The sequence below is a fragment of the Pseudomethylobacillus aquaticus genome, assembly GCF_003730115.1.
Classification (GTDB): Bacteria; Pseudomonadota; Gammaproteobacteria; order Burkholderiales; family Methylophilaceae; genus Pseudomethylobacillus; species Pseudomethylobacillus aquaticus.
Map to the genome: position 1 here is coordinate 111,854 of NZ_RJVP01000004.1, position 56,580 is coordinate 168,433.

A 56,580-nucleotide genomic window follows, 5' to 3' on the forward strand; every position below is an offset into this window, starting at 1 on the left:
CAATGCCAGCCAGCCAGCGACCACCCAGCCACATCACCGCGTAGGTCGGGATCATGCCCCAGTAGCCCGGCGTCAGGCAGAAAGCGTAGAAGCTGTTGAGCCCGGCAGCGCCAAAGTCGATCATGGCCGCCAGTGCCAGCAGGGCCACGAACCAGCGCACGCGTTGCAGATACAAGCCGCCCAGCAGGAACAGGGCCAGGCTGGCATCCGGCAGTGAAACGCTGGTCAGCACATGGCTGCCACGCGTGACCAGCATCAGGATCACGATGCCGGCGGCGATGCTCAGCGTGGAAAGGGTGGAACGGGCATTATTCATCTAAGTCTCCAACCGTTGCCTGGCCGGTTTTCACGGCAGGCAACACGATTCATATTAGGTTTGCATCATATCATTTCGCCCCACGCCAGCACAGCCAGCTTAGCGTTGCGCCGGCTGCCAGCGCAGGCTGACGAACACATTGGTACCCGCCGTGTTGTAGATGAAACCGCCAGTAGCCGGATTGCCGTCGAAAGACAGCGCATAGTCCTTGTCCAGCACGTTGTTGAGGCGTGCCAGCACGGTCCAGTCCTGGTTCAGCTTGTAGTCGGCCAGCAGGTTCAGCGTGGCATAACCTGCCAGGCGCTGCGTATTGGCGGCGTCGTTGTAACGCTCGGAGCTGGCCAGTACTTCGGTGCCCCAGCGCCAGTTACCGACTTGTTGCAAAGCACTGAAGTTGGCATGACGGTTGGCACGGCGTACCAGTAGCTTGTCGGTGTCTTCATCGCGTGGCGACTGGATATCGATACTGGCGTTGAAGCGCCAGTTGTCCCAGCGCTGTGTGCCCGCCAGCGTCAGGCCCTGGATGCGGGCTTCGTTCACGTTGAAGATGAACGGGGCGCTGGTGAAGTCGAGTGCGATCAGGTCACGGATGCGGTTCTCGTACACGGTCAGCGAAGCATTGCGGGTGGCGGTGTCATAACGCAGCGTCGCTTCGATATTACGTGATTGCTCCGGCTTCAGGTTGGGGTTGCTGAAGCCTGGGAAGAACAGGTCATTGAAGCTGGGCGCCTTGAATGCGGTGCCATAGTTGGCCGTGGCGCGCCATTCCGGGGTGATGCTGTAGCCATAACCCAGGCCGCCGGTCTGATGCGTGTCGTACTGTGAGCTTTTGTCCACGCGATAGCTGGCTTGCAGGGAGTGACGGTCCAGGTTGAGCAGGTAGCTGGCCAGATAGCCGTCGTTGCTGCGTGTGTCACGGTCGAAGCTGGTGGTGGAATCCACACGCTCTTCCAGCCTGTCGTACAGCAGCGTGAGGGTGCCCACCGGCAGGCGGATGTCATTCTGCCAGCTGAACTGCTGCTGCTTGGTTTCGAACAGGCTGCGGCCGAATTCCTGGAAGCTTTCCGACTCATCCATGCCGCTACCCAGCTTGAGGGTGGACAACCAGCGGCTGGTGAATTGATTGCGGCTGGTGATGGCCACGGTCTGCTGGGTGAGTTTGGTGCGGTCGGAGAAGTTGGTCGCATTGAAGCGGCTGTCGAAGCGTGCGCCGCCTTCGCTGCGGAACAGCTGGATGCCGACTTCGTGGTTCTCGTTGATGCGGTGCGACAGGTTGCCGCTCAGCGCCAGGTTGTGATAACCGTCGTTGTCGCGGAAGCGCGGGTCGCGCGTCTTCAATGCCGAGTAGCCGCGCGTGTCATAGCTGGATACATTGAACGCATAGCTGGTGTCGCCTACGCTGCCACTCACGCCCGCGTCTGCGGTCTTGGTGTCATAGCTGCCATAGCCGGCGCTGGCACGGAACGAGGGGCTGCCACCACCTTTGCGTGTGAAGATCTGGATCACGCCACCGATGGCATCCGCGCCATACTGGCTGGAGGCCGGGCCGCGCACGATCTCGATACGGTCGATCTGCGCCAGTGGCAGGTTCTCGAACGCGGTGGTGCCCAGTGTGGCAGAGTTCACGCGTATGCCATCGATGAGCACGACCACGTGGTTGGAGTTGGTGCCGCGCATGAATACGCTGCTGATCTTGCCTGGCCCGCCGTTGGAGGAGATCTCGATCCCAGGCTGGGTTTGCAGCAGTTCGACCAGCGAGGCCGAGCCGGCCAGGTCGATATCGTCACGCGTGATCACGCTGATGTCGCGCAAACTGTCGCTGGCGCGTTCGTTGATGCGGTTGGCCGTGACCACCACTTCGTCGATCTGTAACTGGGTTTCTGTCGCGTAGGCGTTGATGGAGAACAGCAAGCCTGCGAGGCTTGCCGCGATATGAGTATGCATGGTCATCCCTTGAGCGCCTGCGACCCCGCAGGCGTAAAGCCAGTAATCTTGGAACACAGGGGATGATCAGCAGCAGGTCGTGGCCAGGTCTGGTGGCCCAGACTGCACAACGCGTCGCAAAACCGTCACCCCGCGGTATTTCCAAACATGAGTGACAGGCCGGTCTCCGGGCTCATGCGTCTTGATGGACCGCCTTCCCATGGCTTAACCACAGTGGCATGTTGATCCATCCGCACGCACTTACCGTTGCGGGGGCAGCACAGGCATTGCAAGGTGGATAACCCCGTTGCGCACCTGTTTCCCAGTTTCACCTCGTCGCTGGACAGCGATCTGGCACCTGACAACTTGCATCGATTATAGGTGATGCAGGCAGCCCCGGCAATGACGGTTTCTGGTTAGTGGTTGACCACCCAAACTTTTTGCCTCTATAGTGCTCGCATGGATAAAGAGCTGCAGGCACTGGAGCTGAAACTTGACGAGCTGATCGCAGTCAATGCATCGCTACGCCGTGATAATGCGCGTTTGCGTCAGTCGCTGGTGGAGGCGCAGGTGCAGAAGGATCAGCTGGCGACACAGATGCAGGCGGCAGGCAGCAAGTTGAAAAGCCTGCTGGAGCGTTTGCCGGAGGCGGTGTCATGAGCGAAGTCAAAGGTGTCGAAGTCAATATTCTGGGGCGTGCGTTCACCATCGCCTGCCCTGAGGATGAGCGAGCAGCCTTGTTGGCAGCGGTGGCTTATCTGGATAAGAAGATGAACGACATCCAGGACAGCGGGCGTGTGGTGGGTAGTGAGCGCGTGGCGGTGATGGCGGCGCTGAACCTCAGCCATGAAGTATTGACCGCGCGTAATGGCAATTTCGATGTGGGTGATTTCAAACGCTCGGTGTTGCGCATGAACGACAAGCTGGATGCGGCTCTGGCGCCTCAGGACAAGCTGCTGTAGTTCAGCTTGGATCCGCATACCGCGTTCTTAGGTATCGCGTTTGCTCCAGTATCGCGTTTTTTTGAGGTATCGCGTTTTTTGAGGTATCACTTGGGCCATATATTCCTTGAACGATTCTATGGCATCGGTTTCTGTCTTTTTAGATGTGGTGTGATCGCCCTAAGCCTTGAAACAGAGGTCAGGGGCGAACCTGAAGCATGCTGAGATGGTTACCACTTGAACCTTATGGTTCAGGATGCTGGCCTAGGTGATACCCCAGAGAATGCAGCCCGGCCGCCAGGCCTGGTGTCTGGATGGCCCGGCCGCTCAAGCGCCTAACAGGGCGTGATATTTAAGCTCGGCCAGGCTGGCCACTTCCAATGCGCGTTCATGTGTGGCTTCCAGTACGACGGGCGGCGCCACGCCAGCTTCCACAGCTTCCTGCCAGCGGGCGGCACACAAACACCAGCGATCCCCGGCACGCAGCCCGGCAAAACCGTATTCAGGTCGTGGTGTGCTGAGGTCATTGCCGCGCAAGCGCGAGAATTCCAGAAACTCTGCGGTGACCTGCGCACATACCGTGTGACTGCCGCGATCTTCCGGGCCGGTTTCGCAGCAGCCGTTGCGGGTAAAGCCGGTGAGCGGGTCCAGGCTGCATGTTTGCAGTGCAGTGCCGAGTACATTGAGTGCCATGCTGTTCCTTGTGATGAGTGTCGTCTTCCAGATAAGGTTTGATGATACGACAGCTTGGCCCAGGCTGTGCGCACGTCGCCTATCAACCACCACAGCGAACAAGGAAAGCAGATGCGTTACTGGTTAATGAAATCGGAACCCGGTGATGTTTCCATCGATGATCTGGCGGCCATGCCCGGTCAGACCGTGGACTGGTACGGCATACGCAATTACCAGGCACGCAATTTCATGCGCGACCAGATGCAGCTTGGCGATCTGGCGTTCTTCTACCATTCCAACTGTGACGAGCCTGGCATCGTCGGCATCGTCGAGGTCAGTCATCTTGCCTATCCAGACCGGTTGCAGTTCATCCCCGGGCATAAGTATTTCGACCCCAAATCCACGCCCGAGAACCCGCGCTGGCTGAACGTGGATGTGAAGCTGGTGCGCAAGACGCGCCTGCTGAGTCTGAAAGCGCTGCGCACCTATCCGGAGTTGGAAACCATGCGTATCCTGCAACGCGGCAACCGTCTGTCCATCACCCCGGTGGACCCGCGTGAATGGGCTTTCATCACGGCGCTGCTGGATCAGCCTGCGAGCTGATAGCTTCGCTAGCCGTGTTCAATGCCAGGGCTGGCTGGCCCAGCCTGCAATCGCGGCCCGCCTGCCGTTTAAATGAACAACGCCCCGGATGGGGCGTTGTTCATTCCATGCCCTTATCGAGGGCGGTGAGCCATGACGATCAGGACGGCATGTCCAGGCTGCCTACCGATTTCGGATAGGTGATGATGCCCCATGGCAGTTGCTTGTCGGCGATGCGCTTGGTCACGCTGTGGCTGGCCACGTCGATGACCAGCACTTCATGCGAGCGGCCGCAGGTCAGCAGTAGCTGCTGGTCGTCCGGCGTGAAGGTGAAGTGCCAGCAACGGTCACCCGTGGCCACGCTGTTGATCTTGTCATAGGTCTTGGCGTCATACACTTCCAGTGTCTTGGCCTTGCCTGCCGCCACGTAGATCTTGTCGCCAGCGCGGTTGTAGGCCACGCCGTAAGGGGCTTCGCCAGTGGCGACGGTGCGCACCACGTTGAAGTCCTTATCCAGCACCAGCAGGTTGTTGCCATGTTCCAGCGTGGCCACGTAGCCGCTGCCATCCGGTGCGGCCTTGATGCCACGTGGGCGTACGCCCAGATCTTTGGTCGCGATCGTCTTCAGCAGTTCGCCGGTATTGATGTCATGCACCGTGACCGTGTTGTCGGCTTCGTTGGTGATGATGAGCTTGCTCATGTCGGTAGAGAACTCGATGCCCTCGGTTTCCGGCCCACCGACGATCTCGCGCAGTTTCTTGCCCTGCTTGATATCGACGATGGCGATACGTGCTGGCTCGTCTGCCTCGTCGTCGTCATCTTCTTCTTCATGCACCACTTCGCCTGGCTTGGGTGGTGGGCCGCCCTTGGAGCTGGGCTCGAACGACACATACGCCATTTCGCCTACCACACGCACGAATTCCGGATTCTTGCCGATCTCGACATGCTGCACCAGCTCACCCGTGGCAGCGTCGATGATGGAGATGTTGCCATGGTCCTTGTTGGCGGTGATCAGCAGCTTGCCATCCGCTGTGATGCCGATGCCGCGCGGGCCACCAGCCTTGGTGTCGATGTTGCCTGTGGTTTCCAGCGTGGCCAGGTCGATCACACTGACGCCACCGTCCTGATTGGAAACATAAGCCTTGCCAGCATCGCTGGCAGGGGCGGCGACATCCGCAGCGGTGGTTTCTGGCGTTTGCTCTTTGTCGCCGCAGGCGCTCAGCGCGCTGGCCAATGCCAGCAGCAGCAGGCTACTGCGCAAGCGGGTGTTAGGGTGGGATGTGTTCATGTGTTCAGTTCCTCCATGTTCATTAGAATCGGTCAGGCAGGCTCGTTAAATGCGATGGCCTTCCTTTTTGGTCAAGCAGTCAGCGTATAGGTTCAACTATGCGGTCAAGCGTGGTTAGCCACAATGGCTGACACGATAGCATCCACATGCCGGATATAGATAGCAAAAAGCATACTAGTCGGTATATCCCCGCCAAATCAGCCTGCGCTGCCAGGCACGGGGGTATCGCAGGCTGATAGCAGCCGCCAATCGGCTGATTACAGCCACAACACCTGAGGTGCTGGGATTGGCCATGCGATCATGCATGTGCCTGACTGCTGAGCCAGACTTAGCCCGGAAACGAGATTTGTTCACAAGCAGGCTAAGCGAAAGCCAGGCTCAGCCCAGAAACAGCGTGTATGCCGGATTATCCGTCTCGTCCGACCACGGGTAGCCCAGCTTGTGCAGGAACGCATCGAAATCCGCCATTTCCTCCGGCGGCACCTGCATGCCGATCAGCACGCGGCCAAAGTCGGCCCCGTGGTTACGGTAGTGGAACAGGCTGATGTTCCAGTGATGTTCCATCTGATCCAGAAACTGCATCAGGGCGCCCGGACGTTCCGGGAACTCGAAGCGGTAGACACGCTCGTGCCGGGTCAGTGCAGAGTGCCCACCTACCAGGTGGCGCACATGCAGCTTGGCCATTTCGTTGTCCGTCAGGTCCACCGCGGGCAGGCCGTGCTGCTGGAACAGCTGCACCAGCTGTTCGGATTCGGTGCGGTTGCGGATGGCCAGGCCTACGAAGATGTGCGCCGCGCTGGCGTCGGCAAAGCGGTAATTGAATTCGGTGATGCTGCGGTTGCCCAGCAAGCGGCAAAAGGCTTTGAACGAGCCCGGGGTCTCCGGGATGGTGACGGCCAGTACCGCTTCGCGCAGTTCGCCGATCTCGGCGCGCTCGGCCACGAAGCGCAGCCGGTCGAAGTTCATATTGGCCCCCGAAGCGATGCCGATCAGGGTCTTGCCCTGCAGGCCATGGCGTTTGACGTATTCCTTGATGCCGGCCGTAGCCAGCGCACCGGCTGGCTCCAGGATGGAGCGCGTGTCCTCGAACACATCCTTGATGGCCGCGCAGATGGCGTCGTTATCCACCACGATCATGTCGTCCACATACTGCTGACACAGCGCGAAGGTGTGCTCGCCCACCTGTTTGACGGCAGCGCCGTCGGCGAACAGACCCACTTGCGACAGGGTGACACGGTGGCCCATCTGCAGCGATTGCGTCATGGCGTCGGCATCCTCGGCTTCCACGCCGATGACCTTGATCTCCGGACGCAGGCGTTTCACATACGCGGCGATGCCCGCGATGAGGCCGCCTCCACCCACGCAGCAGAAGATGGCATGGATGGGGTCCGGGTGGTCGCGCAGGATCTCCATGGCGATGGTGCCCTGACCGGCGATCACGTCCGGATCGTCATACGGGTGCACAAAAGTGAGTCGCTGGGACTGTTCCAGTGCCAGCGCATGCACGTAAGCATCGGAGTAGGAGTCACCGAACAGCACCACTTCGGCACCACGGCTCCTCACCGCATCCACCTTGATCAGTGGCGTGGTGGTGGGCATCACGATGACGGCACGGCAGGCCAGTTTCTGTGCTGCCAGCGCCACGCCCTGGGCATGGTTGCCAGCCGAGGCGGCGATCACCCCGCGGGCGCGGGCCCCGGGCGAAAGCTGGACCATCTTGTTGTAAGCGCCGCGCAGCTTGAAGGAGAACACGGGCTGCATGTCCTCGCGCTTGAGCAGCACGCGGTTGCCCAGGCGCGCCGACAGGTTGGGCTGCAGATCCAGCGGGGTTTCGCTGGCCACGTCGTATACCCGCGCGGTCAGGATTTTTTCCAGGTAGTCGTTTTTCATCGGCGGGTTGGGCGTGTATGATTGAATATTGGTTGTAATTATAAATAAAACACGTCATTAAAAGATTTAATGCGCTTTTTGCGGAGTATTTGATTATGGCAACACAAGACGAACTCAAACAACAGGTGGCTGAAGCCGCCATCGCGTATGTGAAAGAAGGCATCATCGGCGTGGGCACCGGCTCCACCGCCAACTACTTCATCGACGCACTGGCCAAGGTCAAAGGCAAGATCGATGGCGCGGTCGCCAGCTCCGAAGCCACCGCGCAGCGTCTGCGCAGCCATGGTATCCCGGTATTCGATCTGAACAGTGTAGACAGCCTGGAGATCTATGTGGACGGTGCAGACGAGATCACCGAACACATGCACATGCTGAAAGGCGGCGGCGGTGCGCTGACGCGTGAAAAGATCGTCGCTGCGGTGGCCAAAAAATTCATCTGTATCTGTGATCAGACCAAGCTGGTGCCGGTGTTGGGCGCGTTCCCGCTGCCGGTCGAAGTGATCCCCATGGCGCAATCGCAAGTGGCGCGTGCGCTGGTCAAGCTGGGCGGTATCCCCAAGCTGCGCGACTTCACCACCGACAACGGCAACAAGATCCTGGATGTTACTGGCCTGAAGATCATGGACCCGGTGGCGCTGGAAGCGCAAATCAATCAACTGGTCGGCGTGGTCACCAATGGCCTGTTCGCGGCACGTCCAGCCGATGTGCTGCTGCTGGCGACCCAGGATGGCGTGAAGACCTATCAGCGCTGATCGCGCCTGAAGTTTGCCCTGATGGGTGTGCATGACGATTTGTCGTTAAATTGTCATAATGGAACGCTAGGCTGTCACGTCCAACACACTGGGCGTGACTGCCTCAATTCTCACAAGGAATCGCAACATGCAATTTGAACACACCTACAAACAATATGATGCCGAGCTCGAATCGGTGCGCGCCAAAGTGCTGGAGATGGGCGGTCTGGTAGAGCAGCAGATCGTCAACGCGCTGGAGGCCCTGGTCACTACCAACCCCACCATGGCCGATAGCGTCATCAAGAATGATGTGCGCGTGAACGCGCTGGAAGTGCAGATCGACGAAGATTGTAACCACATCATCGCACGCCGCCAGCCAGCCGCAGGTGACCTGCGCATGATCATGATGGTGGTCAAAACCATCACCGATCTGGAACGTATCGGCGACGAAGCCACCAAGATCGCCCGTGTGGCACAGAAGATCTACGAATCGGACCGTATGTTCGTGCCGCGTTTCACCGAGATCAAGAGCATGATCAGCCTGGTGTGTGAAATGCTGCGTACCTCGCTGGACGCGTTCGCGCGTCTGGACGTGACCAATACCACTGATGTCGCCCGCAAGGACGAGCTGGTGGATGATCAGTTCCGTGCTGCCATGCGTCAGCTCATCACCTTCATGCTGGAAGACCCGCGCACCATTTCCATGTCGCTGGAAGTACTGTTCGTGGCCAAAGCGGTCGAGCGTATCGGCGACCATGCCAAAAACATCGCCGAGTACGTGATCTATATGGTCAAGGGCAAAGATGTGCGCCATACTTCGCTTGAAGTGATGGAACGCGAAACCCAGAAATCCTGACCTCCCCATGATCCACTGCAGCAAGGACTGAATTGTCGAATCAGAATAACAGCATTTCGGAAATTGCAGCGGTAGATCTGGGTTCCAACAGTTTCAGGCTGCAGCTGGCGCATGTGGTGGACGGCCAGCTGTTCTTTCATGACTCACTGCGCGAGGCGGTGCGTCTTGGGGCTGGCCTGGACGCCAACAAATTTCTCAGTAGCGAAGCCCAGCAGCGTGCCATCGATTGCCTGCGCCGCTTTGGCGAGCGCCTGCGTGGCTTCCCTCCGCAGGCCGTGCGTGCTGTTGCCACCAATACCTTCCGTGTCGCCAAGAACGCCAGCCAGCTGCTGGCCGACGCCGAGGCGGCATTGGGTTTCCCGATCGAGATCATCGCTGGCCGTGAAGAGGCACGCATGATCTATGTGGGTGTCAGCCATGGCCTGCCCATCGCAGAACACAAGCGACTGGTCATCGACATCGGCGGCGGCTCCACCGAATTCATCATCGGGCAGGGCATCGCACCGCAGCGCATGGAAAGCCTGTATATGGGCTGCGTGAGTTTCAGCCTGCGCTTCTTCCCGGATGGCAAGATCACCGAACGTGCGCTGGAGCAGGCCGAGATCGCCGCCGCCAGCGAGATCCAGAACATCCGTCCCCATTTCACTGCCGCACATTGGCAGGAAGCCGTGGGCTCATCCGGCACGGCACGCGCACTGGGCGAGATCATCCGCCTCAACGGCTGGAGCGAGGGCGAGATCACCCTGGACGGCCTTAATCAATTGCGTGCGCAGCTGCTCAAAGCGCGTGACAGCAAAAAGCTGCAACTGGAAGGCTTGAGTACCGACCGTGCAGCAGTGTTGCCGGGCGGGCTGTGCATCATGAAAGCCGCCTTCGAGGCACTGGGCATCACCCGCATGACTGCCGCGACTGGTGCTTTGCGCGAGGGTGTGCTGTACGAGCTGCTGGGGCGCATGGAACATCACGACATCCGTGAGCACACGGTGCGCAGTTTCATGCGCCGTTACCATGCCGACCATGCCCAGGCCAAACGCGTGCAGAAGCTGGCTGAGCAGTTCCTGTCGCACATCAGCGACCAGTTGCGCATGTCACACGACACGGCGCGCCAGTGGCTGCACTGGGCCATCCGGCTGCACGAGATCGGCATCTCCATTGCGCACAGCGGCTATCACAAGCACTCGGCGTATATCGTGGAGAATGCAGACATGCCCGGCTTTTCACGCATGGAGCAGGAAACCCTGAGCCTGCTGGTGCGTGCGCAGCGCCGCTCACTGAGCAAGATCACGCTGCCACCTGCGGAACATGATTATCTGACCCTGATCATGGTGATGCGCTTGTCCATCCTGTTCCAGCGCAACCGGCTGGACGACGCGCCGCCGCAGTTGCATCTGTACCGCGAAGCGCCCGGTCATTACCGCTTGCAGATCCAGGCTGGCTGGCTGGCGCATAACCCATTGACGCAGGCCGAACTGAGCAACGAGATCGACTACTGGCAGCTGGTGAATGTCAGCCTCAAGCTGAGCTGACTCTGACGCAAGGCGAAGCCGGATCATGCTTTCGGTACAAATAAAAACGCCCTGCTAGCAGGGCGTTTTTATTTGTGGAGTCAGGCTAGCGCTTACTCGCGCGGCGTGGGGGCTATCTCCGGTAGCACGCTCACACCATGTTGCAACATCAGCTGTTCCTGCGCGCTGAAGCCCAGCCCACGCCGTGAGAAACGTGGCTTGAAGCTACCATCGGGCTGCATCTCCCAGGCGTTCAGATTGTCTTTGAGGTAAGGCAGCAGACCTTCCTGCATCACGCGCTTTTTCACCTTGCCATCCAGCAGCGGGAAGCATACTTCGATGCGGCGGAAGAAGTTGCGGTACATCCAGTCGGCGCTGGACAGGTAAACATCTTCTGCCCGGTCGTTATAAAAGTAGAAGATGCGCGTGTGTTCGAGGAAGCGGCCCACGATGGAGCGCACCGTGATGTTGTCAGAAACGCCAGGGATGCCAGGCTTGAGCGCGCACACGCCACGCACCAGCAGGTCGATCTGCACACCTGCGCTGGAGGCGTCATACAGCGCACGGATCACGTCGGCATCCAGCAGCGAGTTCATCTTGGCGATGATGTGGGCTTTTTTACCCGCCTTGGCGATCTCGGCCTCATTGTTGATGGCCTTGATCAGGCGCTGGTGCAGCGTGAACGGCGATTGCCACAGATGCTTGAGCTTGCTGGCCTTGCCCAGCCCGGTCAGCTGCGCGAACACATCGTTGACGTCGGTGCCGATCTCTTCATGGCAGGTCAGCAGGCCGAAATCGGTGTAGATGCGTGCCGTGCGCGGGTGGTAGTTGCCAGTGGAAAGGTGCACATAACGGCGCAACTTGTCGTCGTCACGGCGCACCACCATGGCCATCTTGGCGTGGGTCTTGTGGCCCACCACACCGTAGATCACGTGCGCACCGGCCTGTTCCAGCTTGGCGGCCCAGTTGATGTTGGCCTCTTCATCGAAGCGCGCGAACAGTTCCACCACCACGGTCACTTCCTTGCCACGCTGCGCCGCTTCGATCAGCGACTGCATCAGCGTGGAATCGGAGCTGGTACGGTAAAAGGTCTGCTTGATGGCCAGCACCTGCGGGTCGGCCGCGGCCTGGCGGATGAATTCCACCACCGGCGAGAACGACTGGAACGGGTGATGCAGCAGAATATCCTGCTTGCGGATGGCCTTGAAGATATCCGGCTGCTTGCTCAGTTCTTTAGGCTGGCTGGATTTGTAAGGTGGGTACTTGAGGTCAGGGCGCTCCACGGAATCCGGGATCTGCATCAAACGCACCAGATTCACCAGGCCGTTCACCTGATACAGATCCTCGGTACTCAAGCCGAACTGGCCGAGCAAAAAGCTGGACATCTCGGCCGGGCAACTGTCGGCCACTTCCAGGCGTACGCCGTCACCATACTGGCGATGCGACAGCTCGCCCTGCAGCGCGATGCGCAGGTCTTTGGTGTCTTCATCGTCCAGCGTCAGGTCGCTGTCGCGTGTGACACGGAACTGGTAGCAGCCCTTGACCTGCATGCCAGAGAACAGCTCGTCCACATGCGCATGCAAAATGGAAGACAGGAACACAAAGCCGTAGTCGCAACCCGCGATGCTTTGCGGCAGGCGGATCACACGCGGCAGTGCGCGCGGCGCCTGCACGATGGCCACGCCGGAATTGCGGCCGAAGGCGTCCTTGCCCTCCAGCTCCACAGCAAAATTCAGACTCTTGTTGAGCACGCGCGGGAACGGGTGTGCCGGGTCCAGACCGATAGGGGTGAGGATGGGCATCAGCTCGCGGAAGAAATATTCGCGGATCCACTCGCGCTGCGTGTCGTTCCAGGAGCCACGGCGCAGGAAGCGGATATCGTGTTCGGCCAGCTTGGGCAGCACCTGCTCGTTGAGGATGCTGTACTGCTTTTCTACCAGCGCATGCGCTTCCTGGCTGATGCGCGCAAAGGCCTGCTTGGGCAGCAGGCCGTCTGCGCCGGTGTGGCTGGACTGAAAGCGGATCTGTTCCTTGACGCCCGCCACGCGCACTTCAAAGAACTCGTCCATATTGCTGCTGAAGATGCACAGGAACTTGAGGCGTTCCAGCAGGGGCACGCGCTCGTCCTCGGCTTGCGCAAGGACGCGGCGGTTGAAGGCAAGCAGCCCTAATTCACGATTAACGAAATATTCAGGATTCACTTGAGAGCGCGCCACTTATAAAGCCCTCACTTTATGTCCGAATTGTGACGTTAATATGAAAACACCATGGATGGTGAGGCCGTTCAGGCTTTGGGCGGCACGTAGCCGGAGGCGGTGTCTGCGCCGTCACCGAAGAAGTAGGCTTCGGTCTGCTGCGACAGGTATTTGCGCGCTGCCGGGTCGGCCAGGCTCAGGCGGTTCTCGTTGACCAGCATGGTTTGCTGCTTGAGCCAGCCAGCCCACGCCTCTTTGGACACATGCTCATAGATGCGCTTGCCCAGCTCGCCGGGATAGGGAGGGAAATCCATGCCATCAGCCTCGCGGCCCAGTTTTACACAGTGTACGGTACGTGCCATTGCAGTTCTCTCAAAGGGGTTCGATCAAGCCTCACATGATAGCGCAAGCCCGGCAGGGCGGCGCAATGGATAGCGCAAACCCGATAAAGCAGCGCATAAGTAAAGCGTATGCCCGGATGGACATCACATGCCACAGTACAAGCTGAAGAGGCGGCATGCCCGCCGCCATCTTTGCGGGGCGGGTACGCCTTGCACAGACCGCCCGTTATCAGCCCACGACATCACTAGAAACCCTGGCCTGCCGCCGCAGGCCAGGCCGTTTAGAACTCGCCGCGCAGGCCGAACACCACCGCACGCCCACCCGACATCGAGATGTCCTTGAGGAAGGATGTGTGTTCGCGGATCTCGTCATCCAGCAGGTTGCGCGCCTTGGCGAAGGCTTCCAGCGTGAAGCTGGTGGGCAGGCGGTAGGTCAGCGTGGCATCCAGACGCGTATAACCATCGGTGGCCAGCTCGTTGTCTGCCGTGCGGCCCTGATTGAACGCGCGTAACAGGTCAACACGTGCGCCGAACCGGTTCAAGCTGTAGTCTAAACCGACCCCCACACGCAGCGGTGCGATACGCGGCAGCGCTTCGCCAGTGTCGCGGTTGGTGGCACGTACATAGTCACCCCGCAAGCGCATGTCCAGCGCACCTGCCTGTTCGTAGATGCGGAACTTGCCTTCCGCTTCCACGCCACGGAACACGGCAGGCACCGCCAGGAAGCTGGCTTCCGGCAGGATCTCCTCGCCAGAGCCGTCCGCCACGCCATCGTTGTCCGCATCCACCGGGTTCAGCTCGCCATCCAGGCCACGGTTATTGCCAGTGTTGGCCAGGCTGATGAAGTTACGGAAACGGGTGTAATAGGTGCCCACGCTGAACGAATTGTTACCGGATTTCCAGCGCAGTTGCGCATCGATGCCGTTGGCGACTTCCTTGTTCAACTCACCGTCACCCAGTTCGAACTGGCCGGTGGCCAGGTGCGGGCCATTGGCATACAGCTCGAAGTAGCTGGGCGCGCGTTCGTTGTGCGACAGGTTGCTGGAGATGGACCATTGCTGGTCGATGGCAAACAGCGCGCCAGCCGAGTAGCTGTTGGGGCGGAAGCGGTTCTCATCGGCCGGGCCGAAACGGCCACCACCGGCAGAATCCACATTCACCACCTCGGTGCGGGCACCAAAGCTCAGCTTGAGCGCGTCGCGGTTCAGCAGGTTGATGGGCAGCTCTTCATACAGATACAGCGCTTGGCTCTTGGTGGTGTTGCTAGGCACAAAAGCCTCGTCACCCAGCGCGCTGAAACGGCTGTTCTGTACCTGATAACCGATCACGCCCGTCATGCGGCCGATATTGCCATGCGTGGCTTCCAGCGAGCCTTCCACCCCCTTGTTGGCGAAAGTGGTGCCCACGGCGCCGTCTTCCAGCTCCTGATGCTGGTAGTCGGTGTGCGCCAGCTTGAGCTTGATGCCCTTGATCACCGTGCCCAGATCGGTGAACTCGGTGGCGGCATCCCAGCGGTCGCTCTTTTGCACGATGCGCACGCCGGGCTCGGCCACGGTGCCGTATTCATTGTTGAAGGTGGAGAACGACATGCCGGCATAGCCGTTCTCGAAGTTCAGCGAGCCGCCGATGGCGCCGCCGTCGGCCTGGGCATCACTGTTGACCAGCTTGCCGCGATTCTCGCGCACCGTGCCATCGGCACGGCTCTTGCGCGACGAAACCGCAAAACCCGGAATATCCAGATCATCGGTCTTGCGTGTGTAGGCATCGGCGTGGATGGTGAACAAGCCGTTACCGGCATCCAGCACCACGGCGGCATTGCGGCGACTGTCCGCGCCGCCGGCACTCACTTCACCACGCCCGGTCACGCCGTCGATGGCCTGCTTGGGGATGCGATGGTCGATGGCGTTGACCACGCCACCCACGGCGCTACCGCCGTAGAGCAATGCCGCCGGGCCACGTACCACATCGATCTGCTCGATGATGATGGGGTCCACCGCCACGGCATGGTCGAAGCTGAGGCTGGAAGCATCCAGCACGCCCAGCCCGTTCTGCAGGATGCGGATGCGGTCGCCGTCGAGGCCGCGTATCACCGGTCTGGAGGCGTTCGGGCCGAAGCTGCTGGCGCTCACGCCGGGAATGCCGTCCAGCGTTTCGCCCAGCGTGCTCTCACGCTTCAGCGACAGCTCGCGGCCGTTCAGCACGGCCACAGGCACCACCATCTCGTCCGAATCCACGCCCAGCGGGTTGGCGGTCACCGCCACGGGTGCCAGTTGAATGGCTGGCCCGGTAGCGGGCTTTTTGTCTTGCGCCGTTGGTTTGGTGGTGGTGGGTTTGATCTCTTCAGCAGCAAGGCTGCCAGCGTAGAACAGGCCGGGGCTGGCCAGCGCCAGGCTCACGGCCAGCGCAATCGACGTGCGTGCAGGTGACAGCGTCACCGGCGTATAGGGGTGTTTCATCATAACCTCGCAAAAAAATGGCATGGTCAGTCAGCGCGGTGCGCGTGACTGAGTCAGGGACAGATTCAGGCGAGGCTGGGCGGAGCGCGCGCGCGGTAAGCGTTCAGCGCGCCTTGACGGTATTGAAGTGCGGGGGAAGTGGCGACCTTGATCGCCGAGGTGGGCGTCACTGCGAAGGTGAATTCGCTGGCGCCGGTGCCGATCAGCTGGGCATGGCCCAGGCACTGCTCACACAGCGGCGAATGCGGCGCCTGATCCTGCGATTGCTGCTGCGTATCCGCATCCGCATAGTGCGAAAGCGCGTGCACGGCCGCACCCTGCTGGGCAAAAACCAGCAGGAAAACGAACAGCAGATGCAGGAAGTAACGGCGCATAGAGCGGGATTCTAACAAAAAGTCACCGAACGACAACCAGGTTTCAGCGCAGCGCGTGAATGTTTCATGAAACTGTCATGGATAAAAGGCGCTTAAAAATGGCCTGCTGGCGGCCATGTTTTGCTTCTATTCAGCCCCCACTTTCGTGGGGGTGGCTTGCCGTTTCAGGCGCTCAACGTGTTTAATGGAGTGACTGAATCGTGTTGGCTAAAACAACCCGAATCGGGGTGCTGGTGGTGTTGGTAAGATCAGGAGCAATGCTGGCTGTTGGCCTTGGCAGTTATTGCCAGAGAAGGTGGGCTAAAAATCAATAACATCATGAAAGTAAAGGATATTTAATGATAATTTCTTGTTTATACACCAGACCCACTAAATTATTAGGTATGTTAGTTGGTGTCTAGTTTACGTTAGCACTCAAAGGAAATGCTCATGGATCTGTTTTGCTTTGCATCAAGAAACGTCGAAAACATAAAACGAGGAATTGACCATCAACTATGGGCAGTTGGCACATTGCCAAATCAGCAATCTATGGCAGGCCGCATAACGAAAGCACAGAGGTATCTTCGGCCAGGAGCATTTGGAGTTATCTATTGCAATCCACTACATGCATTTACAACACCATTCATTATCCGCTCACATGCAGACCCTGCTGCCGTGGTCAATGATGTTTGGCCAGAATCATGGCGGCTACCCTTTAAAATCGAAACACTTGGCGATATGTCAAAATTATTACCTGCGGAAGAGGCAAAGGCAAGATGGCCGATTCTGCAAAAGCGTCTGGAAAGAAATTCTGGCCGAGGTGGTGTAAGTGCTGCAATGAATATCACTGGAACCACAGTTTTTGTTCCTGTACCAATTACTCATGAAGACTGGGAAATTATTTGCCAAGACCTAGCTACAAAATAACGCCGTAGGGCGTACCCACTTGCGGTTCGCCGCACGGAAATAATCGCTTAATCACACCATGGATTACCGTCGCGCATGGCTTGGTAAGGCATGTAAAAGAGTTGCCATATTCAACTTTTCACACATTGGTTGAACAACGTGTTTGCCCAGAAGACTGGGGTGGTGGGATTGAGGGTATGTTGGCTTATGAAGATTGATGAAGTGTTGAATTGTTCATACGGCGTACCGCAAGCGGGTACGCCCTACGGCGCTGTCACGGATTAAATGCACTTAAAAATGGCCTGCTAGTGGCCATGTTTTGCTTCAACTCTATTACCACTTTCGTGGGGGTGGCTTGCTGTTTCAGGCACTCAACGTGTTTAATGGAGTGGCTGAATCGTGTTGGCTAAATCAATCCGAATCGGGGTGCTGGTGGTGTTGGTAAGATCAGGAGCAATGTTGGTGTGTTGGCCTTGGCACTTATTGCCAGCGATGGTTGGCTAAAAATAAATAACATCATGAAAGTAGAGGATATTTAATGATAATTTCTTTTTTATACACCAGACCCACTAAATTATTAGGTATGTTAGTTGGTGTCTAATTTACGTTAGCCAGCAATAATCATGATGCCGACAAGAAAGGTAGTTCTGGTAATAGCAGCTGTAGCGGTGGTTCTGATAGCGGCTGCTTTTGTCGCAATGGTTATTTCTCTTCCAGCACCTGGGGTTTAGGGCAATGGCCAAGGCAAACATCTCTTTCCTTGCTCTGCAGGCTAACCCATCAGTCAAGCGGGGCTGGGTTACAGCGCGCTTCGCACGCCTCCAGCCAGCCCCTTACTTTCGACGTTATGTACATTGAACCTATGCCTCAATTGGATATTGAAGAAAACCCGTTAGAGCTTGCTTTGAGACTAGCTGCTGATGCGTCGGCATATCGCCCCGACTTCTACAGAGCGCTGCTTGACTCAACCGTCTTTATTTTGGGTCACTCTGACGGCTCATATACGGGGGAGAAAACCTTGGACACTGGGGAGGAAGTCTCTATCCAAAATTGGACTCGTGCAGACGGGTCGCCAGTGATTCCCTTTTTTAGCTCGCTTCATTCTCTGCAAAAGGCGATTGATGAAGAAGTCACTTATATGGCGCTTCCTGCCAAGTCGCTCTTCGAAATGACACGGGGGGCAACTTTGATGCTGAACCCGAAACTCGCTTATGGAAAAGAGTTTTTCCCAAATGAAATTGAGGCGCTGCTGTCTTATGGAATTAATCGACTTCCAGAGCAACGCGTAACTAAAAAGGCGACTCAAGTCTTGTTAGGGCAGCCTGCGAACTACCCCGAAAAGATGGTCGACTCTTTGACATTGCTTTTCTCGAAACGAGAGAATGTAAAGGCTGCATACCTGACCCTTATGCACGATCCGTCTAATGATGAAAAGCCACATCTTGTGGTTGGAGTTGAGGCAGACGGCGATATCGAATCTGTGATTCGGGAAGCTGGAGTGGTCGCCTGGGATACGTCGCCAAACGGCGAGCCTGTTGATTTATACCGTGTTGCACGAGACGAGAAGGGATTGAGCGAGTACTTCTTGCGTGAGGTAAAGCCTTTCTATGAACGTCGATGGGGAAGTAAGCTTAAATCTTTCTTCGGTATTGGCCGTGCATAACATCTCGGTCAAGCAAGCGTAGGGCGCAATAACCACCGGGCATTGCGCTGTAGTCCTCTCATTCATTTTGATATGCCGCTCTGGCGTAATACGCTTCGCTATTGCGCCCTACGAAATACTACGAAGTACGGTTGGCTTGAGTTCTGAATGCAAAAAGGGCATGTACCAATCGGTACATGCCCTTTCCATTTCTTGCTCAGGCGACCTTACCGCATCGCCTGTTGTGTCACTTAAGCCGCGAAGTTAGCCGCAACAAAATCCCAGTTCACAATGGTCCAGAACTCTTCTGCATATTTGGCGCGCGCATTGCGGTAATCCACGTAGTAAGCGTGTTCCCATACGTCTATGGTCAGCAGCGGGGTCTGGCCGCTGGTGAGCGGGGTGCCGGCGTTGCTGGTGCTTTCCAGGCTTAGCGAGCCGTCCTTGTTCTTGACCAGCCATGCCCAGCCGGAACCGAAGGTGGTGATGGCTTTTTGCGTGAATTGCTTCTTGAATTCGTCAAAGGAACCGAAGGCCTTGTCGATGGCGGCTGCCAGTTCGCCGCTTGGAGCGCCGCCGCCGTTAGGCTTCAGGCCGTTCCAGTAGAAGGTGTGGTTCCATACTTGCGCGGCGTTGTTGAAGATGCCGCCGGAGGATTTCAGCACGATCTCTTCCAGGGTGGCGTTCTCGAACTCGGTGCCCTTGATCAGGTTGTTCAGGTTGGTGACATAGGTCTGGTGATGCTTGCCGTAGTGGAAGTCGATGGTTTCGGCAGAAATGACCGGGGCCAGTGCGTCTTTTGCATACGGCAGGGGTGGCAGGGTGTGTTCCATTGAAGATCCTCACAAATGTTAAATAATCAGGTAAATCCCGGGCTAGCGTTGCGACTACCGCTTTGTTAAATATTTTGCCACAGAATACAGGCAGGCAAACCGCTAGTTTGCCTGGCCGCACACAAGATGCAGCGCGTGCCAGCCTTATAGCTGGTGGCGACAGGCCATTATTTCAACGCTTGAGGCCACAAGCCGTGGGCGGGTCATGCAACATGGCCCATGCCCAGATTGCCACAACAACGTGTCATTCAATGTGCGGCTGGTGACATACAAGCCAGTGACATGCAGGCCCGCGCTGGCAGGAGCTTATTTCTTGCGTGCGCGTGGGTGCGCCGCATCGTACACCTTGGCCAGGTGGTGGAAGTCCAGGTGCGTATACACCTGCGTGGTGCTGATGTTGGCGTGGCCCAGCATCTCCTGCACGGCGCGCAGGTCACCGCTGGATTGCAGCACATGGCTGGCAAAGCTGTGGCGCAGCATGTGCGGGTGCAGGTCGATGTTGATGCCTTGCTTGATGGCCCATTCCTTGAGGCGGTATTGCACCGAGCGGCCGGTCAGGCGTTTGCCGCGCTGATTGATGAACATGGCCTGCTCCGCTGGCGGGCACATCAGGCTGCGCGCCACAAGCCAGCGCTGGATTGCGCTGATGGCGTGGCTGCCCACCGGCACGATGCGGGTTTTGTTGCCTTTGCCGGTGACCACCAGCGTGGCGTTGCGGATATCGAGCGCGTTGAGGTTGAGCCCCACCAGCTCGGAAAGACGCAGGCCCGAGGAGTACAACAGTTCCAGCATGGCGCGGTCGCGCAGACTCAGCGCGTCGTCACCTTGTATCTCCACCAGCATCACCGCCTGATCCGCCGACAGTGCCTGTGGGAGTGGCTTGGCGGCTTTGGGTGCGCGCAGGCCGGTGCACGGGTTGTCTGTCATGCCGTGACGTTCTCCCAGGTAATGGAAGAAACCGCGCCAGGCAGACAGGGTGCGGGCGATGGATCGGCTGCCCATGCCGCGACCATGCAGCGTGGCGATGTGGCGGCGCATGTGGTTCACGGTGAGCTGCGTCAGGCCCTGTTTGACCGGTTGATCCTCCAGCAGGCTGAACAGCAGCTTGAGGTCGCGTGCGTAATGCGTGCAGGTAAGCTGACTCAGGCCGCGCTCATGCCGCAGATGGCTGAGGTAGGCCTCCAGATAAGCATGCTGCGCGTCGGTGGTCATGGTGTAAGCGCTTCAGTCTATCGGTCAGCAAATCAATCGGCGAGCTAGCCTGCTGGAACCGCTAAGGCAGGTGCGAGATCAGCGCAGCGCTGACCAGCTCACCGATGCGTTTGAGGTATAGCGTGCCCATGCCGCTGTAGAAGCGCTCGGCGTCCGGCGCGGCCAGCGCCAGCAGGCCGAATACACGCTCGCCACGCAGGCTGATCAGCGCGCAGGAGAGCGGTGTGGCATCAGCCGGGAACATGCCAGGCAGGGCCACAGGTGGCAAGGGGCCGCAGTAGGGGGCCTTCTGGCTGCTGGTCCATTCGCGCAATTCCGCCGGGCAGGGGCGTAGCGCCGGGTGGCTGCTGTGCACACTGGTGCTGTCGCTCCACAGCTGGATGCCCACGTAGGGGATCTTGAAATCTTCCAGCAGGCTGACCTGCATCAGTTGCAGCAGCACGGCAAAATTGTCCGAGGCCAGCAGGCCCAGGCTGAGCCTGTGCACTTTGTCGCTGATGCTGTCGTTCTCTTCACCGAAGCGCATCAGTTCCGCGAGGCGTGCTTCCAGTACGCGGATCTTGTCGCGCTGTGCCAGTTGCTGGCGCTCTGCCAGAGAAACCGTGCCGCTGCCATGCTGGCTGGGCAGGTACATATCGGCAAGCAGCGCCTGATGGCGCTCAAAGAACTGCGGGTTCTGCTGCAGGTAAGCGCTGACTTCGGCCTCCGCGTTGATGTCGCTGTCTGTTGCGTTGTGTTCTTGCATTTTCAAGTCCTTCATCTGTGCCGTTATGGGGGCGCTGGATCAGCGCACCGGCGAGGTCTGGCTGAACAGGGCGGTGTCGAACTCGCCCTCGAATACGGTCACGGCCGGGCCGGTCATCATCACCGGCTGGCCCGGGCCGGCCCAGTCTATGGTGAGGTCGCCACCACGTGTGCTCACCGTGACCGGCGAGGTCAGTTGGCCCAACTGGATACCCGCCACCACGGCGGCGCAGGCGCCCGTGCCGCAGGCCAGCGTCTCGCCGCTGCCGCGCTCGAATACACGCAGCCGGATGTGCTGAGGTTGCACCACCTGCATGAAGCCTGCGTTCACATGTTGCGGAAAGCGCGGGTGCGCTTCGATCTGCGGGCCTTGCGTGGCCACCGGGGCGGTGTCTACATCGTCCACCACTTGCACCGCATGCGGGTTGCCCATGGAGACGGTGCTGATCATCACGGTCGCATCAGTGAGCGTCAGCGCATATTGCCCGGCCTGTGTGTCGCTGACGAACGGGATCTCGGCTGGCGCGAAGCGCGGTGCGCCCATGTTCACGGTGACCAGGCCGTTCTGCTCCAATCTGGGCTGGATGATGCCAGAGGCGGTTTGCACCACGATCTGCGATTTTTGCGTCAGGCCCTGTTCGTGCACGAAGCGCACGAAACAGCGCGCGCCATTGCCGCATTGCTCTACTTCGCCGCCGTCGGCATTGAAGATGCGGTAACGGAAATCCACGTCGGCAGCATCGGCACGCTCTACCAGCAGTAGCTGATCGAAGCCGATGCCGAACTGGCGGTGGGCGAGCAGACGGATCTGCTCCGGCTGCAGGGCGATGGTTTGCGAGCAGGCGTCGATGACCATGAAGTCATTGCCCAGGCCGTGCATCTTGCTGAAACGGATTTTCATGATGTGATGCTTGTATCTGAATTGAGGGGCGGGCTCAAGGTTTTTTGAACCGACGGTAGTTCCACAGGTATTGCTCAGGCTTGCTACGCACCAGCTGCTCGACGGCATTGTTGATGCCTTGCGGGCTGAGGTCGCCGGTCAGTGGCTGCAAATGCAGTACAAAGCCGCGACCCCAGCTCAGGCGTTCGCCGAACACCAGGATGGTGTCCACGTTGGGCAGTTGTGCCAGCTTGCTGGCCAGTGTCATGGTGTAGGCCGGGTAATCGAAAAAACGCGCCCACACGCCTTCGTCCTTTTCCGGTACCTGGTCAGGCAGCACGCCGATGGCTTCGCCACGTTTGAGGCTGCGCATCAGTTCACGTATGCCGCCCAGTGTGGTCGGCACCTGACGCATCTGGCCACGATTGCGGCCCAGTGCGGTCAGGCGTTGCAGCCAGGGCTGGCGTGGCGGGCGGAACAGCACATTGATGGGGTGATGTGCCGCGTAGTAGCGTGCGGTGATCTCGTAACAGCCCAGGTGCGGCGTTAGGAACACGATGCCGCGCTTTGCCGCATGGGCAGCTTCCACATGCTCCCAGCCATGCACCTGTTTGACCCAGCCCAGCACTTGTTCGGCTGGGCGGAACCAGATGGCGAAAGTCTCCATCAGGCCTTTGCCGGTCTCGCTGGTGCTGAGGCGCATGAGCCGACGGCTGGCGGCGCTGGTGCTGGTGATGTTGGTGATACGGATGTTGCTGCGTGCAGTTTGCCGGAACTTTTGCGAGCTAAGACGCATCATCCATCCAGCTACAACGCCTGCTGCGTGGATCGCAGGCAGTGGCAGGCGGGAGAAAGCATGGAATAAGAGCTCAAGCATGAATATCTTTTGCAAAACTTGCGACTTTGCTATTCTACCCAGTCTTTTTGGTCAAGTCTTTTACCAGCCCGTCCATCGGGGTCGCGGAAGCGCTTGAAACTGCACACGCTTAACGCTACGAGATTGTTTTAATGAACGAATATCTATTTACTTCCGAATCGGTTTCCGAGGGTCACCCGGACAAGGTGGCGGACCAGATCTCCGATGCCATCCTGGATGCCATTCTGGCGCAGGATCCGTATGCCCGCGTGGCCGCTGAAACACTGGTGACCACCGGTCTGGTGATCCTGGCGGGTGAGATCACCACCAAGGCCCAAGTGGATTACGCCCGAGTGGCGCGCGACACCATACGCCGCATCGGTTATGCCGACCCCACGCTGCGCTTCGATGCCGATGGTTGCTCGGTGCATGTGTGCTACGGTCAGCAAAGTCCCAACATCGCGCAGGGTGTGGACCGCGCGTCTGATGATTACCTGAATCAGGGTGCTGGCGATCAGGGCCTGATGTTCGGTTATGCCTGCGATGAAACGCCTACCCTGATGCCTTTGCCTTTGTACCTTTCGCATCGTCTGGTCGAGCGTCAGTCGCAACTGCGCAAGGATGGCCGTCTGCCATGGCTGCGTCCGGATGCCAAAAGCCAGGTCACGGTCAAGTATGTGGACGGCAAGCCGTTCTCCATCGACACCGTGGTGCTGTCCACCCAGCATAGCCCGGAGTTCAGCTCCGATGCCAAGCAGGAAGAGCTGCGTGCACTGGTCATCGAACACATCATCAAGCCGGTGCTGCCAGCCGAGCTGATCAAGGGCGATATCCAGTATCTGGTCAATCCCACCGGTTGTTTCGAGATCGGTGGCCCGCACGGCGATGCTGGCCTCACCGGCCGCAAGATCATCGTGGATACCTACGGCGGCGCTGCACCGCATGGTGGCGGCGCATTCTCCGGCAAGGACCCGTCCAAGGTGGACCGTTCTGCTGCCTATGCTGCCCGCTACGTGGCCAAGAACATCGTCGCGGCTGGCCTGGCGCAGCGTTGTCTGGTGCAGGTGTCGTATGCGATCGGTGTGGCCAAGCCAACGTCCATCATGGTGGAAACCTATGGCACCGGCAAGGTGTCCGATGCCAGGCTGACCGAACTGGTGCAAGCGCATTTCGACTTGCGCCCCAAGGGCATCGTGCAAATGCTGGACCTGCTGCGTCCCATCTACAGCAAGACGGCCGCCTACGGCCACTTCGGCCGTGACGAGCCAGAGTTTACCTGGGAGGCGTTGGATAAAGCCTCTGCCCTTAAGGCCGCTGCAGGACTGTAATTCGCAAGGCTGCCAGGTCAGACCAGATGGCCTGACTTGGCGGGCAAGCAAACAAGCCTTATAATTCAATTATTAACCGAGGAACGCTGCGAGGCGCACATCAGGTGCCCCCAGGCTCGGTTGTCAAAGCAGTCCACCGCTTTGCGAACGGCGTTCACTTATTTAACTCGTGCCGGACACGGGAAATGGGTGAAGCAAGCGCCAGTCGCAACTCCATTCCCTTCCGTCACGCATTCATTTGAGAGAAACCATGAATACTGTGACCGACATTCAAGATTACGTAGTAGCCGATATGAGCCTCGCCGACTGGGGCCGTAAAGAGATCGCCATCGCCGAGACCGAGATGCCCGGCCTGATGGCTATCCGCGAAGAATACGCGCTGACCAAGCCACTCAAGGGCGCGCGCATCACCGGCTCCCTGCACATGACCATACAGACCGCCGTGCTGATCGAGACCCTGAAAGACCTGGGTGCGGATGTACGCTGGGCGTCCTGCAACATCTTCTCTACGCAGGACCATGCCGCTGCCGCGATTGCAGCGACCGGCACCGCCGTGTTCGCGATCAAGGGCGAAACGCTGGAAGAGTACTGGGATTACACCCACCGCATCTTTGAATGGACGGATGGCGGCTACTCCAACATGATCCTGGACGATGGTGGCGATGCCACCTTGCTGCTGCACTTGGGCACCAAGGCCGAGAGCGATATCAGCGTGCTGAATCATCCCGGCTCCGAAGAAGAGACCTGCCTGTTCAACGCCATCAAGGAAAAGCTCAAGGTCGATCCGACCTGGTACTCCACGCGTCTCAAGCACATCAAGGGTGTGACCGAAGAGACCACTACCGGCGTGCACCGACTGTACCAGATGCACAAGGAAGGCCGTCTGGCGTTCCCGGCCATCAACGTCAACGATTCCGTGACCAAGTCCAAGTTCGATAACCTGTACGGTTGCCGCGAATCGCTGGTGGATGGCATCAAGCGCGCCACCGATGTGATGATCGCTGGCAAAGTGGCGGTGGTGGCAGGTTACGGTGACGTGGGCAAGGGCTCTGCCCAGGCGCTACGCGCCTTGTCTGCGCAGGTGTGGGTGACCGAGATCGACCCGATCTGTGCACTGCAGGCGGCCATGGAAGGTTACCGTGTGGTGACCATGGATTATGCGGCTGAACATGCGGACATCTTCGTGACCGCCACCGGCAACTACCATGTGATCACCCATGACCACATGGCGCGTATGAAGGATCAGGCCATCGTCTGCAACATCGGCCACTTCGATAATGAGATCGATGTGGCGGGTATCGAGAAGTACCAGTGGGAAGAGATCAAGCCGCAGGTCGATCATGTGATCTTCCCAGACGGTAAACGCATCATCCTGCTGGCCAAGGGCCGCCTGGTGAACCTGGGTTGTGGTACCGGTCATCCGTCCTACGTGATGTCCAGCTCCTTTGCCAACCAGACCATCGCCCAGATCGAGCTGTACAGCAACACGGCCGCTTACCCGGTCGGGGTGTATACACTGCCCAAGCATCTGGATGAGAAAGTGGCGCGCCTGCAACTGAAGAAACTGAACGCCCAGCTGACCGAGCTGAGTGATCAGCAGGCGGCTTACATCGGGGTGACCAAGCAAGGCCCGTTCAAGCCAGAGCACTATCGTTACTAAACAGCCAATCCGTGGTGGCCGTGCCTTGATCGGCGGCCGGCGCAGGAGGGTCAGCAACAAGCAGGCTTGGCAATAAGCAGGATTAGCAAGCCTTGTCCGGGGGGCTGGTGTTGCAACGGTGTTCAAGTTACCGTTGCCTTACCAGTCCTATTGCTAAGCTGGTTTGTACGTTAGTCCAACTCGAAGGAGGCACCATGAAATTGCTAGTCGTCTGGTTGTTGAACGCACTGGCCTTGCTGGCCGTGGCTTATCTGATGCCATCCATCCAGGTGGCAGGCTTCACTGGGGCACTGATCGCAGCGGCGGTGATCGGGCTGGTCAACATGCTGATCCGCCCTTTACTGGTGATCCTGACCTTGCCGGTCACGGTGCTGACACTGGGTCTGTTCATCTTTGTGATCAACGGTGTGTTGTTCCTGGTGGTGGGCAATCTGTTGCAGGGCTTCGAAGTGGCGAGTTTGATGGCCGGTATCATCGGTGCCGTGCTGTATAGCGTGATCTCCTGGATATTGACGGCGGTGCTGCTCGGCGACGATTGATACGTTGTCAGGGCCTACGCAGCCGCGACTAAATTAAATGAAAAGTGTACCTGTGATCAGTTTTGAGTTCTTCCCGCCCAAGACGGCGGAGGGGCAGGCCAAGTTGCGCGAAGCGCGCAGGCAGCTTGCCCTGCATCAACCCAAGTTCTTTTCCGTCACCTTCGGTGCCGGTGGTTCCACGCGTGACCGCACCATGGAAACGGTGCTGGAGATCCGCAGCGAAGGCTTTGACGCCGCGCCGCATATCTCCGGCATCTCTTCCTCGCGTGACGAGATCCGTCAGTTGCTGGACGCTTACCAGCAGCATGATATCCATCATCTGGTGGTGCTGCGCGGTGACCTGCCCTCGGGCGAAGCCAGTGTGGGGGATTTTCGCTACGCCAACGAGCTGGTGAGCTTCATCCGTGAGCACAGTGGCGACTGGTTCAATATCGAGGTGGCGGCCTATCCGGAGTTTCATCCGGAAGCCGCGTCGCCTGCAGCGGACCTGGCCAACTTCAAACGCAAGGTGGAGGCCGGTGCCAATAGTGCCATCACGCAGTATTTCTACAATGTGGATGCCTATTTCGGTTTCATGGAACAGTGTGCGGGTGCGGGCATCACCATCCCGGTGGTGCCGGGTGTGATGCCGATCTACAACTACACGCAACTGGCGCGTTTTTCGGATGTGTGTGGTGCGGAGATCCCGCGCTGGCTGCGTCTGCGTTTGCAGGAATATGCCAACGACCTGCCTTCATTGCGTGCCTTGGGCATGGATGTGGTGACGGATGTGTGTGAGCGTCTGCTCGCGGCGGGTGCGCCCGGATTGCATTTCTATACGCTGAATCAGGCCGGGATCATCTCCACCATACTGCAGCGTTTGCCGTTGCCGGCAGCCCGCTAAAGGCTTGAAGATACAAGCTTGAAACTGTGAAGGGTAGCAGCACGCTGTTCTACAGCAGCGTGTTGGTCAGGCAGGGCAGCTAACGCCCGTGCCTGATTAAGCCCTCATTGAACCTTTAGTGCAGCGTAGGCTGGCTGTCACCGAACACGGCATCTTCAACGAACAGATAGTCGTTGGCGGTGCCCTGATTGCGCAGTGCCATCAGCACGATCCAGCGCGTCTCTTCGATACCGACTTCAGGCTGTGGCAGTGCCAGTGCGCGGTCGATGACCAGTTCGCGCTGCGCCGGGCTCAGTACACGGGTCTGTTCCAGGAAGATCAGGAAACCCAGCGCCTGCTGGTTGATCTTCTTGCGCTCAGCTTCTGCGTAGATGCGCACACTGCCGGACTGTTGTGCGCTGTCTGTGGCACTCATGGCTTCCAGGGCGGTAAACCAGTCGAATGCGCCGTTGATGTCTTCTTCGTCGAAGCCCGCAGCGTAAAGCTCTTTGGACAAGGTGTGATGGTCTGGACGGACATTGACCTCGAAGTAGTTCTCAAACAGGTAGACCAGAACCTCAAACATGGAATCTCCTAAATAATTGAACAGGGTTAGGTGATTCGCTGGTAGCGCCCTCCCGGCAGAGTAGCGACTTTGCTTTCCAACTCCAGCACCAGCAGCATGGCCGAAAGGCTATCACTCGTCAAGCCGCTGGAATCGAGTAACGCTTCCAGACTGATGGGGTCGAATCCCATGATTTCAAGTAGCTGCTGACCCGGATCGTCCACTTTATTCGAAGCAAGAACAGTGCCGTTTGTATCGACTTCTGTCCCCGCAACAGGTTCATTCAGGCGGATCTCACTCAGTATATCGGCCAGATCATCGACAAGTTTAGCGCCCTGTTTGATCAGTTGGTGGCAGCCCTTGGAAAGTGGCGAGTGGATGGAGCCCGGCATGGCGAACACCTCGCGGCCTTGTTCTGCGGCCAGGCGCGCGGTGATCAGCGAGCCACTGTGCAGGTTGGCCTCCACCACCAGGCAGCCACGACTCAGGCCGCTGATCAGGCGGTTGCGTTGCGGAAAATGGGCCGCGCGCGACGGCGTGCCTAGCGGAAACTCGGAAAGCAGCAAGCCATGTTCCACGATCTGCCGCGCTAGGGCCAGATGCCGTGATGGATAGACGATATCCAGGCCAGTGCCAACCACCGCAATAGTGCCGCCAGGCGTGTCCAGTGCACCACGATGGGCCGCGCCGTCTATGCCCAGCGCCAGACCGCTCACGATGCAATGACCCTGCTGGCCCAGCGCACGCGCAAACGCCTCGGCGTTCTTGATGCCTTGCGGCGTGGCATTGCGACTGCCCACGACTGCGAGGGCCGGGCGTTTCAGCAAGGCCAGCTGGCCTTTTCCATACAGCAGGGCAGGCGGATCCGGGATCTCGAGCAGCGCTTGCGGATATTCGGCATCTGCCAGTGTGATCAGGTGGTTGCCAGCTTGCTGCAGCCATTGCAGGGTGGTGGCTGCGTCGTCCAGGTTAGGGCCAGCACGTATGGCATCGGCGACGGCATCGCTGACCACATCGCGCAACTGCGCGGTCTTTGCGGCAAAGATATGCGCTGGTTCACCGAACTGCTGCAACAGCTGGCAGATACCGCGACTGCCCAGACCGGGGATGCGGCTCAGCGCGATCCATAGCGCCTGCTCGTCCTGCAGCGGCATACTCATGTGCGTTGGAACGCGCAGCCGCGCGCTATAATGTGATATTGAGCAAAGGTGGGCACAGCCTTGGGCATAGGCGTCGCTGACTTGATATCCGGCATGACAGCCCTCACTTTGCGTCCTATCCGACAGATTTTCAAGCACCCATTATGGCACTACTACCGATACTGAAATATCCGGACAAGCGTTTGTATACCGTGGCCAAACCGGTGGCCGAGGTCAATGCGCGCATCCGCCGCCTGATCGCCGACATGGCCGAGACCATGTATGCGGCGCCCGGTATCGGCCTCGCCGCCACGCAAGTGGACGTGCACGAGCAGCTGATCGTCATCGACACCACCGAGGATAAAAGCCAGCTGCAGGTGTTCATCAACCCCAGGCTGGTCAACACTTGCGGTTCCCAGCAGTATGAAGAAGGCTGTCTGTCTGTGCCCGGCATCTACGAGAACGTGACGCGTGCCGAACGCATCACCGTGCAAGCGCTGGACGCTGACGGCAAGCCGTTCACGCTGGAAGCGGATGGCCTGCTGGCCGTGTGCATCCAGCACGAGATGGATCATCTGCTGGGCAAGGTGTTCGTGGAATATCTATCCCCGCTGAAGCAGAACCGCATCAAGACCCGCCTGAAAAAACGCCAGCGCGAGCCCGCTTAAACCCCGTCAAGTCCAATCCCGTCAAGTTCACCGCCCATGAAGATCCTATTCGCCGGTACGCCGGAATTCGCTGTCCCCAGCCTGCAGGCCCTGATCGATGCCGGCCATGACATCGTGGCGGTGTTGACCCAGCCGGATCGCCCGGCCGGACGCGGCATGAAGCTCACCCCCAGCCCGGTCAAGCAGCTGGCCTTGCAGCATGATGTGCGCGTGCTGCAACCGACCACACTCAAAGACGCGGTGGTGCAAGCCGACATCGCAGCGCTGCAGGCAGACGTGATGATCGTTGCCGCTTATGGCCTCATCATCCCCACCGTGGTGTTGCAGATGCCACGTTACGGCTGCTACAACGTGCATGCTTCCTTGTTGCCGCGCTGGCGTGGTGCCGCGCCTATCCAGCGTGCGCTGCTGGCCGGTGATGCCGAAACCGGCGTCACCATCATGGAGGTGGTGCCTGCACTGGATGCCGGCGCCATGGTGGAAAAAGGCGTGCTGCCCATAGGGCCGCGCGACACCGCACAAAGCCTGCACGATGGCCTGGCAGCGCTGGGCGCTGCCCTGATGGCAACCACCATGGACAAGCTGCAACAACAGGGCAGCTTGCCTGCCACGCCGCAGGACGAGGCGCTGGTCACCTATGCTCACAAGCTGGAAAAGGCCGAGGCTGCGATTGACTGGACCTTGAGCGCTGCCGAACTGTCACGCCGCGTGCGTGCCTACAATCCGTTCCCGGTGGCGCAGGCCACGCTGGGCGAGCGTGTCTGCAGGCTATGGATGGCGACCGATATGCCGGGCAGTGCAGCGCCTGGTCAGGTGGTCGAAGCCGGGCCGCGCTTGCTGGTGGGCTGCGGTGAGGGCTTGTTGCAGATCGAGGAGCTGCAGATGCCGGGCGGCAAACGCCTGAGTGCACGCGAGTTCCTGACTGGCCATGCCCTGCAGGCGGGCGATCGTTTCGGTCATGGTGCTGCCTTATCATCTGGTCTGTCGTCCGGCCAGTCGTCTGATTTGTAAGCCCGGTTCAAGCTGTGCTGAGTGTGCCCGGCCTGCGTCCGCTGCCTGCAGCTCAGGCGGCTTGAATTTTTTTTGTTCGGCAGCATCTATAAGAGCGAAATATGAGTGCTGTACCCTCTCGCTACAGATCATGATCAAAGGAACAACATGTTAGGAAACTGGTTTAAAACGACAGTCTTGATGGCCGGCATCGTCGTGCTGTTCGGCACGGTCGGCGCGGCCCTGGGTGGTGCAGGTGGCATGCTGATCGCACTGGCCATCGCTGCGGCCATGAATGTCTACGCCTACTGGTTCTCGGACAAAGCCGTACTGAAGATGTATAACGCACAGGAAGTGGATGCGCAGTCCGCCCCCAAGTTCTACAACATGGTGCGCGAACTGGCGCAGAACGCCCAGTTGCCCATGCCCAAGGTGTACATCATCGATGAAGCCCAGCCCAACGCCTTTGCTACCGGCCGTGACCCGGAACATGCCGCCGTGGCGGCTACCACCGGCATCATGCGCATCCTCAGCGAGCGCGAACTGCGTGGTGTGATGGCACACGAGCTGGCCCATGTGAAGCACCGTGATACCTTGATCTCCACTATCTCGGCCACCATCGCCGGTGCCATCTCTTCCATCGCCCAGTTCGGCATGCTGTTCGGTGGCCGGGACCGTGGTGTGCACCCAGCCGTGGCTATCCTGATCATGCTGTTGGCGCCCATCGCCGCCATGCTGATCCAGATGGCCATCTCGCGTGCACGCGAGTTCGAGGCCGACAAAGGCGGCGCCGAGATCAGTGGCGACCCGCAGGCACTGGCTGCCGCGCTGGAGAAGATCCACAACTATGCGCACCAGATCCCCATGGATACCGCCGAGCAACACCCGGAAACGGCGCAGATGATGATCATCAACCCGCTTTCCGCCGGCGGCCTCAAAGGCTTGTTCAGCACCCACCCGCAGACCGAAGAGCGCGTCGCGCGTCTGCTGGCGATGGCACGCTGATCGCGGCCGCGTTTTGCACGTCGCTCAACTTCTCGCCGCCGAGGCAATAGACGCAGTACTCACTGGCCGCAACCTCAGCAGCGCGATCGAGGCGGTGCTCAAGCACCACAGCCATATCACGCCACAGCAGCGTGGCGCCATGCAGGACTTGAGCTACGGCACACTGCGTCATTACGGCCAGTTGCAGGCGCTGCTGTCGCCCTTGCTGCAAAAGCCGCTCAGTAACACGCGTTTACGCTGCTTGTTGCTGGTGGCCTTGTACCAATTGCAGCAGGACCGCGCTGGCGCGCACACCGTGGTGGATCAGGCGGTGCAGGCGGCGGGCAGTTTCAAACCGCAGTGGGCCAAGGGCTTGGTCAACGCCATATTGCGCAACTTTCTGCGTCAGCGCGACGCGCTATTAGCCGCCATCCAGAATGATGATGTGGCCAGTTACAGTTACCCGCAATGGTGGATCAACAAACTGCGCAAACAGTACCCGCAGGACTGGCAGGCCATGTTGCTGGCGGGGAACCAGCATCCGCCCATGAGCTTGCGCGTCAACCTGCGCCAGACCAGCATGGCGGATTATGTGGCCAGGCTGGACGCACAGGGCATCAGCGCCGATGTGGTCGGCGACAGCGCCTTGCTACTGCATAAACCACTGCCTGTGGAGCGCATCCCGGGTTTTTCCAGCGGCGAGGTCTCGGTGCAGGACGCTGGCGCCCAACTGGCTGCGCCTTTGCTCGACGCACAGGACGGTATGCGCGTGCTGGACGCCTGTTGCGCGCCCGGCGGCAAGACCGGCCACCTGCTCGAACTGGCCCGGCTGGATCTGCTGGCGCTGGACAGTGATGCACTGCGCTTGCAGCGTGTGAAGAGCAATCTGGACCGGCTGAACCTGCAAGCCACCTTGCTGGCGGCCGATGCCGCGCAGCCAGACGGTTGGTGGGACGGCCGTCCGTTCGACCGCATCCTGGCCGATGTGCCATGCACGGCTTCGGGCATCGTGCGCCGCCATGTGGACATCAAATGGTTGCGCCGCGAGGCCGATGTGGCGTCATTCGCACAGCAGCAGGCACGCATCCTGCCCGCACTGTGGCAGCTGCTGGCAAAGGGTGGTAAATTGCTTTATGTGACGTGTTCGGTGTTCCACGAAGAAAACCAGTCACAAATTGATGGGTTTATAAAACAGCAGGTGGACGCGCGGCAGTTGCCTTTGTCATCGCCCATGTTGCCACCACAAGGACAATTGCACCCGGCTGCCCACCATGACGGTTTTTTCTACGCAATGCTGCAAAAGATTTAATCTGTTGAGTCTGGGGCTGGCCCTGCTGATCGCATTCTGTGCGACAGGCTGGGCGGCTCCCAGCCATCTGGACATCAAGTCTGCGGAGCTGAGTCCGCGTGGTGAGCAGTATGTGCTCAACGCCGATTTCGACCTCAGTTTCAGCCCTGCCGTGCAGGAAGCCCTCAGCAAGGGGCTGCCGCTGCATTTTCTCATGGAGTTCCAGCTCACCAAGCCGCAACGTTACTGGTTCGACGACGAGATCGTCACCAGCACCAGCCATGTTTCCATCAGTTATCACGCCTTGTCACGCCAATACCTGCTCAACATCGACCAGCAACAATCGGCTCACAGCAGCCTGCAGGAGGTGCGCGAGCGGTTCACGCGCGTGCGTAACTGGCTGGTGCTGGACAAGACCCTGCTCAAAGCCGGTGTGCCTTATCAGGCGGCTTTGCGTATCCGTCTCGATGCCTCCAAATTACCGCAACCGCTGCGGGTGGATGCCCTGGGCTCGCAGGACTGGAGCCTGATCTCGCCACGTTATCGCTGGACCCCAGATCTGGACCTCTAAGCTGGGGATGGCAGCATGAAATACATCGTCTTCATCAGTGCCGGTCTGGGCGCGGTACTGCTTTACCTGCTGTCTCACGCCAGTGCCAACATGGCTGAATCCGGCCATTACTACACTGTGCTGCTGGGGCTGAACATCGCGCTGGCCAGTTTGATGATCTTGCTCATCTTCTGGCAGTTATGGCGCTTGTATCGCCAGCTCAAGCTGAGAGTGATGGGTAGCCGCCTGACCTTCCGTCTGCTGGGTGCGTTCGCGCTGATGGCGATCATCCCGGGCCTGGTGGTTTATCTGCTGTCGGTGAATTTCCTCACACGTTCCATCGAATCCTGGTTCAACGTCAAGGTCGAGGCCGCGCTGGATGGTGGCCTGCGCCTGGGCCAGAGCACGCTGGACATCATGCTTAGCGACATGGAAGAGAAGGGCAACAGCATGGCGCTGGCGCTGTCCTTGCAGCCTGCCAGTTCACATCGCGTCGTGCTCAATGACCTGCGTGAAAAAAGTGGCGTGCAGGACGCCGTGCTGTTCACCATGCAGGGCCAGATCGTGGCGTTCTCCAGCAATGATCCATCCAGCTTCCTGCCTGAGCTGCCGAGCCTGCAGCAGTTGCGTGATGCGCGACTGCATCCGGTCGGCAAGGTGGACCCTATCCCGGACAAAGGTTTGTACATGCGCCTGCTGGTGCCGGTATCGGTCGCCGGTCTGATCGGCGAGACCCGCATCCTGCAGCTGCTGCATCCCGTGCCGCATGCCCTGTCCACCACGGCGGAAGAAGTGCAGGCGGTGTATCAGGACTATCAGGAGCTGTCATTCAGCCGCGAATCCCTCAAGGATGTGTTCGCCCTGACGCTGACACTGGTCCTGATGTTGTCCATGCTGACCGCGGTGGCCATCGCGTTCGTGCTGAGCCGCCGCCTGTCGGCGCCACTCAGCCTGCTGGCCGAGGGCACACGTGCCATCGCGCGCGGCGATTACGACACCATGCTGCCTGAACATGGCCGCGACGAGCTGGGCGTGCTGGTGCAATCCTTTAACAGCATGACACGCCAGCTGGCCGAGGCCACACAGGCCGCAGCGCGCAACCAGATGCGTGTGGAAGCAGCGCGCAGCTACCTGGAGACGGTGCTGGCGCACTTGTCCTCGGGGGTGCTGGCGCTGAACGAGCATGCCGAATTGCGCGCCAGCAACCCGGCAGCGGCGCATATCCTCGGACTGGTGCTGGAGAATCGCCAGCCCTTTGCGCGCATCGCCGAACAGAAGCCGGAGCTGACCGGCTTTGTGGAGACCGTGTTGCAGCACTTCCAGCTGGGTGACCCAGCCGCAGCGCGCATCCTCAAGCCGCAGCGAGGCGAGTGGCGCGAGCAGATCGAAGTGTATGGGGCCAGTGGCACGCAGGTAATCCTGCTACGTGGTACGCAATTGCCGGAAGGCGCAGACCGGGGCTTTGTGCTGGTGTTCGATGACATGACCACCACCGTGCAGGCCCAACGCGATGCGGCCTGGGGCGAAGTGGCACGTCGTCTGGCCCACGAGATCAAGAACCCGCTCACGCCGATACAGCTGTCGGCCGAGCGCCTGGAGCGCAAACTGGCGCCGCGTCTCGACGCCGCAGACGGTGAGTTGCTCAAGCGCACCACGCACACCATCGTCAGTCAGGTCAGTGCCATGAAGACCATGGTCAACGAGTTCAGCGAGTATGCGCGTGCGCCTGTGCTCAATCTGTCGGCGCTGGATATCAATCAGCTGATCGAAGATGTGCTGGGACTATACGAACCGGGCGGTGCGGAAGCCACAGGTATTCGTATAGAATCGGAACTGCAGCCGGACTTGCCGCAAGTGCAGGGTGATGCCACCATGCTGCGACAGGTGCTGCATAATCTGCTCAAGAATGCGCAGGATGCCTTGCAGGACAAGCCGGTCGGCAGGATACAGATGCGTAGCAAGTTGCAGGACCAGCAGTTGCGCGTGAGCGTGACCGATAATGGTGATGGCTTCCCGCCCAATATTCTGGCGCGTGCGTTCGAGCCCTATACGACCACCAAGCGACATGGCACTGGCCTGGGCCTGGCCATCGTCAAGAAAATCATGGAAGAACATGGCGGTAGCGTCAAGATCGAGAATCTTGAGGCGGGCGGGGCGTGCGTCAGCATCGCCATGCCCTTGACCAGCCAGGCCCGGCCATCACAACAAAAACAGCACTATAAAAACAACGAGCACAAGCACTGAAAAAACGGGGTTGCACAGTACTACATGGAGCAAACACAATGACAGCAAGGCAAGTTCTGGTCGTAGATGATGAAATCGGCATACGCGAGTTGCTGCGCGATATCCTTCAGGATGAAGGCTATCTGGTGACGCTTGCGGAAGATGCTGCCCAGGCGCGCCAGATGCGTGCCCATCATCGCCCCGACCTGGTGCTGCTGGATATCTGGATGCCGGATTGTGACGGTATCAGCCTGCTCAAGGAATGGGGCAATGGCGGCCTGCTCAATATGCCGGTGGTGATGATGTCGGGTCATGGCACCATCGATACGGCAGTGGAGGCCACGCGTATCGGCGCGTTTGATTTCCTGGAAAAACCCATCGCGCTGCAAAAGCTGCTCAAGACCGTCAATGCGGCACTCAAGCATGGCGAACATCTGCCCAAATCCGACATGAGCCTGGCCCATCTCGGTAAAGGTGCGGTCATCGGTCAGCTGCGTCTGCGTCTGGAACAGCTCAGCAAGCTCAAGACCCCCTTGTTGCTGGTGGGCTCACCCGGTTGTGGGGTGGCCTTGTGCGCGCGCTTCCTGCACGAGGCGGATACCCCCTGGCTGGAGCTGACCGAGTATGGCAAGCTGGCCAGCATGCCGCTGGAGTTGCTGGAGCAGCACCGCGACGGCTTGATCTTCATCCCTGAGGTGGCCGATCTCAGCAAGATGGAACAAAAAGGCTTGCTCATGGTGCTCAACAAGGCGGCCAAATATGGCATACGCGTGGTGTGCGCCACCACCCAGCCGCTGCCGCAGCGCGTAGCCGAACACCTGTTCGATGTGCAGCTGTTGCAACTGCTGACCGCTACCAGCCTCAGTGTGCCGGCGCTGGCGGACCACCGCGAAGATATCCCGGATCTGATCAGTGCCATGGCCATGGTGCTCACCGAAAGTGGTGAAACGGAATACCGCGAATTCGACATCGCTGCGCTCAACGCGCTGCGCAATGCCGATTGGCCCGGCAATCTGGCCCAGCTGGAGAGCGTGGTGCGTAACCTGATGCAGACCACGCTGGGTGAGGTGATCGAGCTGGACGATGTCAACCGCGTGTTGCAGCAGTTCGCGCCCGTGCAGGCCGTGGAACTGCCGCCGCCCTTGCCGCTGGTGGATATGGAAAAACCGCTGCGCGAGGCACGTGATGATTTCGAACGCCTGTATTTCGAGCATCACATCGCCAAAACGGCGGGCAACATCAGCAAGGTGGCGGAACAGGCGCAGCTGGAACGCACGCACTTGTACCGCAAGCTCAAGCAGCTGGGTATCAAGACGCGCTAGACACGCCCGTGACCAGCGCTGGGTGATCCGGCTGCGTTGTAAATCAGAATAAAAAACCGGCATGTGCCGGTTTTTTAGCTATTGAGGATGCTGGCCGCTCAGGCGCTGTGCAGTTCCAGCACCACTGGCGTGTGGTCGGACGGACGCTCCAGCTTGCGTGGCGCTTTATCTATCCAGCAGCGGCTGCAGCCCGCTTTCAATGCTTCGCTGACCAGGATGTGATCGATGCGCAAGCCCAGGTTGCGCCTGAAACCGGCCATGCGGTAATCCCACCAGCTGAAGCTGTTGTCTGCCTGCTCGAACAGCCGGAAGCTGTCATGCAGCCCCATGTCCAGCAGCTGCTGGAATACGGCACGTTCGGGCGCGCTGACCAGCACTTGTCCTGCCCACGCCGCCGGGTCATGCACATCGCGGTCTTCGGGGGCGATGTTGTAATCGCCCAGCAGCGCCAGTTTGGGATGTTGTTTCAGCTCCTGCTGCAGCCAGTCAGTGAGCGCTTGCAACCAGCCCAGTTTGTATTGGTATTTGTCTGATTCCAGACTTTGACCGTTTGGGATGTAAGCACACACGATGCGCACGCCCGCTACGGTGGCGGTGAGCACACGCTTCTGCTCGTCTACATAGCCCGGGATGCCGAACTGCACCGCCTGCGGTAACTGCTTGCTGATGATGGCCACCCCGTTATAGGTCTTCTGACCGCTGTGCAGCGCGTGATAACCGGCTTCCTGCAGAGCCGCGTAGGGAAACTTGCTGTCCTCCTGTTTGGTTTCCTGCAGGCATAGTACGTCGGGCTGCTCGCTGGCCAGCCAGTCCAGTACATGCGGCAGGCGTACGTTCAGCGAGTTGACGTTCCAGGTGGCGATCTTCATGGGCAAGTTTCTGTAATGAACCTAAGGGTAGATAAAAAGGGCAGATAAAAAATCCGGTTGTCTGCAGGAATATGCAGGCAACCGGATCAGGATGCAATAGCGTCAGTGGCCAGCCACTGAATGTGAACTAGGCGTTCATGCCGTTATGGCGCAACAGCGCATCCATATTGGGTTCGCGGCCACGGAAGGCGACAAAGGATTCCAGCGCCGGGCGTGAGCCACCCATGGCGAGGATCTCCTGCCAGAACTTGCGGCCCGTGGCCTCGGATAGCACGCCAGTCTCTTCGAACAGGCTGTAGGCATCTGCCGATAGCACTTCCGCCCATTTGTAGCTGTAATAGCCTGCTGCATAACCACCCGCGAAGATGTGCGAGAAGTTATGCGGGAAGCGGTTCCACTTGGGTGGGCGCACCACGGCCACTTCGTCGCGTACCTGCTCGATGAGGTCCAGCGCGGTGGCGCTGCCATGCGGGTCGAAATCGCTGTGCAAACGCATGTCGAACAGCGAGAACTCGATCTGCCGCACGGTCTGCATGCCGGCCTGGAAGTTCTTGGCGGCCACCATCTTGTCGAACAGCGCGCGTGGCAGCTGAGCACCGGTGTCCACGTGGGCGGTCATGTGGCGCAGCACATCCCACTCCCAGCAGAAGTTCTCCATGAACTGGCTGGGCAGTTCCACCGCATCCCATTCCACGCCCTTGATGCCGGACACGCCGTATTCGTCCACTTGCGTCAGCATGTGGTGCAGGCCATGACCGAACTCATGGAACAGGGTCTGTACTTCGTCGTGCGTGAACAACGCCGGTTTGCCGCCCACCGGGCCGGAGAAATTGCAGGTCAGGAACGCCACTGGGGTCTCCACACCATGGGCTTTGCGGCGACGCGTGATGGCTTCATCCATCCAGGCGCCACCGCGCTTGTTGTTGCGCGCATACAGGTCCAGATAGAACTGGCCGACCAGCTGGCCGTTGCTTTGCACGATATCGTAAAAGCTGGCATCGGCATGCCATACCGGCGCGGCGGATTGCTTTACCTGTACGCCAAAGATGGTTTCGATCACCTTGAACAGGCCGGCCAGCACCTTGGCTTCCGGGAAGTATTGCTTCACCTCCTGATCGGAGAAGGCATATTTGTCTTCGCGCAGCTTTTCCGACACATACGCCACATCCCAGGCCTGCATGTCGCTGATGCCCAGCTTGGCCGCATAGGCGGTCAGTTCGGCCATGTCGCGCGCGGCATAAGGCTGGGCGCGCTTGGCCAGCGTGTCGAGGAACTCGACCACTTGCGCAGGCGTGTCGGCCATCTTGCTGGCCAGCGACATCTCGGCGTAATTGGCATAGCCCAGCAGATGCGCCTCTTCCTGGCGCAGTTTGAGGATATCCACCATCAGTGGCGAGTTGTCCCACTCCGGTTTGCCGAACTCGGAGGCACGCGTGGCGTAAGCGCGGTACAGCGTCTCGCGCAGCGCGCGGTCGTCAGCGTACTGCAGCACCGGCATATAGGACGGGAAGTGCAGCGTGAACTTCCAGCCGCGCTTGCCATCGGCCTGTGCGGCTTCGCTGGCGGTCTGCAGGGCATCTGCCGGCACGCCGGCCACCTGCGCGGCGTCTTCCACGTAATGCGCGTAGGCATTGGTGGTGTCCATGATGTTTTCCTCGAAACGCGAGGTCAGCAAGGACAGCTGTTCCTGTATGGCCTTGAAGCGGGCTTTTTCTGCCGTGGGCAGCTCGGCCCCACCCAGGCGGAAATCACGCAGCTCGTTGTCGATGATCCTGCGCTGGGCGGTGTTGAGGCTGGTGTAAGCGGCGCTGTCGCGCAGGGCACGGTAGCGTGCGTACAGGCGTTCGTCCTGGGCCAGGTCGCTGTAGAAGTCGGTGAGCTTGGGCAGGTTGTCGTTATAGGCCTGGCGCAGTTCCGGGCTGTTGACCACGGCATTGGTGTGGCTGACCTGGGTCCAGGCACGCGAGATCTGTTCTTCGAGATCTTCCAGCGGGCGCACGAAATTGTCCCAGCTGGGTGCACTGGTGGCGCTGGCCAGTTGTTCGATCTGCACGCGCGCGTTTTGTAACAGGGCGTCCACCGCCGGGCTGACGTCGTCCGGCAGCAACTGGTCGAAACGGGGCAGGCCGGAAAAATCCAGCAGAGGGTTGGTGCGCATAACCGGGTCGTTCACGAGCGATTCCTTCATTCAATGTACCGGCTGTTTCCATCTGGCCGGTATTCAGGCTGCTGGCATCTCAGCTGATCAGGCGCAATGCCAGCGGGTAACGGTAGTTTTCGCCTTTGCTGGTGGCGACAGCGGCCAGGATGCTGAACAGCAGGTTCACCAGCCATAGCATAGGCATCAGCAAGAAGCCGATGAGGATGAACATCAGCACCCAGCAGACGGCATAAGCGATCAGCAGCGAGATCTGGAAATTCAGCGCTTCACGCGCCTGTTCGGCGATGTAGGCGTTGTCGTCCTTTTTCAGCAGCCAGACGATCAAGCCGGGCAGAAAACAGAACAGGATGCCACCCAAGTGGGTCAACACGACGATGTTCTTATCGTCGGAGCTGGGTTGTTGGATGGTCGTTTCTGACAATGGCTCACTCATGGTGCATCCTCCTTATTGAAGATTGAGTTTATCCAGCAAAGGTTCAATTTTGTCGCTGTCACCGCTGTTGAGTATCTTGCGTGCCAGTACGCCGAGACGCGGCACGTCGGTTTGCAGGATACGGCGTTTCACCGCCAGCAGTTGCGCCGAATGCATGGAGAACTGACGTAGCCCCAGCCCCAGCAGCAACTTGGTCAGACGCGGGTCACCAGCCATTTCGCCGCACACCGACACCGGCTTGCCGAGTTTCTCGCCGGCCCGTATGGTCATCTCCACCAGTTGCAGCACGGCCGGGTGCAGCGGGTTGTACAGATGCGACACGCTATCGTCGGTGCGATCGATGGCCAGCGAATACTGGATCAGGTCATTGGTGCCTATGGACAGAAAATCCAGCTGCTGGGCGAACGCCTCGGCGGTGAGCGCTGCCGCGGGCACTTCTATCATGCCGCCCAGCTTGATGTCCTCATCGAACGGGATCTGCTGCTTGCGCAGGCTGAGCTTGGCGCGTTCCAGCATCAGCTTGGTCTGGCGCAGCTCGGACAGCGTGGACAGCATGGGCACCAGGATCTTGATATTGCCGTAATGCGAGGCGCGCAGCAGGGCGCGTAGCTGGGCATGGAAGATGGGCGGGTCAGCCAGGCACAGGCGAATGGCGCGCAAGCCCAGCGCCGGGTTGGTGCAGCTGCGTGCCGTATCCGGGTTCATCTGCTTGTCCGCCCCCAAGTCCAGGGTGCGGATGGTGACCGGCAGGCCTTTCATGGCCTCGGCCACCTTGCGGTAAGCGATGAACTGTTCCTCTTCGTCCGGCATCTCGCGCCGGTTCATGAACAGGAATTCGGTGCGGTAGAGGCCGATGCCGGTGGCACCGGCGGCCTTGGCTTTGACCACGTCCTCGGGCACTTCGATGTTGGCATGCAGCTCGATAGCGGTGCCATCCAGCGTGACCGCCTTGTTGAGGCGGATACGCTTGAGCTTTTGCTGCTCCAGCTCCCATTGTTCCTGCTTGAGCCGGTATTCGCCCAGCGTGTCCTTGTCCGGGTTGACGATGACCACGCCCTGATTGCCATCGACGATGATCAGCTCATCGTCACGGATCAGGTCGCGCGCGCGCTGCATGGCGACGATGGACGGGATGTTGAGGCTGCGCGCCAGAATGGCGGTGTGCGAGGTGACGCCGCCTACATCGGTGATGAAGGCCGCGAACTGGTGATGCTTGAACTGGATGGCATCGGCAGGCGACAGGTCATGGGCGACCAGGATGATGTCGCTCTCCTGTTCGCGCACGGCGACCTGGCTGGGGTGGCCAAGCAGCGCCTTGATGATGCGCTCCACCACTTGCACCACGTCCTGCTTGCGCTCGCGCAGGTACTCGTCCTCGATCTGCTCGAACTGTTCGACCAGGTCTTCCATCTGCAGCTTGACGGCCCATTCGGCGTTGCATTGCTCGCGCAGGATGATGTGCTTGGGCTCTTCGGACAGGTGCTTGTCGCCCAGGATCATCAGGTGGGTGGCGACAAAGGCATCCAGCTCGGCAGGCGCCCCTGCCGGCAATTGCTGCTTGATGGTCTGCAGGTCACGGCGCACCGTGGAGATGGCCTGTTCGTAGCGCGCGATCTCCAGCCTGAGCAGGTGCTCGGGCAGCTGATAGTGTGCGACTTCCAGCAGGGCATTGGAGACCAGATGCGCGCGGCCGATGGCGATGCCACCGGACACGGCGATGCCGTGCATGGAGAACGAGACGGGGGCGCTGGGCGCTGGCATCGGCCTTATTCCGGCTCGCCGAAACGCTGGTTGATCAGGGTGGTCAGCGCATTGATGGCGGCTTCTTGATCCGCGCCATTGGCTTCCAGGATCAGCTTGTTGCCCTTGCTGGCGGCCAGCATCATCACGCCCATGATACTTTTGGCGTTGACGCGTCTACCGTTACGTTCCAGCCAGATCTCGCAATTGAATTGGCTTGCGGTCTGCGTCAGGCGTGTGGATGCACGCGCATGCAAGCCGAGTTTGTTGATGATTTCAATTTCCTGCTTGATCATGATGCTTGCATGCTTCCTCAGTAAAATGCACGACGCCCTCACGGCCGCCACTCAGCGCTTTTTCCACCAGTGTGGTGATGCTGCCATTGCGATAGGTCAGCGCGCGCACCAGCATGGGCAGATTGACGCCCGCCACGCCTTCCACACGCCCCGGCGTGAGCAGCTTGCCCACCACGTTACAGGGGGTGGCGCCGTAGATGTCGGACAGCACCAGCACGCCCTGACCTTCATCCAGATCACGCACCATCTGCAGGCCCAGCGGCAGCAGATCGACCGGGTCGTCATGCATGCCTATGCCCAGCTGCTGCAGTTTGGGCGGGCGCCCGCCCATGACATGGCTGGCACAGTGGATCAGGCTTTCACCCAGCGTACCGTGCGCCACAATCAATATTCCTATCATTTGTTCGTCCTGTACATGCTGTCGTGGACTTCGCCCAACTGGCGATGACGCACAAGCACTTTCTGCTGTTGCTGTTGAAAATGGGCGGCCAGTTTTTCCACCAGGTACACCGAGCGGTGTTGTCCGCCGGTGCAACCTACGGCGACGGTGAGGTAGCTGCGATGGTCATGCACGAAACTGGGCAGCCAGCGGCTGATGAATTGCTGGATGTCTTCATACATGCGGTCTACTGCGGCATGCTGCTGCAGGAATTCAGCGACCGGCAGGTCACGTCCGGTGAGCGGCCGCAAGGCCGGGTCATAGTATGGGTTGGGCAGGCAGCGCACGTCGAACACATAGTCGGCATCCAGCGGAATGCCATGCTTGAAACCGAAGGAAGCGAACAGCAGCGTCAGGCCGCTGTGGTCGTGCGAGACGAAGGAACGCACCCAGCTGCGCAGGGTGTTGGCGCTGATATCGCTGGTGTCCAGGCGATGGCTATGCTCGGCCAGTTGCTCCAGCATGTGGCGCTCGCGCACGATGCTTTCGGCCAGCGTGGTGTGTTCATTGCTGAGCGGGTGACGGCGGCGTGTTTCGCTGAAACGCTTGACCAGCGTCTCCACATTGGATTCCAGATACAGCAGTTGCACCGCCACGCCTTGGGCACGCAGATGCGCGATGTTGTCGTACAAAGCTTCCAGCGCGGCACTGCGTGTGTCCACGCTGACGGCCAGGCGCTGTTGCTGGCCGATATGCGAGGTGATCTGTGGCAGCAGGGTGGCAGGCAGATTGTCTATGCAGTAATAGCCGCTATCTTCCAGCGCACGCAGGGCGACACTCTTGCCGGAACCTGACAGCCCGCTGATGATCACCAGCTGCATCAGTCTTCGCTCCCGCCGCTGATGGCTTTGCTGCGTCGGCGTGGTGCCGCCTTGTTCTGGTTGAGGCGTGCCATTTCGCGATGCTGGCGTTGCATGAACTGCTTGGTGCCGTTGATGCCGCGCATCAGCAGCATGTTGTTGCGTACGGCGACTTCTACCAGCACTGCGATGTTGCGACCGGCGGCGACGGGCAGGGTGATCTTGGGGATCTTCACGCCCAGGATCTTTTCGTGCTGCGCTTTGACTTCAAGCCGGTCCAGCATGTGCATCTGCATCTTGTCGGCCATTTCCAGCTGCACGATGAGGTCCAGTGGCTTGGTCGGCTTGACCGCGTTGTCACCGAACAGGGCACGTATGTTGAGGATGCCCAGGCCGCGTACTTCCAGGAAGTCCTGCAGCAGCGGCGGGCAACGGCCTTCCAGTCGGTCCGGCGCGATGCGGAAGAAATCCACGATGTCGTCGGCCACGATGCGGTGCCCGCGCGAGATCAGTTCCAGCGCCAGTTCGCTCTTGCCTATGGCCGGGTTGCCCTTGATCAGCACCCCAAAGCCCTGCACTTCCAGGAACACGCCATGGAAGCTGATGGATTCGGCCACAGCTTGCGCCAGATAGTGGCTGAGCACGTCCATAAGGCCTGGACTGCGCAACGGCGAGGTGAACAGCGGGGTGGTGAAGTTGTCTGCCGCGTTGATCAGATCCTGCGGCGGCTTTTCACCATTGGCAACCACCACGGCAGCGAGATCGGTGGAGAACAGATTGTGGATGGCCTGCTGCATCTCTTTTTGACCCAGGCTGCGCAGGTAATCCATTTCAGCGCAGCCCAGTACCTGAACGCGGTTGGGATGCACAAAATTCAAGTGGCCGATCAGCGCCAGTGACGGTTTGGTCACCGTTTCGCTGGTGAGCAGGTTGTCACCGCCCGCCTGTCCTGCCACCCACAGCAGTTTGAGTTTGCTGCGGGTGTCATTGAACAGTTGGTTGACGCTGATCTCGGCCATGGTTCGAAGAAGTGAACGTGAAGGTTATTCGGTCGCCTGATGCTTGACTGCGCCATTGACGCGGTGGTGGTCCGCGACCTTTTCCTTGTGCTTCAGCACCTGGCGGTCCAGCTTGTCAGCCAGCAGATCGATCGCGCTGTACATGTTTTCGTCACTGCAAGCGACATGCAGGTCATTGCCCGGCACGTGCAGCGTGGCTTCCGCAGTTTGCAGCAGTTTTTCGACACTGAGGGTGATCTTCACGTCGATCACATGATCGAAATGATTGCTGATGCGCGTCAGTTTGCTTTGTACGTAGTCGCGCAGGGCAGGGGTGACTTCCAGATGATGCCCGGTAAGTTGCAGGTTCATATTGCTCTCCTCAGTTGATGACGACGTTGATGCATGCTGTCGATCATAGCGACTTGCGTTGGCTAGCCGCCGCGATCTGCAGCGATTCCCGGTACTTGGCGATGGTGCGTCTTGCCACCACGATGCCTTGTTTGCCGAGGATTTCAGTGATTTGGCTATCGGACAGCGGCTTCTGCGGGTTCTCTTCCGCCACCATCTGCTTGATCAGCGCGCGGATGGCAGTGGCCGAGCAGGCGCCGCCCGCTTCGGTCGCCACATGGCTGCCGAAGAAATACTTGAGCTCGTAGACGCCACGCGGAGTGAGCATGTACTTGCGCGTGGTGACCCGCGAAATGGTCGATTCATGCAAGCCCAGCTCATCCGCGATCTCGCGCAGCACCAGCGGACGCATGGCCACTTCGCCGTGTTCGAAGAAGTTGCGCTGCCGGTCCACGATGGCCTGCGACACACGCAGGATAGTGGAGAAGCGCTGCTGGATGTTCTTGATCATCCACTTGGCTTCCTGCATCTGGCTCATCAGGTACTGGCTGGAGCTGTCGCGGTTGCGCTTGAGGATGTTGGCGTAGATCTGGTTGATGCGCAGCTTGGGCACCACCTCGTCATTGAGGCTGGCCAGCCAGATGCCCTTGACCTTCTTCACCACGATCTCGTGCTGGATGAAGTGGTCACTGGCGATATGGCTGAAGGCAGCACCCGGACGCGGGTTGAGCTGGGTGAGCATCTGCTGGGCGTTACGCAGGGCATCATCGTCGCAATGCAGTACTTTGCGCAGACGCGCGTAGTCGCGTGCGGCCAGCAGCGGCAGGTGCTCGCGGGCGATGTCGCAGGCCAGTTGCAGGCTAGGCGTATCGGCTGGCATGGTCTGCAGCTGCAGCAGCAGGCATTCGGACAGGCTGCGCGCGCCTACGCCTGGGGGGTCCAGATGCTGGATGTGCTTGAGTGCAGTTTCCAGTTCCACCGGATCGAAGTCGCGGTCTTTATCCTCGTCGGAGACGAAATCGCCCAGTGCTGGGTCCAGCAGGCTGACCAGATCTTCCAGCGACTGCTCCAGATAACCATCGTCATTGATGGCATCCACCAGCAGCAGGCACAGCCCCAGGTCGCGCTCGCACAAGGGCAGCAGCTGTAACTGGCGCAGCAGGTGGTCGTGCAGGGACAGTGTGGCGGCTTCCTGAAAGCCGAAATCGCTGTCATCAGCATCGTCATTACCAGCGCCACTCTCTTCCCAGCGGTTGCTGCCGCCGGGCGAGTCGAAATAGTCTTCACCGAAGTTTTCTGCAACTGGGGCCTCGGCGACAGGGTCCGCAGACTTCTCCGCTTCACCCAGACCAGGTGCGGTGGGAATGTAGCTTTCGCCGTTCTCACCGGTTTCGCTGCCTGGCTCCAGCCTTTCCAGCAAGGGGTTGGCTTGCAGAAAGCCCTCCAGCTCCTGGTTCAGCTCCTGACTGGACAATTGCAGCAAACGGATAGACTGCTGCAGCTGTGGAGTCAGCGCGAGGTGTTGCGAAAATTTGAGTTGCAGGCTTTGTTTCATCTTGGTGACCGCTTACAGGCGGAAGTCCTTGCCCAGGTAGACTTCGCGCACACTTGAGTTGTGGATGATTTCGCTGGGTTGACCAGCGGCAAATACACGCCCATCGTTGACGATATAGGCACGATCACAAATGCCCAGGGTTTCACGTACGTTGTGGTCGGTGATCAGCACACCGATATTGCGGGCGCTGAGCAGGCGGATGATCTTCTGGATCTCCAGTACCGCGATCGGGTCTATGCCCGCGAACGGCTCGTCCAGCAGGATGAAGCTGGGGTTGGTGGCCAGGCAGCGCGCGATCTCCACACGCCGACGCTCACCGCCGGACAGGCTCACCCCGCTGCTGTCACGGATATGCACGATATTGAGTTCTTCCAGCAGGTGCTCCAGCTGCTGCTCCCTTTGTTCGGGCTCCAGCTTTTGCAGCTCCAGGATGGCCATGATGTTCTCGCTGACCGTGAGCTTGCGGAAGATGGAGGCCTCCTGCGGCAGATAGGACAGGCCCAGCCGCGCGCGCTGGTGTATGGGCAGGCGGCTCAGATCGCGGTTGTCCAGCAGGATACGCCCGCCATCCAGCGATACCAGGCCGACCATCATGTAGAAGCTGGTGGTCTTGCCCGCACCGTTGGGGCCGAGCAAGCCGACCACTTCGCCACTGTTGACTTGTAACGAGATGTCTTGCACCACGGTGCGTGATTTGTACTTTTTACGTAGATTCTCTACGATCAATGCGCTCATCTGGCTTTCGTTTCTCTCGCCTTGGTTGCTCTCGCCTTTGCAGCTTTGGGTTCACACCTTTGGGCTTCATTTCTATGGCCTTGATTTCTCCAGCAAGGCATTCTGCCGTTCACTGCGGTGTCGTCGCCTCTTGTCCGCGCCTGTCATCTGCGTTGTGGCGGTTCAGGGTGCGGCAGTCGGTGCGCTGCTGTCGGTGGTTTTCTTCTTGGGCTGGATCACTGCTTTGACGCGACCACCACCAGCGCCCGTGTTGCCTGCCGCCTGCGATCCGCCGCCTATCACTTCAGCATACTCCGAGCTGGCGTCATAGCTGATGTAATCGCCATGTACGACATCCTCGCCGCGCTTCACCCAGGCCTTGTTGAACAGTTGTACCTTGTCCATGCGGCCATCGTATTCGATGCGCAGCGCACTGCCTTCCATGTATTCATTGCTGCCATCACGTTTCTGGCGGAAGGTGGTGGGGTTGCCGGTGGAGGTGCTGTGCTGGAAGCCTTCCTTGTCTTCACGCACCACCAGCTTGTCACCACGTATCATCAGCGTGCCCTGGGTCAGGATCACGTTGCCACTGTAAGTGCTGATCTTCTTGGCCTCGTTGACTTGAACCGAATCCGCTTCCAGATTGATGGGCTGGTCTCTATCCGCCTTTTCGGCAAAAGCGCTGCTGGCCGACAGGCTGAGCAGCGCCGGGATCAGAACCCGGATCAGGCGGCTGAGCTGGCGACTGAACAGAACGCGGCAGACTGGATTGAACATGGTTTCTCCGAATTGATCGTGGGCTTGACGTATCGAGGTCAGCGCTTTTTGCTGCCGGGTTTTGCGGCAGCCTTCTTGCCTGATTTTACTGCGGGACGCACATAATGCACGCGTACATTTTTCTGTAGTTGTACGGTTTGTAATTCTTTGTTGTAAATCATGCCGGTACCGCGTATCACCGTCTTGCCTTGTGTGATAACGACAGGCCGGTCGGTTTTCACGAGGTCCTTATCCGGGGTGATATGCAGATATTCGGTATTGATCACCAATTCCGCGCTGTTGGCACTAGCTTGACGTGTCACCTTGACATTGTCCATCACCTCCACCGTCTCGCCGTCTTTGGACACGGTGCCGCGCTGGCCTTCGATCTGGGTGTAGGGTTGGTCCACGCTGTACTGCGTGAAGCGCGGACGCACCAGTTCGGTGGTTTCGTCGTCCGGATAATGCCGCATCTCGGCCGCAGCCAGCACATAGCGCGGATTGCCGTTCAGGTCGGTGCGCTTGGTGACGAAATTGTTCATGATGAAATCCGGGTCGTGCCGGCTGCTGCCATCCGTTTTCGGTTCGGGTGCTTGCACCACATAATCGATCCACAGCGTGAGCATCGCCAGCAGGGCGAGCAGCAGCAGCGGAAACAGGATGACGGGACGGGCGTGCATGACAGCGACGGGCGTTAGATCAGGAATGGGGCCATTTGCTCATCGAAGGTGCCTTGCGCCTTCATGATCAGCTCGCACAGTTCACGCACCGCGCCCATGCCGGCCTGACGTTCGGTCACGTAGTGTGCGTGCTGCTTCACCAGTGGCATGGCGTGCGGTACAGTCACGGCCAGACCGGCACGGCGCATCGGCGGCAGATCCACCACGTCGTCGCCCATGAACGCACATTCTTCAGCTGTCACACCGAGGTCGGCGATCAGATTTTGAAAGGCGATGAGCTTGTTCTCTGCACCCTGATAGATGTGCGTGACGCCGATGTTCTTGGCGCGCACGCTCACCACGTTGGAGCTGCGGGCCGTGACGATGGCCATGGTGATACCGCTGGCTTTCAGCATCTTAAGGCCCAGACCATCCAGAGAATGGAAGGTCTTGTATTCCAGGCCATCGTCGCCCAGCATCAGGCCGCCGTTGGTCATCACGCCGTCGATGTCGAATGCCACCACTTTGATGCGTTTTGCGCGTTGTTCTGCCGGAGTCAAATCAAACCACCTTTGCTATCAGAAGATCGTGCATATTGATTGCACCGACCAGATTGTCCTGCTGATCCACGACCAGCAGCACGTTAACTTTATGATGCTCCATGAGTTCCACCGCTTCCACCGCCAGCTTGTCCGGCTGGATGCGCAGCGGCTGGGTGCGCATGATGTTCTGCATCATGGTGACACGCACATCCACGCCTTGTTCGAAGGCACGCCGCAAGTCACCATCGGTGAAGATGCCGACGATGCGCTTGTTGGCATCCACCACCGCCGTCATGCCCAGGCCTTTGCGCGACATTTCCAGCAGGCCCTGCGACAGCGAGGTGGTGGTGCTCACCACGGGCAGGTCCTGGCCGGTGCGCATGATGTCGGACACCAGCACCAGCAGACGGCGGCCCAGGTTGCCACCTGGGTGCGAACGCGCGAAATCCTCGGCGGAAAAGCCGCGCTGATCCAGCAGGGTGACCGCCAGCGCGTCGCCCAGTGCCAGCGTTGCGGTGGTGCTGGCCGTAGGCGCCAGGCCCAGTGGGCAGGCTTCCTGTGATACAGCGGCATCCAGATGCACATCCGATTGCTTGGCCAGGGCGGATTGGCTATTGCCGGTCATGCTGATCAGCTTGGCACCCATGCGTTTCAGCAGAGGCACGATGGCCAACAGTTCGTCACTTTCGCCAGAGTTGGACAAGGCGATGACGATGTCGTCCGCCGTGATCATGCCCAGGTCACCGTGGCTGGCGTCGCCAGGGTGCATGAAAAAAGAAGGCGTACCGGTGCTGGCCAGCGTGGCAGCGATCTTGGAGCCGATGTGGCCGGACTTGCCTACGCCTGTCACCACAACGCGCCCGCGGCATTGTAGAATCAGCGCCACGGCCTGTGTGAAATGATGGTCCAGCCGCTCTGCGAGTGCTTCCACTTCACGCGCTTCGATGCGTAACACGTCACGTGCCAGTTCCAGCGGCGATGTCAGCGATTTAAGCGGTACGGCTTTTGCGAGTGGAGCGAATTCCATGCCACAAGTATAAAAGGGAATGCCCGACGAATAAAGGATAACCCGGTAAATAAGCCCGACTTTTAAGTGAGTCGGCATAATTTTTGCTCACCACATGCCGAACTTACTATGCATCAAACCCTGCCTGCTGTCCTGATCCTGCTCGTCGCCTCGGTGCTGGCGGTGGCGTTTTTCCGCGCCACGCGTCTGCCACCCATGCTGGCCTATTTCCTGGTCGGCCTGCTGCTGGGCCCGCAGGCGCTGGGCCTGCTGCCCGATACGGAAGCCAATCGTGAGCTGGCCGAATTCGGTGTGGTGTTCCTGATGTTCAGCATCGGCCTGGAGTTCAGCCTGACCCAGCTGTACGCCATGCGCAGGACCGTGGTCGGCCTGGGCGGTGCACAAGTGGCCATCACCATGCTGGTGACCATGGCGGTGTGCATGGTATTGGGGCTGAGCTGGACTGCCGCACTGGTGGTGGCCGGTGCTTTTGCCATGTCCTCCACGGCCATCGTGTCCAAAATGCTGGTGGAGCGTCTGGATATCAATGCCCGACACGGCCGTCTGGCCATCGGCGTGCTGCTGTTCCAGGACATCGCCGTGGTGCCCTTGCTGGTGCTGATCCCTGCGCTGGCCGATCACGGCAACGATCTGGCCATGACCTTGCTGCTGGCCCTGCTCAAGGCGGCGGCGCTGCTGATCCTGCTGCTGGTGTTCGGCAAGCGCCTGATGAACCCCTGGTTCGGACTGGTGGCGCGCCAGCGTTCGCGTGAGCTGTTCGTCATGAACGTGCTGATGGTGACCTTGCTGCTGGCCTTCATCACCAAGGCGGCCGGGCTTTCCTACGCGCTGGGCGCGTTCGTGGCGGGCATGCTGATCTCGGAAACGCGTTACCGCTATCAGGTGGAGTCGGACATCGCGCCGTTCCGCGACATCTTGCTGGGCTTGTTCTTTATCACCATCGGCATGCTGATCGATGTGTCCATGTTGATGGATCATATCGTCCCCATCCTGTTGCTGGTGGTGGCCCTGGTCGCCTTCAAGGCGCTGGTGGTGGCAGGCCTGAGCCGCTGGTTCGGGCACGAGAGCGGGGTGGCGATACGTACCGGCATCACCCTGGCGCAGGCAGGGGAGTTCAGCTTCGTGCTGCTGGCGCTGGGTCTGGAGCACCGTCTGCTGCAAGGGCCAGCCTTGCAACTGGTGCTGGCGGCTTCGCTGTTATCCATGGTGATCGCACCCTTCCTGATCCAGCACAATCTGCGCATCACCGAATTCTTCTCGCGCAGCTACACACGCAACCGCAGCCGGCAGATCGCCGAGATCGGCGAAGCAGGCGCTGAACTGCAGGACCATGTGGTGATCTGCGGTTTCGGGCGCAGCGGTCAATATCTGGCACGCTTTCTCAAGGAAGAGAAGATCCCGTTCATGGCACTGGATATCGACCCCAGTCGCGTGCAGGAGGCTGCTGCTGCCGGTGAGAATGTGATGTACGGCGACGCCAGCCGCCGTATCGTGCTGAATGCGGCCGGCTGCGCGCGTGCCAAGGCGCTGGTGATCAGTTATGACGACCCGCCTTCTGCCATGCGTATCCTGCATGTGGTGCAGGACAATTACCCGCAGCTGCCTGTCATCGTGCGTACCGTGGATGACGCCAACATGGCCGCGTTCCGTGCCGCAGGTGCCACCGAGGTGGTGCCGGAAGTGCTGGAAGGCAGCCTGATGCTGGCTTCGCACGCGCTGATGTTGCTGGGTGTGCCACTGACCCGCGTGGTGAAGCGCATCCGTGTCTTCCGCGAGGAGCGTTACGAGCTGTTCCGTGGCTTCTTCCATGGGGTGACGGACGCGGACATCGATGGCACGGAAAGCAATATGCCGCGCCTGCATACCGTGGTGCTCACTTCTTCAGCCTATTGCGTCGGCATGCGCGCCATCGATGTGTGGCTGGCCGCCTATCAGGTCGAGGTCAAGGCCTTGCGGCGCGGCAATATCAAGAACATGGAATACACACCGGATACGGTGTACCTGGAGGGGGATGCGGTGGTGTTGCTGGGCAAGCCGGAAAATCTGGTCAGTGCTGAAAAGCTACTGTTGACCGGGCGATGAGTCGCCATGTGATCGTGGTCGGCGGCGGCATCGTCGGCTGCCAGACCGCACTGGCGCTGGTGGAGCGCGGCTGTCGTGTGACCATCGTGGAGCGCAACCAGATCGCCAGCCAGACCTCGGGCGAATCGTCCTGGGCGGGGGCCGGTATCCTGTTCGGTCTGCTGCCCTGGTTCTACGCCGAGCCGGTGAACCAGCTGACCTTGCGCGGGGCGGCCCTGTATGCGCCTTTGTGCCAGCGTCTCGCGGATCAGACCGGCATCGACCCCGAATACACAGCCAACGGCATGCTGCTATTGCCGCCCTACGATCTGCATACCGCGACGGACTGGTGCAGCACACATGGTCTCAGTGCCAGTCAGCTGGCTACACCAGCGCATCTGGGTGGTGAGGGCATGGCCTTGCATCTGCCTGGCGTGGCACAGGTGCGCCCGCCACAGTTGATGCAGGCGCTGCGTACATTGTTGCAGCAACTGGGCGTCACTTTCATCGAGCACACCGCCTTGCAGCCCTTGCCGCAGATCGAGCGCCTGCAGGCCTGGCAGACCACCGCTGGCGACTGGCTGGAAGCGGACCAGTTCGTGGTCACCTCCGGGGCCTGGAGTTTCGACCTGCTGAGCGCCAACGCCAGCCAGCTCGACATCAAGCCCATGCGTGGCCAGATCCTGCTCTATCAGCAGCCTGCGCAGCCGCTGGAGCATATCGTCTACCGTGACGGTTTCTATCTGGTGCCGCGCCGTGATGGCGTGTTGCTGGCCGGGAGTACGCTGGAAGATGTGGGTTTTGACGCAGGCGTCACGCAAGAGGTACGCGACAGCCTGATCGCCAAGGCCGAGCACCTCTACCCCGCGTTACGGCAGATGCCGGTGCTCAGGCACTGGAGTGGTTTGCGGCCGGGCACGCCCAATAACCTGCCCACCATTTCTGTGCACCCCGCGATCGAAAACCTCTACCTCAACACCGGCCATTTCCGTTATGGCCTGACCATGGCACCGTGCAGTGCTGCGCTGGTGGCAGACCTGATCTGTGGCGCACCGCCCAGCATGGACATGCAGCCGTTCACGCTGCAAGCGGCTTAAGTCAGCGCCGCCCATTCAAGACATCACGCGGCTGATTTCCAGTGCCCGGATTTGCCGCCCTGCTTCTCCAGCAGGCGGATGTCGCTGATGGTCATGCCGCGGTCCACGGCTTTGCACATGTCGTAGATGGTCAGCAGCGCGATGCTGGTGGCGGTCAGTGCTTCCATCTCCACACCGGTGCGGCCCACGGTTTCAGCGGTCACCGTGCACTGTATGCTGTGTGCTGGCTGGTCGATATCGAAGGCCACGCTCACCTTGTGCAGGCTGATAGGGTGGCAGAGCGGGATCAGTTCGGAGGTGCGCTTGGAGCCCTGGATGGCAGCGATGCGTGCCACGCCCAGCACATCGCCTTTTTTTGCATCACCGCTGACGATCAGCGCCAGCGTGTCCGGCAGCATACGGATATGGCCGCTGGCTACCGCGATGCGGCGGGTGTCGTTCTTGTTGCCTACGTCGACCATGTGCGCCTGGCCGCTGGCGTCGAAATGGGTGAGTGTACTCATGCTGTCCTTGTCCTGATGACTGGCCGAACGGTGGATCCAGATGCTGGGTCCGGGTGCTGGCCAGATTACTGTTTACGTTCTTGAACCTGCTGGCTAAACTGCTGGCGAAGTCGCTCACGAATTCGCTCACGAATTCACTGGCAGAACACCCTGCCATGGCCAGATATTAAACTTCGGTTTCGCTTCTGCGCCCAGATGAACTTGATGCTCAACCCCGTTATCATAACAATGATGAAGACAACGCACGCGACTCTCCCGGCGATTCTGCTGTCCTTGCTGCTCCCCCTGCTGCTGGCCTCTGCGGTGATGGCCGATGACTTGCCCGATCTTGGCGATTCCTCGGCCGAGGCCTTGTCGCCGCAGGACGAGCAACGCATCGCCGACCAGATCATGCGTGAGGTGTCCGTCAGCGACCAGGTGGTGCAGGACCCGGAGGTCGCCGACTATGTGCAGAGCATGGGTTACAAGCTGGTGGCGGTGGGGCCGGACAAGCGTCAGCAGTTCCAGTTCTTCGTGGTGCGCGCCAATTCCATCAACGCTTTCGCCATGCCGGGTGGGGTGATCGGCATCCATACCGGCCTGATCGTGGCGGCTGGCAGCGAGTCGGAAGTGGCCAGCGTGATGGGCCACGAGATCGCCCACGTCACCCAGCGCCACCTGGCGCGCGCCATGGCGCGCCAGAAGCAGGACAGCATCATCACGCTGGCGGCGATGGCGCTGGCCTTGCTGGCTTCGCAGGGTAGTCCGCAGCTGGCGGGCGGCGCTATCCAGGCGGTGGGGGCCAGCTCCATCCAGAAGCAGCTGGATTACACGCGTGAACATGAACGTGAAGCCGACCGCGTCGGCCTGCAGATCATGGAAGCGGCGGGTTACGATGTGCGTGCGGCCCCCGTGTTCTTCGAGACCTTGCAGCGCGGTTCGCGTTTCCTGGAAGGCAGTGCGCCTTCCTTCTTGCGTACCCACCCGCTGACCTCGGAGCGCATCTCGGATGTGCGCGGGCGTGCGGACCAGATGCCGTACAAGCAAGTCGTTAGTACGACCGAATTCCATTATGTGCGTGCCAAGCTGCTGGCTGCTGTGGGCAGTGTGAAGCAGGCTGAAGATCTGTTCAGAAGCAATATCGAAGAAAAGCGTTACAGCGACGAAGCCTCGCAGCATTACGGTCTGGCGCAGGTGCTGTTGCGCAAGAGTGACACCAGTGGCGCGTCGACCCAGCTGGCCTGGCTGCGCAAGAACGCCGCCCCGCATCCCATGATAGAAACTCTGGCGGCCGATATCGAAATGGCCAGGCGCAATGTCGAAGGCGCGGCCCGTCAGTATCAGGCTGCTTTGACGCGCTACCCGGATAATCGTGCGCTGGTCTACGGCTATGCCAATTACCTGCTGTCCACACGGCAGAGTGACAAGCTGATCAAGTTCGTGCAGGAAAAGCAGCCCCAGTTCCCTAACGACCCATATCTGTACGAGGTGTTGTCCAAGGCGTACACGGCGAAGGGCAAGAACATGTTGCGCCATCAGGCGCAGGGCGAGGCCTATTACCTGCGCTTCAATCTGGAAGCGGCGATCGAACAGATGCAGCTCGCCGCCAAGGCGGCAGATGGCGACTTTTACCAGCAATCCATCGTGGAAGCACGCCTCAGACAGCTGCGACAGAAACTGTCCGAGCCGAAAAAGCGTGGCTTCTTCAACTGAGCCGGCTTTTAACTTTATCTAGCCTTGAACTGATCTAGCCTGAACGGGGAACCTGATGCAACGTAGACATTTTTTGGGGATGAGTCTGGCCAGCCTGCTATTGCTGCCTTTGCAGGCGCTGGCCGCGCTGTGGAACAAAGCAGCGTTCGAGGCGGCAACGGTGCCTGCTGCACGTCAGCACCTGCAGGTGGCGAGTGAGCAGCCCAGCAGCGAGATCGACATCGTCGCACCGGATTTCGCCGAGAACGGCGCGGTGGTGCAGGTGGAGGTGCGTAGCCGCATCGCCAATACCGAGGCGATCGCCATCCTGGTGGACAAGAATCCGACGCCTCTGATCGCCAATTTCATGTTCAGCAACGGCGCCGACCCGTATGTGGTGACGCGTATCAAGATGGCGGAAAGCGCGCAACTGCAGGTCATCGTCAAGGTTGGCGAGCACTATTTCACTGCCAGCAAACAGGTGCAAGTCTCACTCGGTGGCTGCGGTTAGGAGCGGGCGATGAATGACAACATGAAGATGCGTGCCCTGCTCAAGGGCGAGATCACCGAGGTCAAGGTGCTGATCGGGCACCCCATGGAGACCGGCAGGCGCAAGAATGATCTGGAACAGGTGGTGCCTGCTCATTTCATCCAGCTATTGACCGCCA

Annotated in this window: 56 protein-coding genes and 2 riboswitches (2 of these 58 only partly in view); of the genes, 24 read left to right on the top strand and 32 right to left on the bottom strand. The window is 59.5% G+C overall.

Features of this window, described 5'->3' with window-relative positions; translation table 11 throughout:
- Both ED236_RS08595 and ED236_RS08600 read right to left on the bottom strand, forming a co-directional pair.
- On the bottom strand, positions 1-316 hold the 5' portion of the coding sequence (locus ED236_RS08595; RefSeq protein ID WP_193726084.1) for a hypothetical protein. The gene continues 290 nt to the left of window position 1, outside the view; only the first 316 of its 606 coding nucleotides appear in the window; the start codon lies at positions 314-316; its stop codon lies beyond the left edge, outside the window.
- Positions 317-415: 99 nt separating this feature from the next.
- Positions 416-2,260 carry a TonB-dependent receptor domain-containing protein gene (locus ED236_RS08600; protein ID WP_240032089.1) on the bottom strand — a complete coding sequence of 615 codons (1,845 nt, stop codon included), beginning with the start codon at positions 2,258-2,260 and terminating at the stop codon, positions 416-418.
- A 140-nt stretch (positions 2,261-2,400) separates the two neighbouring features.
- Positions 2,401-2,616, bottom strand: a riboswitch (cobalamin riboswitch).
- Between the two features lie 82 nt (positions 2,617-2,698).
- On the opposite strand from ED236_RS08600, the gene ED236_RS08605 reads away from it, so the two are divergent.
- Positions 2,699-2,899, top strand: coding sequence for a hypothetical protein (locus ED236_RS08605; protein WP_123237565.1), 201 nt, complete (start codon positions 2,699-2,701; stop codon positions 2,897-2,899).
- Positions 2,896-3,201 carry a cell division protein ZapA gene (locus ED236_RS08610; protein WP_123237566.1) on the top strand — a complete coding sequence of 102 codons (306 nt, stop codon included), beginning with the start codon at positions 2,896-2,898 and terminating at the stop codon, positions 3,199-3,201. The genes ED236_RS08605 and ED236_RS08610 overlap by 4 nt, the downstream gene beginning before the upstream one ends.
- A gap of 306 nt (positions 3,202-3,507) precedes the next feature.
- Here ED236_RS08610 and ED236_RS08615 read toward each other — a convergent pair whose 3' ends face one another.
- Positions 3,508-3,873 carry a DUF2237 family protein gene (locus ED236_RS08615; RefSeq protein WP_123237567.1) on the bottom strand — a complete coding sequence of 122 codons (366 nt, stop codon included), beginning with the start codon at positions 3,871-3,873 and terminating at the stop codon, positions 3,508-3,510.
- Positions 3,874-3,984: 111 nt separating this feature from the next.
- On the opposite strand from ED236_RS08615, the gene ED236_RS08620 reads away from it, so the two are divergent.
- The gene (locus ED236_RS08620) at positions 3,985-4,455 is read left to right on the top strand and encodes an EVE domain-containing protein (RefSeq protein ID WP_123237568.1); all 471 of its coding nucleotides are present in this window, start codon (positions 3,985-3,987) and stop codon (positions 4,453-4,455) included.
- Between the two features lie 139 nt (positions 4,456-4,594).
- Here the strand turns inward: ED236_RS08620 and ED236_RS08625 are convergent, their stop codons facing one another.
- A complete protein-coding gene (locus tag ED236_RS08625; RefSeq protein ID WP_123237569.1) occupies positions 4,595-5,722 on the bottom strand; it encodes a cytochrome D1 domain-containing protein in 1,128 nt (375 codons plus the stop codon).
- Between the two features lie 378 nt (positions 5,723-6,100).
- Positions 6,101-7,639 (bottom strand): threonine ammonia-lyase, biosynthetic, encoded by a 1,539-nt coding sequence (gene ilvA / locus ED236_RS08630; RefSeq protein ID WP_338053166.1) that lies wholly within the window; start codon positions 7,637-7,639, stop codon positions 6,101-6,103.
- 68 nt (positions 7,640-7,707) lie between these two features.
- Here ilvA and rpiA point away from each other — a divergent pair, with 68 nt between their 5' ends.
- From rpiA to ppx, 3 genes are all read left to right on the top strand, one after another.
- On the top strand, positions 7,708-8,364 hold the full coding sequence (gene rpiA / locus ED236_RS08635; RefSeq protein WP_123237571.1) for a ribose-5-phosphate isomerase RpiA: 657 nt from the start codon (positions 7,708-7,710) through the stop codon (positions 8,362-8,364).
- Between the two features lie 127 nt (positions 8,365-8,491).
- The gene (gene phoU / locus ED236_RS08640; protein ID WP_123237572.1) at positions 8,492-9,199 is read left to right on the top strand and encodes a phosphate signaling complex protein PhoU; all 708 of its coding nucleotides are present in this window, start codon (positions 8,492-8,494) and stop codon (positions 9,197-9,199) included.
- Between the two features lie 32 nt (positions 9,200-9,231).
- Positions 9,232-10,725 (top strand): exopolyphosphatase, encoded by a 1,494-nt coding sequence (gene ppx / locus ED236_RS08645; RefSeq protein WP_123237573.1) that lies wholly within the window; start codon positions 9,232-9,234, stop codon positions 10,723-10,725.
- Positions 10,726-10,817: 92 nt separating this feature from the next.
- Here the strand turns inward: ppx and ppk1 are convergent, their stop codons facing one another.
- The 4 genes from ppk1 to ED236_RS08665 all read right to left on the bottom strand — a co-directional run bounded on the left by ppk1 (position 10,818) and on the right by ED236_RS08665 (position 16,070).
- Positions 10,818-12,920, bottom strand: coding sequence for a polyphosphate kinase 1 (gene ppk1, locus ED236_RS08650; protein ID WP_123237574.1), 2,103 nt, complete (start codon positions 12,918-12,920; stop codon positions 10,818-10,820).
- Positions 12,921-12,988: 68 nt separating this feature from the next.
- Complete coding sequence (locus tag ED236_RS08655; protein ID WP_123237575.1) at positions 12,989-13,261, bottom strand: oxidative damage protection protein; 273 nt, start codon at positions 13,259-13,261, stop codon at positions 12,989-12,991.
- A 260-nt stretch (positions 13,262-13,521) separates the two neighbouring features.
- The gene (locus ED236_RS08660; protein WP_240032090.1) at positions 13,522-15,699 is read right to left on the bottom strand and encodes a TonB-dependent receptor; all 2,178 of its coding nucleotides are present in this window, start codon (positions 15,697-15,699) and stop codon (positions 13,522-13,524) included.
- Positions 15,700-15,761: 62 nt separating this feature from the next.
- Entirely contained in the window at positions 15,762-16,070 is a 309-nt protein-coding gene (locus ED236_RS08665) for a hypothetical protein (protein WP_123237576.1), read from the bottom strand.
- A 429-nt stretch (positions 16,071-16,499) separates the two neighbouring features.
- Between ED236_RS08665 and ED236_RS12385 the strand changes: the two genes are divergently transcribed.
- Complete coding sequence (locus tag ED236_RS12385; RefSeq protein ID WP_148042275.1) at positions 16,500-16,976, top strand: hypothetical protein; 477 nt, start codon at positions 16,500-16,502, stop codon at positions 16,974-16,976.
- 841 nt (positions 16,977-17,817) lie between these two features.
- Positions 17,818-18,618 carry an enhanced serine sensitivity protein SseB gene (sseB, locus tag ED236_RS08670; protein WP_123237577.1) on the top strand — a complete coding sequence of 267 codons (801 nt, stop codon included), beginning with the start codon at positions 17,818-17,820 and terminating at the stop codon, positions 18,616-18,618.
- 230 nt (positions 18,619-18,848) lie between these two features.
- Here sseB and ED236_RS08675 read toward each other — a convergent pair whose 3' ends face one another.
- From ED236_RS08675 to ED236_RS08695, 5 genes are all read right to left on the bottom strand, one after another.
- On the bottom strand, positions 18,849-19,430 hold the full coding sequence (locus ED236_RS08675; RefSeq protein ID WP_123237578.1) for a superoxide dismutase: 582 nt from the start codon (positions 19,428-19,430) through the stop codon (positions 18,849-18,851).
- Positions 19,431-19,736: 306 nt separating this feature from the next.
- Positions 19,737-20,642: a tyrosine recombinase XerC gene (gene xerC / locus ED236_RS08680; protein ID WP_123237579.1), complete on the bottom strand. Its 906-nt coding sequence runs from the start codon at positions 20,640-20,642 to the stop codon at positions 19,737-19,739.
- Between the two features lie 61 nt (positions 20,643-20,703).
- Positions 20,704-21,387, bottom strand: coding sequence for a DUF484 family protein (locus ED236_RS08685; protein ID WP_123237580.1), 684 nt, complete (start codon positions 21,385-21,387; stop codon positions 20,704-20,706).
- Positions 21,388-21,426: 39 nt separating this feature from the next.
- A complete protein-coding gene (dapF, locus tag ED236_RS08690; RefSeq protein WP_123237581.1) occupies positions 21,427-22,287 on the bottom strand; it encodes a diaminopimelate epimerase in 861 nt (286 codons plus the stop codon).
- A 34-nt stretch (positions 22,288-22,321) separates the two neighbouring features.
- Positions 22,322-23,143 carry a lysophospholipid acyltransferase family protein gene (locus ED236_RS08695; RefSeq protein ID WP_123237697.1) on the bottom strand — a complete coding sequence of 274 codons (822 nt, stop codon included), beginning with the start codon at positions 23,141-23,143 and terminating at the stop codon, positions 22,322-22,324.
- 131 nt (positions 23,144-23,274) lie between these two features.
- Between ED236_RS08695 and metK the strand changes: the two genes are divergently transcribed.
- The 4 genes from metK to metF all read left to right on the top strand — a co-directional run bounded on the left by metK (position 23,275) and on the right by metF (position 27,532).
- Positions 23,275-24,450, top strand: a complete 1,176-nt coding sequence (gene metK, locus ED236_RS08700; RefSeq protein WP_123237582.1) for a methionine adenosyltransferase — start codon at positions 23,275-23,277, stop codon at positions 24,448-24,450.
- Between the two features lie 72 nt (positions 24,451-24,522).
- Positions 24,523-24,613, top strand: a riboswitch (S-adenosyl-L-homocysteine riboswitch).
- Positions 24,614-24,700: 87 nt separating this feature from the next.
- Complete coding sequence (gene ahcY, locus ED236_RS08705) at positions 24,701-26,110, top strand: adenosylhomocysteinase (RefSeq protein ID WP_123237583.1); 1,410 nt, start codon at positions 24,701-24,703, stop codon at positions 26,108-26,110.
- 194 nt (positions 26,111-26,304) lie between these two features.
- Positions 26,305-26,649: a phage holin family protein gene (locus ED236_RS08710; protein ID WP_123237584.1), complete on the top strand. Its 345-nt coding sequence runs from the start codon at positions 26,305-26,307 to the stop codon at positions 26,647-26,649.
- A gap of 37 nt (positions 26,650-26,686) precedes the next feature.
- Positions 26,687-27,532 carry a methylenetetrahydrofolate reductase [NAD(P)H] gene (gene metF / locus ED236_RS08715; RefSeq protein ID WP_123237585.1) on the top strand — a complete coding sequence of 282 codons (846 nt, stop codon included), beginning with the start codon at positions 26,687-26,689 and terminating at the stop codon, positions 27,530-27,532.
- A 115-nt stretch (positions 27,533-27,647) separates the two neighbouring features.
- Here metF and ED236_RS08720 read toward each other — a convergent pair whose 3' ends face one another.
- Positions 27,648-28,097, bottom strand: a complete 450-nt coding sequence (locus ED236_RS08720) for a Smg family protein (RefSeq protein ID WP_123237586.1) — start codon at positions 28,095-28,097, stop codon at positions 27,648-27,650.
- Positions 28,098-28,123: 26 nt separating this feature from the next.
- On the bottom strand, positions 28,124-29,230 hold the full coding sequence (dprA, locus tag ED236_RS08725) for a DNA-processing protein DprA (RefSeq protein WP_420820420.1): 1,107 nt from the start codon (positions 29,228-29,230) through the stop codon (positions 28,124-28,126).
- A gap of 149 nt (positions 29,231-29,379) precedes the next feature.
- On the opposite strand from dprA, the gene def reads away from it, so the two are divergent.
- From def to ED236_RS08760, 7 genes are all read left to right on the top strand, one after another.
- The gene (gene def / locus ED236_RS08730; protein ID WP_123237588.1) at positions 29,380-29,883 is read left to right on the top strand and encodes a peptide deformylase; all 504 of its coding nucleotides are present in this window, start codon (positions 29,380-29,382) and stop codon (positions 29,881-29,883) included.
- A 36-nt stretch (positions 29,884-29,919) separates the two neighbouring features.
- Positions 29,920-30,894: a methionyl-tRNA formyltransferase gene (gene fmt / locus ED236_RS08735; RefSeq protein WP_123237589.1), complete on the top strand. Its 975-nt coding sequence runs from the start codon at positions 29,920-29,922 to the stop codon at positions 30,892-30,894.
- A gap of 147 nt (positions 30,895-31,041) precedes the next feature.
- Positions 31,042-31,878: a zinc metalloprotease HtpX gene (htpX, locus tag ED236_RS08740; protein ID WP_123237590.1), complete on the top strand. Its 837-nt coding sequence runs from the start codon at positions 31,042-31,044 to the stop codon at positions 31,876-31,878.
- Positions 31,879-31,891: 13 nt separating this feature from the next.
- A complete protein-coding gene (gene rsmB, locus ED236_RS08745) occupies positions 31,892-33,166 on the top strand; it encodes a 16S rRNA (cytosine(967)-C(5))-methyltransferase RsmB (RefSeq protein ID WP_123237591.1) in 1,275 nt (424 codons plus the stop codon).
- Between the two features lie 4 nt (positions 33,167-33,170).
- Complete coding sequence (locus tag ED236_RS08750) at positions 33,171-33,716, top strand: DUF4390 domain-containing protein (RefSeq protein WP_240032091.1); 546 nt, start codon at positions 33,171-33,173, stop codon at positions 33,714-33,716.
- A gap of 15 nt (positions 33,717-33,731) precedes the next feature.
- Complete coding sequence (locus ED236_RS08755; protein WP_123237593.1) at positions 33,732-35,939, top strand: sensor histidine kinase; 2,208 nt, start codon at positions 33,732-33,734, stop codon at positions 35,937-35,939.
- Positions 35,940-35,977: 38 nt separating this feature from the next.
- The gene (locus tag ED236_RS08760; RefSeq protein WP_123237594.1) at positions 35,978-37,240 is read left to right on the top strand and encodes a sigma-54-dependent transcriptional regulator; all 1,263 of its coding nucleotides are present in this window, start codon (positions 35,978-35,980) and stop codon (positions 37,238-37,240) included.
- A gap of 98 nt (positions 37,241-37,338) precedes the next feature.
- Here ED236_RS08760 and xth read toward each other — a convergent pair whose 3' ends face one another.
- The 15 genes from xth to ED236_RS08835 form a co-directional block, all read right to left on the bottom strand.
- Positions 37,339-38,109 carry an exodeoxyribonuclease III gene (gene xth, locus ED236_RS08765; protein WP_123237595.1) on the bottom strand — a complete coding sequence of 257 codons (771 nt, stop codon included), beginning with the start codon at positions 38,107-38,109 and terminating at the stop codon, positions 37,339-37,341.
- A gap of 127 nt (positions 38,110-38,236) precedes the next feature.
- Positions 38,237-40,267, bottom strand: coding sequence for a M3 family metallopeptidase (locus ED236_RS08770; protein WP_123237698.1), 2,031 nt, complete (start codon positions 40,265-40,267; stop codon positions 38,237-38,239).
- A gap of 79 nt (positions 40,268-40,346) precedes the next feature.
- Positions 40,347-40,703, bottom strand: a complete 357-nt coding sequence (locus ED236_RS08775; RefSeq protein ID WP_123237596.1) for a DUF4870 domain-containing protein — start codon at positions 40,701-40,703, stop codon at positions 40,347-40,349.
- A gap of 12 nt (positions 40,704-40,715) precedes the next feature.
- Entirely contained in the window at positions 40,716-42,464 is a 1,749-nt protein-coding gene (ptsP, locus tag ED236_RS08780) for a phosphoenolpyruvate--protein phosphotransferase (protein ID WP_123237597.1), read from the bottom strand.
- Between the two features lie 5 nt (positions 42,465-42,469).
- Complete coding sequence (locus tag ED236_RS08785; protein WP_123237598.1) at positions 42,470-42,739, bottom strand: HPr family phosphocarrier protein; 270 nt, start codon at positions 42,737-42,739, stop codon at positions 42,470-42,472.
- The gene (locus tag ED236_RS08790) at positions 42,720-43,139 is read right to left on the bottom strand and encodes a PTS sugar transporter subunit IIA (RefSeq protein WP_123237599.1); all 420 of its coding nucleotides are present in this window, start codon (positions 43,137-43,139) and stop codon (positions 42,720-42,722) included. Before ED236_RS08790 ends, ED236_RS08785 begins: the two co-directional genes overlap by 20 nt.
- Complete coding sequence (rapZ, locus tag ED236_RS08795) at positions 43,136-43,999, bottom strand: RNase adapter RapZ (protein WP_123237600.1); 864 nt, start codon at positions 43,997-43,999, stop codon at positions 43,136-43,138. Before rapZ ends, ED236_RS08790 begins: the two co-directional genes overlap by 4 nt.
- A complete protein-coding gene (hprK, locus tag ED236_RS08800; RefSeq protein ID WP_123237601.1) occupies positions 43,999-44,997 on the bottom strand; it encodes an HPr(Ser) kinase/phosphatase in 999 nt (332 codons plus the stop codon). Before hprK ends, rapZ begins: the two co-directional genes overlap by 1 nt.
- Positions 44,998-45,021: 24 nt before the next feature.
- Positions 45,022-45,348, bottom strand: coding sequence for a ribosome hibernation-promoting factor, HPF/YfiA family (hpf, locus tag ED236_RS08805; RefSeq protein WP_123237602.1), 327 nt, complete (start codon positions 45,346-45,348; stop codon positions 45,022-45,024).
- Positions 45,349-45,391: 43 nt separating this feature from the next.
- Entirely contained in the window at positions 45,392-46,882 is a 1,491-nt protein-coding gene (locus ED236_RS08810) for an RNA polymerase factor sigma-54 (RefSeq protein ID WP_123237603.1), read from the bottom strand.
- 12 nt (positions 46,883-46,894) lie between these two features.
- Positions 46,895-47,617, bottom strand: coding sequence for an LPS export ABC transporter ATP-binding protein (lptB, locus tag ED236_RS08815; protein WP_123237604.1), 723 nt, complete (start codon positions 47,615-47,617; stop codon positions 46,895-46,897).
- Between the two features lie 162 nt (positions 47,618-47,779).
- Positions 47,780-48,373, bottom strand: coding sequence for a lipopolysaccharide transport periplasmic protein LptA (gene lptA, locus ED236_RS08820; RefSeq protein ID WP_123237605.1), 594 nt, complete (start codon positions 48,371-48,373; stop codon positions 47,780-47,782).
- 38 nt (positions 48,374-48,411) lie between these two features.
- Positions 48,412-49,032, bottom strand: a complete 621-nt coding sequence (lptC, locus tag ED236_RS08825) for an LPS export ABC transporter periplasmic protein LptC (protein ID WP_123237606.1) — start codon at positions 49,030-49,032, stop codon at positions 48,412-48,414.
- Between the two features lie 14 nt (positions 49,033-49,046).
- Complete coding sequence (locus ED236_RS08830) at positions 49,047-49,571, bottom strand: KdsC family phosphatase (protein ID WP_123237607.1); 525 nt, start codon at positions 49,569-49,571, stop codon at positions 49,047-49,049.
- A 1-nt stretch (position 49,572) separates the two neighbouring features.
- A complete protein-coding gene (locus tag ED236_RS08835; protein ID WP_123237608.1) occupies positions 49,573-50,580 on the bottom strand; it encodes a KpsF/GutQ family sugar-phosphate isomerase in 1,008 nt (335 codons plus the stop codon).
- 108 nt (positions 50,581-50,688) lie between these two features.
- On the opposite strand from ED236_RS08835, the gene ED236_RS08840 reads away from it, so the two are divergent.
- Both ED236_RS08840 and thiO read left to right on the top strand, forming a co-directional pair.
- Entirely contained in the window at positions 50,689-52,662 is a 1,974-nt protein-coding gene (locus tag ED236_RS08840) for a monovalent cation:proton antiporter family protein (RefSeq protein WP_123237609.1), read from the top strand.
- The gene (gene thiO, locus ED236_RS08845; protein ID WP_123237610.1) at positions 52,659-53,738 is read left to right on the top strand and encodes a glycine oxidase ThiO; all 1,080 of its coding nucleotides are present in this window, start codon (positions 52,659-52,661) and stop codon (positions 53,736-53,738) included. Before ED236_RS08840 ends, thiO begins: the two co-directional genes overlap by 4 nt.
- A gap of 23 nt (positions 53,739-53,761) precedes the next feature.
- Here the strand turns inward: thiO and moaC are convergent, their stop codons facing one another.
- Entirely contained in the window at positions 53,762-54,241 is a 480-nt protein-coding gene (gene moaC / locus ED236_RS08850; RefSeq protein ID WP_123237611.1) for a cyclic pyranopterin monophosphate synthase MoaC, read from the bottom strand.
- A gap of 231 nt (positions 54,242-54,472) precedes the next feature.
- Here moaC and ED236_RS08855 point away from each other — a divergent pair, with 231 nt between their 5' ends.
- The 3 genes in view from ED236_RS08855 to soxZ are tightly spaced (at most 55 nt apart) and all read left to right on the top strand, a layout consistent with a single transcriptional unit that may run on beyond the window.
- Positions 54,473-55,933: a M48 family metalloprotease gene (locus tag ED236_RS08855; protein ID WP_123237699.1), complete on the top strand. Its 1,461-nt coding sequence runs from the start codon at positions 54,473-54,475 to the stop codon at positions 55,931-55,933.
- A gap of 55 nt (positions 55,934-55,988) precedes the next feature.
- Positions 55,989-56,423: a thiosulfate oxidation carrier protein SoxY gene (gene soxY / locus ED236_RS08860; protein ID WP_123237612.1), complete on the top strand. Its 435-nt coding sequence runs from the start codon at positions 55,989-55,991 to the stop codon at positions 56,421-56,423.
- Positions 56,424-56,432: 9 nt separating this feature from the next.
- Positions 56,433-56,580: the 5' end (the start) of a thiosulfate oxidation carrier complex protein SoxZ gene (gene soxZ / locus ED236_RS08865; RefSeq protein WP_123237613.1), read on the top strand. Its footprint extends 170 nt past the window's final position; the window shows 148 of its 318 coding nt (coding positions 1-148); the start codon lies at positions 56,433-56,435; its stop codon lies off the right edge, out of view.

Bases quoted from the DNA above. Each gene is read 5' to 3' on its own strand.
- hprK (WP_123237601.1), bottom strand. From the start codon at position 44,997: ATGGCCGAGATCAGCGTCAACCAACTGTTCAATGACACCCGCAGCAAA.
- def (WP_123237588.1), top strand. From the start codon at position 29,380: ATGGCACTACTACCGATACTGAAATATCCGGACAAGCGTTTGTATACC.
- phoU (WP_123237572.1), top strand. From the start codon at position 8,492: ATGCAATTTGAACACACCTACAAACAATATGATGCCGAGCTCGAATCG.
- ED236_RS08835 (WP_123237608.1), bottom strand. From the start codon at position 50,580: ATGGAATTCGCTCCACTCGCAAAAGCCGTACCGCTTAAATCGCTGACA.
- xth (WP_123237595.1), bottom strand. From the start codon at position 38,109: ATGAAGATCGCCACCTGGAACGTCAACTCGCTGAACGTACGCCTGCCG.
- ED236_RS08710 (WP_123237584.1), top strand. From the start codon at position 26,305: ATGAAATTGCTAGTCGTCTGGTTGTTGAACGCACTGGCCTTGCTGGCC.
- xerC (WP_123237579.1), bottom strand. From the start codon at position 20,642: ATGACCACCGACGCGCAGCATGCTTATCTGGAGGCCTACCTCAGCCAT.
- metK (WP_123237582.1), top strand. From the start codon at position 23,275: ATGAACGAATATCTATTTACTTCCGAATCGGTTTCCGAGGGTCACCCG.
- dapF (WP_123237581.1), bottom strand. From the start codon at position 22,287: ATGAAAATCCGTTTCAGCAAGATGCACGGCCTGGGCAATGACTTCATG.
- dprA (WP_420820420.1), bottom strand. From the start codon at position 29,230: ATGCCGCTGCAGGACGAGCAGGCGCTATGGATCGCGCTGAGCCGCATC.
- ptsP (WP_123237597.1), bottom strand. From the start codon at position 42,464: ATGCCAGCGCCCAGCGCCCCCGTCTCGTTCTCCATGCACGGCATCGCC.
- ED236_RS08660 (WP_240032090.1), bottom strand. From the start codon at position 15,699: ATGATGAAACACCCCTATACGCCGGTGACGCTGTCACCTGCACGCACG.
- ED236_RS08755 (WP_123237593.1), top strand. From the start codon at position 33,732: ATGAAATACATCGTCTTCATCAGTGCCGGTCTGGGCGCGGTACTGCTT.
- rapZ (WP_123237600.1), bottom strand. From the start codon at position 43,999: ATGCAGCTGGTGATCATCAGCGGGCTGTCAGGTTCCGGCAAGAGTGTC.
- ED236_RS08620 (WP_123237568.1), top strand. From the start codon at position 3,985: ATGCGTTACTGGTTAATGAAATCGGAACCCGGTGATGTTTCCATCGAT.
- ED236_RS08625 (WP_123237569.1), bottom strand. From the start codon at position 5,722: ATGAACACATCCCACCCTAACACCCGCTTGCGCAGTAGCCTGCTGCTG.
- ED236_RS08655 (WP_123237575.1), bottom strand. From the start codon at position 13,261: ATGGCACGTACCGTACACTGTGTAAAACTGGGCCGCGAGGCTGATGGC.
- lptC (WP_123237606.1), bottom strand. From the start codon at position 49,032: ATGCACGCCCGTCCCGTCATCCTGTTTCCGCTGCTGCTGCTCGCCCTG.
- ED236_RS08855 (WP_123237699.1), top strand. From the start codon at position 54,473: ATGAAGACAACGCACGCGACTCTCCCGGCGATTCTGCTGTCCTTGCTG.
- ED236_RS08775 (WP_123237596.1), bottom strand. From the start codon at position 40,703: ATGAGTGAGCCATTGTCAGAAACGACCATCCAACAACCCAGCTCCGAC.
- ED236_RS08760 (WP_123237594.1), top strand. From the start codon at position 35,978: ATGACAGCAAGGCAAGTTCTGGTCGTAGATGATGAAATCGGCATACGC.
- ED236_RS08840 (WP_123237609.1), top strand. From the start codon at position 50,689: ATGCATCAAACCCTGCCTGCTGTCCTGATCCTGCTCGTCGCCTCGGTG.
- fmt (WP_123237589.1), top strand. From the start codon at position 29,920: ATGAAGATCCTATTCGCCGGTACGCCGGAATTCGCTGTCCCCAGCCTG.
- soxY (WP_123237612.1), top strand. From the start codon at position 55,989: ATGCAACGTAGACATTTTTTGGGGATGAGTCTGGCCAGCCTGCTATTG.
- metF (WP_123237585.1), top strand. From the start codon at position 26,687: ATGAAAAGTGTACCTGTGATCAGTTTTGAGTTCTTCCCGCCCAAGACG.
- ED236_RS08600 (WP_240032089.1), bottom strand. From the start codon at position 2,260: ATGCATACTCATATCGCGGCAAGCCTCGCAGGCTTGCTGTTCTCCATC.
- rpiA (WP_123237571.1), top strand. From the start codon at position 7,708: ATGGCAACACAAGACGAACTCAAACAACAGGTGGCTGAAGCCGCCATC.
- ED236_RS08695 (WP_123237697.1), bottom strand. From the start codon at position 23,143: ATGCTTGAGCTCTTATTCCATGCTTTCTCCCGCCTGCCACTGCCTGCG.
- ED236_RS08785 (WP_123237598.1), bottom strand. From the start codon at position 42,739: ATGATCAAGCAGGAAATTGAAATCATCAACAAACTCGGCTTGCATGCG.
- lptB (WP_123237604.1), bottom strand. From the start codon at position 47,617: ATGAGCGCATTGATCGTAGAGAATCTACGTAAAAAGTACAAATCACGC.
- ED236_RS08685 (WP_123237580.1), bottom strand. From the start codon at position 21,387: ATGCAAGAACACAACGCAACAGACAGCGACATCAACGCGGAGGCCGAA.
- ED236_RS08770 (WP_123237698.1), bottom strand. From the start codon at position 40,267: ATGCGCACCAACCCTCTGCTGGATTTTTCCGGCCTGCCCCGTTTCGAC.
- hpf (WP_123237602.1), bottom strand. From the start codon at position 45,348: ATGAACCTGCAACTTACCGGGCATCATCTGGAAGTCACCCCTGCCCTG.
- ED236_RS08810 (WP_123237603.1), bottom strand. From the start codon at position 46,882: ATGAAACAAAGCCTGCAACTCAAATTTTCGCAACACCTCGCGCTGACT.
- ahcY (WP_123237583.1), top strand. From the start codon at position 24,701: ATGAATACTGTGACCGACATTCAAGATTACGTAGTAGCCGATATGAGC.
- lptA (WP_123237605.1), bottom strand. From the start codon at position 48,373: ATGTTCAATCCAGTCTGCCGCGTTCTGTTCAGTCGCCAGCTCAGCCGC.
- moaC (WP_123237611.1), bottom strand. From the start codon at position 54,241: ATGAGTACACTCACCCATTTCGACGCCAGCGGCCAGGCGCACATGGTC.
- ED236_RS08675 (WP_123237578.1), bottom strand. From the start codon at position 19,430: ATGGAACACACCCTGCCACCCCTGCCGTATGCAAAAGACGCACTGGCC.
- thiO (WP_123237610.1), top strand. From the start codon at position 52,659: ATGAGTCGCCATGTGATCGTGGTCGGCGGCGGCATCGTCGGCTGCCAG.
- ED236_RS12385 (WP_148042275.1), top strand. From the start codon at position 16,500: ATGGATCTGTTTTGCTTTGCATCAAGAAACGTCGAAAACATAAAACGA.
- ED236_RS08665 (WP_123237576.1), bottom strand. From the start codon at position 16,070: ATGCGCCGTTACTTCCTGCATCTGCTGTTCGTTTTCCTGCTGGTTTTT.
- sseB (WP_123237577.1), top strand. From the start codon at position 17,818: ATGCCTCAATTGGATATTGAAGAAAACCCGTTAGAGCTTGCTTTGAGA.
- ED236_RS08615 (WP_123237567.1), bottom strand. From the start codon at position 3,873: ATGGCACTCAATGTACTCGGCACTGCACTGCAAACATGCAGCCTGGAC.
- ED236_RS08605 (WP_123237565.1), top strand. From the start codon at position 2,699: ATGGATAAAGAGCTGCAGGCACTGGAGCTGAAACTTGACGAGCTGATC.
- ED236_RS08610 (WP_123237566.1), top strand. From the start codon at position 2,896: ATGAGCGAAGTCAAAGGTGTCGAAGTCAATATTCTGGGGCGTGCGTTC.
- ED236_RS08790 (WP_123237599.1), bottom strand. From the start codon at position 43,139: ATGATAGGAATATTGATTGTGGCGCACGGTACGCTGGGTGAAAGCCTG.
- ED236_RS08720 (WP_123237586.1), bottom strand. From the start codon at position 28,097: ATGTTTGAGGTTCTGGTCTACCTGTTTGAGAACTACTTCGAGGTCAAT.
- htpX (WP_123237590.1), top strand. From the start codon at position 31,042: ATGTTAGGAAACTGGTTTAAAACGACAGTCTTGATGGCCGGCATCGTC.